The sequence below is a fragment of the Clostridium sp. DMHC 10 genome (assembly GCF_001270375.1).
Classification (GTDB): domain Bacteria; phylum Bacillota; class Clostridia; order Clostridiales; family Clostridiaceae; genus Clostridium_S; species Clostridium_S guangxiense.
This window is the reverse complement of the sequence record NZ_LGVB01000013.1, coordinates 1-57,671: the sequence shown is the minus strand read 5'-3', so window position 1 is coordinate 57,671 and position 57,671 is coordinate 1. Positions and strand designations below refer to the sequence as shown.

Sequence of the window (57,671 nt, the reverse complement as noted above, 5' to 3'; positions counted from 1 at the left end):
TGATGGAATAATAAAAATTGAAATGCAGTTTCTGTCTGATGTATATGTTCCTTGTGATGTCTGCGGCGGGAAAAGGTATAATAGAGAAACTCTTGAAATAAAATATAAAGGTAAGAATATTGATGATGTACTTAATATGACGGTTGAGGAGGCACTCGAATTCTTTAGTAATGTACCAAGAATAAAGAATAAACTTGAAACTCTTATGGAAGTTGGACTGGGATATGTAAGACTTGGACAGCCATCTACTCAGCTTTCAGGAGGAGAGGCACAGAGAATAAAACTTGCATATGAATTATCAAAACGAGGAACTGGAAAGACATTGTACATTTTGGATGAGCCAACTACAGGATTGCATACATATGATGTAAGTAAACTTATAGAGGTACTTCAAAGACTTGTTGATGCAGGAAACACAGTGGTTGTTATAGAGCATAATCTTGATGTAATAAAGTGCGCAGACTATATTATAGACCTTGGTCCTGAAGGCGGTGAAAGAGGAGGAACTATTTTGTGCGCTGGAACACCCGAGGATGTGGCTAAAAATACTTCATCATATACAGGACAATACTTAAAAAAAATGTTATAATTGTATAGGCTAGCGTAACTAAAATGCTAGCCTTTGGCTTTATTAAAGATATTATAGCGTAGGAGGGTGTTTTGTTTGTTTTTATATCTGGGATCGATTGGTGCTAGTCTAAGCAAATTAAGCTTGATTTTTAAGATAATAATTATTGCAATAGTGTATGTAATAATTTTGTATGCTCTGAGAATAATGTATAAGGATATAAAGAATGGAGGTTCCAAAAGGCCTTCAAGAAAAAAGACTTTTGGACTTGAAGTTATAGACCCTGGTGATAACAGGAATTTAAGAAGAGGATCTGTGATACCAATCAATAGAGAAACTACAATAGGAAGAAGAGATGATAATTCTGTAATTCTTAGAGAGGGATATGTCTCTGGGCATCATGCCAGAATATATCTTAGAAATACAGATTATATAATGGAAGATTTAAATAGTACTAATGGAACTATACTAAATGGTAGAAAGGTTGAAAAAAAAGTTTATATTAAAGCAGGAGACGAAATAAAAATAGGTAGTGCTGTATTTAAGGTAATAGGATAGGTGATATGATATGTATAACAGCGTGAAGGAAGAGAAAAAGCTATTAAGATATACTTACCTTTTTTGCTTAGTTTGTTTCTTTAACTTATTTATAATAAAGGATCCTTTTGATAAAGGAGCACTGGTATTATGTGGAATAATATGCTTTTTAATGGCATATTCGCACTTTATACTTAGAAAATTTTATCCTGATGGAGACAAGTATGTACTTATATTTTCATGTATACTGTCATCTATAGGAATGGTGATGTTATATAGAATTAAGGCAGATCTTGCCGTAAAACAAATTATTTGGTTTATAGGTGGGATTGCAATATTTATACTTATTGTTGTATTGCTTCCAGATCTTAAAAAATACGAAAAGTATAAATATGTATATATGGTTGTTTGCTTGATATTTATGGCAATGGCTACTATTCATGGTACATCAAAATATGGAGCTAAAAACTGGGTGTATATTGGCAGCATGGGATTTCAACCTTCTGAATTTGGAAAATATTTTTTGTTGCCTATCTGGCGTCTGCCTTAAAGGGATATAAAAATTTTAAACAGCTGATAGAACCAGCCATTGTTGTAATGGTAAGTTTAGGTTTCATGGTACTGCAAAATGATTTAGGTTCAGCTCTTTTATTTTTCGGAATTTCTATTACAATGCTTTATATAGCAACATCAAAATTAAAATACATAGTTGTGTGTTTAATTTTATTTATAGTTGGTGGATTTTTAAGCTATAAATTGTTTGGGCATGTTCGTTTAAGATTTATGATATGGCATAATCCATGGCCGTATAAAACCAATCAAAGTTATCAATTGGTTCAATCAATGTACTCTATAGCTTGGGGTGGATTGTTTGGTACAGGACTTGGACTTGGATATCCTAATTTTGTACCTGTAAGTGAATCTGATTTTATATTTTCAGCTATTTGTGAGGAAATGGGAGTGCTTATGGGATTTGCCATAATGATTCTTTACTTTTTACTTTTTTATAGATGTATGCGTGCAGCGGTATATGCAGAAGATAATTTTTCAAGACTTCTTGCAGTAGGATATAGTGCAATGATAGCGTCACAAGTTTTAGTAATAGTTGGAGGAGTTACTGGAATGATACCTTTAACTGGAATAACTCTTCCACTTATTAGTTCAGGTGGAAGCTCAATGATAATAATTTTTGTTGCCCTTGGTATAATTCAAAAAATATCAGAGGGAGGAAAATAAATGAACGATATTTCGAATAATACAAAAAAGGTTTTGATGGTTTTTATAATATTCTTTATTGCCACCATTTCTTACATAACATATTTTGAAATGGTGACAGGACCTAAAATTGTGAATAATACCGACAATAAAAGGTTATGGGCAAAGAGAAATGAAGTTTTAAGAGGTACAATATATGACAGAAATAAAAAGCCTTTAACGACCAGTGAAAGAGTAAATACTCTTACTCAGAAAAGAAGTTATACTGGAGGGGCATTATTTGCACATGTACTTGGATATGTAAATCAAAAGTATGGATTAACTGGACTTGAAGCTAAGTACGACCAATATTTAATGGGTGCAAAGGATGAGAGTTTAACACAGTTTTTAAATAGTGTCATAAAAAATAAAGGTAATGTTCAAGCAGAAGAAAAAAATGGAGATGATTTAATAACTACTTTAGATTACAATGTTCAAAAGGAGGCATTTGATGCGCTTGGTGATAACAGAGGAGCTGTTGTAGCCTTAGATCCTAAAACTGGTGAAATTTTAGCAATGGTGTCAAAACCATCTTTTGATCCAAATGATTCTGCACTTCAGTCGAATTGGTCTTCATTAAATAGTGATTCAAGTAGACCACTTTTAAATAGAGCAGTCTCAGGATTATATCCGCCGGGATCTACCTTTAAGACTATAACTGCAATTAGTGCACTTGAAAATATATCTGGAATTGAAAATAGAACTTTTAATGACAATGGTGTACTTGTATTTAATTCAAGACAATCCTTAAGGAATTTTGATGGAGAGTCTTTTGGAACTATAAGCTTTAAGGATGCTTATGTGCATTCAAGTAATGTTGTATTTGGAACATTAGGTATGGAACTTGGAAATGACAAGCTAAAGAAAACAGCAGAAGATTTTTATTTTAATAAGGATATACCTTGTGATGGAATAGTTATAGATAAAAGTCAATTTCCAACACTTAAAAGCTATGAAGTGGGAAATAAGGCTCAAAGTGCCATAGGTCAGGCAAGCGATCTTGCTACTCCTATGCAAATGGCTCTTGTAGCAAGTACTATTGCAAATGATGGAGTTATGATGAAACCTCATCTTGTAAAACAGATATTAGCTAGTGATGGAAGTGTTGTGCAAGATATTCAAGGAGAAAGCAATGGAAGCATAATATCAAGTGATGTTGCGGCTACAATGAGAAGTTTTATGAAAAATGTTGTTGCAGAAGGAACAGGTGGGAATGCGGCTATAGAAGGCGTTGATGTTTGTGGTAAAACAGGTACGGCAGATCATCAAGAAAATGGAAAAGATGCAAAACCTCATTCGTGGTTTATAGGCTTTGCTCCATATAACAATCCTAAAGTTGCAGTGGCAGTTATAGTTGAGGATGGAGGCCAAGGTGGTATTGCAGCAGCTAAAATTGCTTCACAGGTAATGGGAACTGCATTGGGCAAGTAGAAGGAGAGAGAAAAGTGTTTGATTTTAAGTATCAGTTAAAGATTCTTCCAGATAGACCAGGAGTATATCTTATGAAGAACTCTTTGGGTGAAATAATATATGTAGGAAAGGCAAAAATATTAAAGAATAGAGTTAGACAATACTTTCAAAGTTCAAAAAACCATTCTGAAAAAGTTAAGGCAATGGTTAAAAACATAGCTGAGTTTGAATATATAGTTACAGATTCCGAAATGGAAGCACTTATTTTAGAATGTAACTTAATAAAAAAGTATAGACCTAGGTATAACATACTCTTAAAAGATGACAAACACTATCCTTTTATTAAGGTCACTATAAATGAGGATTTTCCGAGAATAATAATGACTAGAATGAAAGTTAAGGATGGAACAAAATATTTTGGACCGTACCCTGAAGTTTCAGCGGTATATGAAACGCTGGACTTGATTAAAAAAATTTTTCCTATTAGAAATTGCAAAATGACAATTAAGGAAGGACAGAAGAAAGTTAGACCTTGCCTTAATTATTATATAAAAAGATGTAATGCACCATGCGCAGGATTTGTAACCAAAGAGGAATATTCCGTTATAATAAAAAATGTATTATCACTTCTTTCAGGCAGAAATGTTGAAATTATAAATGATATGAAAAGAAAAATGGATAAAGCAGCGGAAGAACTTGAATTTGAAAAAGCAGCAGCCTATAGAGATAAAATAAGTGCATGTGAAAAAATACTTGAAAAGCAAAAAATAATTGGAAGTAATTTTCAAGATGAGGATTTCATAAATGTTTTTAGCGATGGAAAAGATAGCTGTGTTCAGATATTCTTTGTTAGAACAGGAAAAATTATAGGAAGAGAGCATTTTACTTTTGATAATACAGAAGGGCAGAGCAGTGAGGAAATAATATCCGAATTTATAAAGGAATTTTATGGGGGAACAGCTTATATACCAAAGGATATATATGTTCCTTGTATTTACGATGCAGAACTTTTGCAGGATTGGCTTTCAATGAAAAGAGGTTCTAAAGTAAACATTAAGATTCCACAAAAGGGTGAGAAGAAAGATTTGCTTGATATGGTTTTTAGAAATTCTAAGATTATGCTTGAACAGTTTAAATTAAAACTATTGAGTGATAAGAAGAATAATACACAAGTTATTGAAAAATTCGCTGAATTTCTTAAACTAGATGATATACCACATAGAATAGAAGCATATGATATTTCTAATATTCAAGGTGTTGATTCTGTTGGATCAATGATTGTTTTTGAAGATGGGAAACCTAAAAATAGTGATTATAGAAGATTTAAAATAAATTCTGTAAAGGGCGCTAATGATTACGAGAGTATGAGAGAAATTTTAACTAGAAGATTCAAACATGGTTTAGAAGAGGTTAAAGCAATTGCGGAGAGTAAAATATCTTTAAGTGCAGGAAAATTTTGTGTGTTTCCGGATCTTATTTTAATGGATGGAGGTAAGGGGCAAATAAATATAGCCCTTGAGGTACTTAAAGAATTTAGTATAAATATTCCTGTATGTGGAATGGTTAAGGATGACAGGCATAATACTAGAGGAATAATATATAATAATGAGGAATTAAATTTAAAGGGAAATTCTGATATAATGCATTTTGTCACTAGAGTTCAAGATGAAGTACATAGGTTTGCTATAACCTATCATAGAAGCCTAAGAGATAAAAGGGTGCTTCATTCAGTGTTAGATGATATACCAGATATAGGAGCTACCAGAAGAAAAGAACTGCTTAAAAATTTTGGCAACATAGAAAATATAAAAAAAGCATCTTATGATGAACTTATAAAAATACCATCTATAAACAAAAAAGCAGCAGAAAGCATTGTTCAATACTTTAAAAGCAGTTCACAATGACGAAGAATGGGGATGTCGCACTAAAAATATTGGGAACTAATTTAAGAAGTGAAGGGTTTTAACTTACTTCGTTCGCTAAAAGACTAAGGTTTTCGCTATGCGAAAGGTGAAGGGGTTTACGGTGCTATGCACGTAAAAAGGTGAACTTTTTTATCTTCGATAAAAAGCTAAGGATGATTTTCTTACGTTTCACTACAGAAAATCTTTAACTTATTTAAATTATTTATTTTTCGTAGTGAAGCGGAGAAAAATATTCCTTAACTTTTTGCTGTGGCAAAACCCTTCACCTTTGACAAGCAAAGCTATGTCAAACCCTTCACTTTTCAAACAAGTGAAAAAATTAGTTTTTTAAAGAGCAGGGCGAGTTAAAACCCTTCACTCATTGTGAATTGTATTAGTTGGGAGGAAATTGATTTGAAGTACGTAGTAGATTTGCATACGCATAGTATAGTGAGTGGGCATGCTTATACAACATTACTTGAAAATATAAAACAGGCATCGTTAAATGGAATAAAAGTGTTGGGTACTAGTGAACATGGACCTAAAATGCCTGGTGGACCACATATATATTATTTTGGAAACATGAGAAATATTCCTAGAGAGCTTTATGGTGTAAAAATACTAAGGGGCTGTGAAGCTAATATAATTGATAGAGAAGGCAATATAGATTTACCAGAAGAGGTACAAGAAAATTTGGATTATATAATTGCAAGCCTCCATGATCCATGTATTGATCCAGGAACTATTGAAGAAAACACAAAAGCGGTTATAAATGTTATGAATAATAAAAGAATAGATATACTTGGACATTTGGGGAATCCCACTTTTCCAATCGATAAAGAAACTGTAGTAAAAAAGGCAAAAGCGACTAATACCATTATAGAATTGAATAATGGCTCATTAACTGGTTCTAGAGAAGGAAGCATGAAAAGCTGCATTGAGATAGCTGAGCTTTGTAAGAAAAATAAGGTAAAGGTCATATTAAGCACTGATGCGCACATATCTTTTAAAATAGGTAAATTTGAAAAAGCACAAGAAATTGTAAGAAGAGTAAATATGCCTGAAGAACTTATAGTAAATAATGATGAAAACAAAATTTTCGATTATTTAAAGGCAAAAGGCAAGCTGATTAATATTTAAACTTGATTATAAGCCTGTTTTAAATTATACTAACTTTATATTAATATTTTGAGGAGATGTACTATGAATTATATTCAGTATTTTGTGGCAGAACTTAATAAATTTATGGATGAGGATGATATTAAAATTGATGTGCCTATGAAGAAGTACACATCTTTTAAGGTTGGTGGTAATGCTGATGTGCTTATAACACCTAAAAAATATGAAGATGTAAGTAAGATAATAGATTTATGTAAAATTAATAATATAAATTACTATATAGTAGGTAATGGATCTAATATTCTCGTAAAAGATGGCGGGCTTAGGGGAGTCGTTATAAATTTATCTAAACTTAATAAAATAACTATTAATGGTGAAGAACTTACAGCACAAGGAGGAGCTTCACTTGGAGATGTAAGTATAAAATCTCGTGATGAAAGTTTAACAGGTCTTGAATTTGCATGTGGGATTCCAGGTACAGTTGGAGGCGCTGTGGCTATGAATGCTGGTGCATATAATGGTGAGATATCGGATGTGATAGACAGTGTTCTAGTTATGGATAATGATGGACAAATATTGAGATTAAGTAGTGAAAAGCTTGAGCTTGGATACAGGACTAGTATAATATTAAAACAAAACTATATTGTTCTGGAAGCAAGTTTTAAACTTCAAAAGGGAGAATATGATAAAATTGCTGGAAGAATCAGCGATCTTATGAGACGACGAAGAGAAAAACAGCCGCTTGAATATCCTTCAGCAGGAAGTACATTTAAAAGACCAGAGGGGCATTTTTGCAGCAAAACTTATTCAAGATAGTGGACTAAAGGGAACCCAAATAGGTGGAGCGCAAGTATCTGATAAACACTCTGGATTTATTATTAACAAAGAAGATGCAACGGCTAAGGATATTTTAGATTTAATACATTTTGTTCAAAAAACAGTTAAGAATAAATTTAATGTAGAACTTGAGCCGGAAGTTAGAATCTGGGGAGAAGATAAATAGGAAATAGCTATATTAATTATTTGCTGAAGTTGTACAGTCATTTTGTATAAGTAACTTCAGCATTTTGTGTTATAATTAAGTTGATTTCAGTATAAACAAGTACTAAATGAGGAGGCGGTAAAAATGAGATTTGTCATTGTTACTGGGTTATCTGGGGCAGGAAAGACTCAGGCAATAAGGAGTCTTGAAGATTTGGGATATTTTTGCGTTGATAATTTGCCGTCAACACTTATACCAAAGTTTGCAGAAGCATGTTTTCAAACGCAAGGAGTGATAGATAGAGTTGCACTTGTAATAGATATTAGAGGTGGTAAGTTTTTTGATAATATTTTTGAAGGATTAGATTACCTTAAAAATAATGGATACAGTTATGAAATATTATTTCTCGATGCTTCAGATGAAGTACTTATAAAGAGATATAAAGAATCCAGAAGAAAGCATCCTCTTGCACCAGAAGGAAGAATTATTAATGGAATAGAGCTTGAAAGAAAAAAGTTGGAAGAAATTCGAAATATGGCAAATAATATAATTGACACTTCAAAGCTTGTAGCAAGAGAACTTAAAGAAAAAATAACAGTAATTTATCAGAGGGAAGGTCAAATTGAAACTAAACTTATAGTTACAGTAGTATCCTTTGGATTTAAATATGGAATTCCAGTTGATTCAGATCTTGTTTTTGATGTTAGATTTTTACCTAATCCATTTTATATACCAGACCTTAAACATTATTCAGGAAATGAAAAGCCGGTAAGTGAATATGTAATGTCATTTCCTCAAACTCAAGCTTTTATTGATAAGCTTCATGATATGCTTAAATTTTTAATACCAAACTACATTAAAGAAGGCAAAAGGCAGCTTATAGTTTCAATAGGGTGCACTGGAGGAAGGCATCGTTCAGTAACAATAGCTAATGAAATTTATAAGAGACTAAAAAATGATGGGCAAATTGTCAATATTGATCATAGAGATATTGAAGAGGATATTAATAAAGGTGGTAAAAAGCTATGAAATTTATGGATTGGATAAAGCCTGGTATTAAACTCAAGCGATGGATTATGCTTGGACTTATTGGAGTGTTTTTTATGGCTTTTGCTCTTGCAGAACTTATAAGAAACGGAATATTCTATAGTAATTATTATAGGGCATTTTATATTTTTCTAATTATAACTGGTGGTTTTATAGTTTATATCTCAATTACTCAAGGAATGCGATCTGTAATATCACTTATAAATAAAGGATACTTGAATGTATCTTTAGATTCTAGAAGGTTGAGTAACTTAATATATGAAAAAAGACTTCTTGTTAAAGGCCCTAAGATTGTTGCAATAGGCGGCGGAACAGGGCTTTCCACCATGCTTAGAGGACTTAAAGATTATACATCTAATATAACCGCCGTTGTTACTGTTGCAGATGATGGAGGCGGTTCAGGTGCTTTGAGAGAAGACCTTGGAATACTTCCGCCAGGTGATATAAGAAACTGTATACTTGCTTTATCCGATACAGAACCACTTATGCAGGAATTACTTCAGTACAGATTTAAAGATGGAAGACTTAAAAATCAAAGTTTTGGAAATCTTTTTTTAGCAGCAATGGATGGGATTTCAGCTAATTTTGAAGAAGCTGTTCGTAAGATGAGCTCTGTACTTGCAGTAACAGGTAAAGTAATTCCAGTTACACTTGATAATGTTGTTTTAAAAGCAAAATTAAAAAATGGGGTTGTAGTAGAAGGAGAGTCAAATATACCAGAAGCTGCAAATTTATATGAAAGCCCAATAGAAAAAGTTTTTATAGATCCTAAGAACGCAAAAGCGCTTAAAGAAACTGTAGAAGCTATAAAAGATGCAGATGCTATAATTTTAGGACCTGGAAGCTTGTATACCAGTGTAATTGCAAACCTTTTAGTAAAAGATATAGCTGTTGAACTTCAAAAAACAAAGGCTCTCAAATTATATGTTTCCAACATAATGACACAGCCTGGAGAAACTGATGGCTTTAGTGTATCTGACCATATAAAGGCAATATTTAAACATGTTGGTGGAAAAGTCGTGGATTATACTGTTGTGAATATAGGCAGTATTGATGAAAAATTAAAGGGAAAATATTTTGAAAAGACATCTGAACTTGTTGAAATAGATGAAAAAGAACTTAATAAAATTGGAGTTGGAGTTATTAAAGGGGATTTCATAAAGATAAAAGATGGCCTTGTAAGACATGATTCTGATAAATTGGCATCAATTTTAATTGAAACTATTATGGATAAAAAATTATTCTATGATAAAAAGAAGATAATTGAATATTTCTACTTATCACAGAGATTAAAAGAAAATAAAGCTACTAAAAATAGGGAGTAAGTAAAATGTCGTTTTCATCGAAAGTAAAAGGAGAAGTATGTAGATATAATGAATATGATAAAAGCGGAACTATAGCTCTTTTGTCGGCTATTATGAAATCAAGTGGAACCTTGTCACTTGAGGGAAATCGAAAAATAAGTTTTAGGATAGTAACTGAAAATCCAGCTATAGCAAGGCTTATATTTAAACTTTTAAAGGAATTCTTTTCTATACACACAGATATAATGGTGAAGAAAAGCAATTCTTTAAAGAAAAACAATATATATGTAGTGTGTATAACAGAAGAAATGGGAGTAAGAAATTTACTAAAAACTGTGGGAATACTCAAAAATGAAGATGATGTGCTTGAAATTAATTACAATATACCACCTGAGCTTGTTTCTGATGAAGTAAATAAAAGGATGTATATAAGAGGTGCATTTTTGGGCGGCGGCAGTGTAAGTAATCCTGAGAAAATGTATCATCTTGAATTTGTAACCCATGATGAAGAATATGCAAAGGATTTAAGTGGTCTAATTAACACTTATAACTTAAATTCAAAAGTAATAAAAAGAAAAAGTAGTTATGTAGTATATATAAAAGAAGGAGAGCATATAGTTGATCTTTTAAATATTATTGGAGCACACACAAACCTTCTTGAACTCGAAAATATAAGAATTATGAAAGAAATGAGAAATAACGTAAATAGATTGGTAAATTGTGAAACTGCAAATCTAAGCAAGACAGTTAATGCTTCTGTAAGGCAAGTAGAAAGTATTAAACTTATACAAAGAGAAATAGGCCTTGCAAGACTTCCAGAAAATTTACGTGAGATTGCAGATTTAAGACTTAATTATCCTGATGAATCTTTAAAAGAACTTGGGAAAATGCTGGATCCACCTGTTGGAAAGTCAGGTGTCAATCATAGATTGAGGCGTATAGAAAAAATTGCAGAAGAAATTAGAAAGGAGGGAAAATAAATTTAATGTCGAAGCATGAGGAAATAATAAGATACATCATGACACTTAAAGCTGGCACTAAAATTTCCGTAAGAAGCATAGCCAATAAGTTAGAAGTAAGCGAAGGAACCGCTTATAGAGCAATTAAAGAATGTGATAACCTTGGACTGGTAACCACAATACCTAGAGTTGGAACTATAAAAATAGATAAGGTTCAAAAAAAGAATATAGAAGTGCTTACTTATGGAGAAATTGTTAGTATAATAGATGGAAGCATACTTGGAGGCAGAACAGGAATAGATAAAACGCTTAACAAGTTTGTTATAGGTGCCATGACGGCAGAAGCTATGGATAAGTATATAAGTCCAGGAAGCTTGACTATTGTTGGAAATAGAGAAGATGCACAAAAGGTATCACTTCTTAATAATTCTGCAGTACTCATAACTGGTGGCTTTGGATGCAGTGACGAGATTAAAAGCTTGGCAGATGAAAAACAACTTCCAGTTATATCTTCAAATTATGATACTTTTACCATTGCAAGTATAATAAATAAAGCGATATCTGAAAACTTAATTAAAAAGGATATAATTTTGGTTGAAGATATAATGAATGATGATCCACAGTATTTAAAATATGATGATTCAGCTAAAAAGCTTAAAAAGTATGAAAAGATGAGTGGGATACATAAATTACCTGTTGTAAATAAGAATAAAAAAGTAATTGGAGTTATTAATTTTAAACGGCTAAGTGAAAAAATAGAAAATGAAGATGTAAAAAGTGATTATATCGTTGGAAAGTATATAAATGAGGAACCTTTTTATTGTAGATTGTAAAACCACTGTTGCATATGCAGCACACATTATGGGCTGGGAGAATATAAGTATGTGTTTAGTGGTTGATAGCAATAAAAAACTCATTGGTACAATAGGAAGAAAAGAAATTGTTGAAGCAATTCAGTATGCTCTTAGGCAGCCTCAAGCAGGTGAAACAATAGAAGATATGATACTTAAAAACTTTCAATATTCTTATGCAGAGGATGGAATGCATTTTTATGGTAAAATAGTATCTGAAATGTTAGAACCACTTGGATCGGCATCATGGAATTCACTTGGAATGCTTCTTTCAACAGCAGCTGTGATGACATTAAGGAGTAAAAATAATATGAATGTATCTATTGACAGCATATCAACTTATTTTGTAAAACCAATTCAAATGGATACTAATATTAATATACATACTAAAATAATAGATCTTGGAAGATTTTTTGCTAAGGTTGAGGTTGGAATGGTTAATGAAAAGAACGAAGATATAGCAAAGTCCATACTTTCGGCTAAAATCTTGAAGATACAATAATAGATTCAACAATATAGAAAGGAGGAAATTACATGGAGGATATTTTTAAAGATTTCGTTCATTTGCATGTACATACAGAATACAGCCTATTAGATGGCTCTGGAAAGATAGAAAAATTAGTTCAAAGGGCAAAAGAACTTGGAATGAAAAGTATTGCAATAACAGATCATGGAGCTATGTATGGCTGTGTTGAATTTTATAAGGCAGCTAAAGAAGCGGGAATAAAACCAATAATAGGCTGCGAAATTTATGTGGCAACTAAATCAATGTACATAAAGCAAAACGATCCTGAAAATGAAACACATCATCTTGTACTGCTTGTTAAAAATGAAACTGGTTATAAAAATCTCATGAAAATTGTTTCAAAAGCATCTATAGATGGTTTTTATTATAAGCCAAGAGTTGACCATGAGTATTTAAAACAGCATAGTGAAGGAATTATAGCTTCAAGTGCTTGTCTGGCTGGAGAAATACAGTCCGATTTGCTTAAGGGAAGGCTTGAAAGAGCTAAAGAAACTGCACTTTTTTTATAAGGATATATTTAAAGATGGTTTTTATCTTGAACTTCAAGATCATGGGATAAGTGAACAGTTAAAAGTAAATGAGCTGGTTATACAGCTTTCAAAGGAACTTGATATTCCTCTTATTGCAACTAATGATGTTCATTACATAAATAAAGAAGATTCAAGAGCTCATGATATACTTTTGTGCATACAAACAGGAAAAAATGTAGATGATGAAAATAGAATGAAATATGTTCCAGAGCAGTTTTATTTAAAATCTCAGGAAGAAATGTATAATCAATTTTCATATGTAAAAGAAGCACTTTTGAATACTTCAAAGATAGCTGACGAATGTAATTTTGAGTATAAATTCCATGAATCAAAACTTCCTAATTTTCCACTTCCAGAAGGTACAGATCACTATTTATACCTAGAAAATTTGTGTAAGAATGGGCTTCATGAAAGGTATGCCAACATAACCGATGAGCTGAAAAAAAGACTTGACTATGAGCTTGGAATAATAAGGCAGATGGGTTATGTTGATTATTTTCTTATAGTTTGGGATTTTATAAGATTTGCAAGAGAAAATGAAATACCTACAGGACCTGGAAGGGGATCTGGTGCAGGGTCACTAGTTGCGTATACTCTTGGAATAACAAAAATTGATCCTATTAAATATAATTTAATTTTTGAAAGATTCTTAAATCCAGATAGAATATCGATGCCAGATATTGATAGTGATTTTTGCTATGAAAAAAGACAGAAGGTTATAGACTATGTAGTAGAGAAATACGGCAAAGACTGTGTTTCACAAATTGTAACCTTTGGAACTATGGCTGCAAGACTTTGTATAAGAGATGTTGGAAGGGCTATGAATTATTCTTATGCAGAGGTTGATAAAATAGCTAAAATGATTCCATCAGTACTTAATATAACTATAGATAAAGCGCTTGAACTTAACCCTGAACTTAAAGAAATATACGATTCAGATGATAGAATAAAAGATTTAATCGATGTTGCAAGAACACTAGAAGGACTCCCAAGACATACTTCGACTCATGCTGCAGGTGTTGTAATATCCTCTCAACCTCTTGTGAATTATGTACCGCTTCTTAAAAATGAAGATTCAATTGTAGCACAGTTTACCATGGGAGTACTTGAGGAACTTGGACTTTTAAAGATGGACTTTTTAGGTCTTAGAACTCTTACAGTTATAAAAGATACTATAGATATGATCAAAGAAAATCAAGGTATAGACATAGATATAGATAAAATAAATTTTGAAGATGAAAAAGTTTATAAAATGATAGGCGATGGAAAAACAGTTGGTGTATTTCAACTTGAATCTCCAGGAATGACAAGTTTTATGAAAGAGTTAAAACCTGACAGTCTTGAAGATATAATTGCGGGTATAAGTCTTTATAGACCTGGGCCTATGAGTGAAATACCTAGGTATATTAAGAATAAAAATAATTCTGAGGAAATACAGTATCTTACACCAGAACTTGAGCCAATTTTAAAGGTTACTTACGGATGTATGGTTTATCAAGAACAGGTAATGCAAATAGTAAGAGATCTTGCAGGATATTCTATGGGCAGAAGTGACCTTGTAAGACGTGCCATGTCCAAAAAGAAGCATCATGTTATGGAAGAAGAAAGGCATAATTTTATATATGGAATTACAAATGAAGAGGGAGAAGTTGAGGTCCCTGGCTGTGTAAGAAATGGTATATCAGCAGAAATTGGAAATAAGATATATGATTCAATGATGGATTTCGCAAGTTATGCATTTAATAAATCACATGCTGCTGCCTATGCTGTAGTTGCATATGATACTGCATATTTAATTTGCTACTACCCTACAGAGTACATTGCTGCAATGCTTAATAGCGTTATGGGAAATAATGAGAAGGTAGCATTTTACACTAGATTTGCAGATAAACTTGGAATACAAATTTTACATCCAGATATAAACGAAAGCTATTCAAAGTTTACAGTTAAAGGTGAAACTATAAGATTTGGAATGGCATCTATTAAAAATGTGGGTATGAATGTAGTAGAAAGCATAGTAAAAGCAAGAAATAAAAGCGGGAGGTTCTCATCATTCACTGATTTTTGCAATAAAATTGATATGTCATATGTAAATAAAAAAGCAGTAGAAAGCATAATTAAGGCTGGAGGTTTTGATAGCTTTGGCGTATATAGGTCTCAACTTATTTCGGTTTTTGAAAAAGTTATGGATGGAGTATCAAACCAGCAGAAAAAAAACATACAGGGACAGATGAATTTATTCACAGATTTTGGTAAAAATACCTATGATGATATTGAAATAAAGTATCCAGACATAAAGGAATTTGATAAAAAATATATTCTTGCAATGGAAAAAGAAATGACAGGAATATACCTCTCAGGTCATCCTCTTGAAGATTATAAGGAAACTTTGGAAAATGTTACAAATACAAAAATATTAGATATAATTGGAAATGAATCTCTAGAAGAGGACGGAAGTCTACCTCAGGATAATGGAATAGTGGACGGATCAAGGGTTATTATAGGAGGTATAGTTACTGAGGTTACTAAAAAAGTAACTAAAAATAACACTATGATGGCGTTTATAAAAGTAGAAGATATGTATGCTGGCATAGAAATTGTAATATTTCCTAAAGTATTTGAGAAAAATATTTCCTACATAAAAGAAGATGAGCTGGTAATAATAAAGGGTAGGATAAACAAAAGAGAGGATGAACAGCTAAAATATTATGTGAAGAAATTAAACCTCTCATAAAAATCAGTAATGAAAAACTTTATATTTTAGTTGAAGATGAAGAAGAAGTTAGGAATGCACTAAGTAAAATAAGGGAAATAGGTGTTGTTTATAAAGGAAATATTCCTATTTATCTATGTACTAAAAAAGAAAGAAAAAAAGTTTTTGATTGACAAATCTATGTGGCTTGAAAAAAAATATTGATTCAATGAATTTTTTAAAAGATAAGTTTGGCGAATCCAATATAAAAGTGTTATAATATAGCTGGATGTTAATTCATTTGTTACATTAAATAAAATAATAATAAAAGTTTTAGAAAAATGTATTAATATTTTTAAATGTAGGCTTTATTTTACACAAAGCATTGAATATTTATTTATTTTAGATTAAAATTAATATTGTAATTTACAATTGTCAATTTGTAAAATATGTGGGACAAGTTAAGTCCCTGCGGTCGTAGGAGGTATATGAATATGAAGACTATAGCAGTACTTACAAGTGGTGGAGATGCACCAGGAATGAACGCTGCAATTAGAGCAGTAGTTAGAACTGCACTAGATAAAGGTCTTAAAGTTATGGGAATTCAAAGAGGATACAGCGGCCTTATAAATGGTGAACTTTTTGAAATGCAGAGGCACAGTGTTTCTGACATAATTCAAAGAGGTGGAACAATACTTAGAACTGCAAGATGTGCTGAATTTTTAAAAGAAGAAGGAAGAAAGAAAGCGGCAGATGTCCTAAGGGTATTTGGCGTTGATGGTCTTGTTGTAATAGGAGGCAATGGTTCCTTTATGGGAGCGCAAAAGCTATCAAAATTGGGAATAGCAACAGTTGGACTTCCGGGTACTATCGATAATGATTTATCCTATACTGATTATACAATAGGTTTTGATACTACACTTAATACTGTGTTAGATGCTATTAATAAACTTAGAGATACTTCTACATCTCATGAAAGAGTAAGTATAGTTGAGGTTATGGGAAGAGATTGTGGTGATATAGCATTGTACTCTGGCATTGCAGGTGGAGCTGAAAGTGTTATTATACCAGAAAAAGGTTATGATTTTGATAACCTATGCAAAACAATACTTGAAGGAAAGTTAAATGGTAAGATGCATAATTTAATAATCCTAGCAGAAGGTGTTGGCGGTGCAGCAGAACTTGCCAAAAAGGTTGAAAGTGTTACAGGGATAGAAACAAGAGCTACAATTTTAGGACACATTCAAAGAGGTGGAAGTCCATCAGCTTTTGACAGAATACTTGCATCAAGAATGGGAGTAAAAGCTGTAGAAGTATTGATTGAAGGAAAAACATCTAGAGTAGTTGGAATAAGAGATAACAAAATAGTTGATGATGATATTGATGAAGCTTTGGATATGCCAAGAAAATTTAATGAGGAACTTTATAACATAGCTAATATGCTTTCAAAATAATTTATATATATATATTTAGTTTTTAAATCACACTTTATAAGAAATGAGGAGAGTAATATAATGCAAAGAACAAAGATGATTTTTACACTAGGACCTGCAAAGTGAAAATGAGGAAATTTTATCAAAATTTATTGAAGCTGGAATGAACGCTTCAAGACACAACTTTTCACATGGAGATCACGAAGAACACAGAGGAAGAATAAACCTTGTAAAAAAATTAAGAGAAAAGTATAACAAGCAAATAGCAATAGTGCTAGATACAAAGGGACCAGAAATAAGAACTGGAAATTTTGAACCTTCAAAGTTAGAATTAGCTAAAGGATCAACATTTACTGTTCACTGTGGTGAAGAAGTAGTTGGAGATGCAACAAAATGTTCTATCAGTTACAAGAACTTATACAAAGATGTAAAACCAGGCAACACTATATTAATAGATGATGGTCTTGTTGGACTTACAGTTAAAACAATAGAAGGAACAAATATTGTTTGTGAAGTTGCAAATACAGGATTGGTTGGAAGCCACAAAGGAGTTAATGTACCTAACGTATCAATAAAGCTTCCTGCAATGACTGAAAAAGATAAAGATGATTTAATCTTCGGATGTGAAGTTGGAATTGATGCTGTAGCTGCATCATTTGTAAGAAAAGCTGAAGATGTAAAAGCTATAAGAGATGTTCTTGTAGCACATGGTGGAAAAGATATAAAAATAATCTCAAAGGTTGAAAGCCAAGAGGGTGTTGACAATATAGATGATATCATAGAGTATTCTGATGCTATCATGGTTGCTAGAGGAGATATGGGAGTTGAAATTCCTATAGAAAAAGTTCCTTTAACTCAAAAAATGATAATAGAAAAATGTAATAAAGCAGGAAAATTTGTTATAACTGCAACTCAAATGCTTGATTCTATGATAAGAAACCCAAGACCAACAAGAGCAGAAGCATCAGATATAGCTAATGCAATATTTGATGGTACAGATGCTATAATGTTAAGTGGAGAAAGTGCTAATGGATCATACCCAGTAGAAGCTGTTCAAACAATGGCAAAAATAGCACAAGAAGCAGAATCTCAATTAGATTATGAAAAAATCTTAGCTAAGAGAAAAGAAGACGCAACTCCAAGTGTTGCAAATTCAATAGCTATGTCAGCTTGTGCTACAGCAAGAGAATTAGGAGCAACAGCAATAATAACTGCCACTCAAACAGGAAATACTGCAAGAATGGTTTCAAAATACAGACCTAATGTTCCAGTTATAGCTGTAACACCAAATGAAAGTGTTGCAAGAAAGCTTGCTTTAAACTGGGGAGTTGTTACAATAGTATCCGAATCAGTTAAATCAACAGATGAATTAATAGCTTCTTCTGTAGATAAGGCTTTACAAGCTGGATATATTAAAAAAGGTGATTTAGTAGTTGTTGCTGCAGGAATACCTGTAGACGTAACAGGAACTACTAACATGATGAAAGTTCACGTTGTTAAATAGTACTTGTACAAATAAATAAAAGAAAAGGAACTGCTTGACCAAGGTTGAGTAGTTCTTTTTTTGCAGCGTTAGCGGAGAAAAATCATCCATCGCTTTACTCTTAATCTTTAAAAATTACTTGTAAAACTTTAATATTTGAGTTCTAAAGATTTCCTGTATAAAAAAATTTTTTTATATAAGTATATTATTTTGCTATTGTGGTTAAAATGATAAGATGATAAAATATAATGATAAAAAGAATTAAATGGCAACTGATTCTTTTTCAGTATACCGCGTTTATATTAAAATTTTTTATAACAAATCTGCTTTTTCTAAATATTAAAAATTTAATTTAAATATGGCAGCTAAAGCGGTATTTATTCTACTTGCACCTTAGGGTGCTTTTTTTTATATGCCAATAAGTTACATTTTGTATTTCGTTGACATACGGGTGTATTTAATATAGAATAAATATGTTGAATAAATACTAAAAAAGGCGAAAAACAGGAGGCTATTTTAATGAGAAGAAAACTTTCATTCGTTTTGGCTTTAATTATGTTGACATCCTTAGTTTTAACTGGATGCAGTGCTAAAGCGAATAGAAAAAAGAAATTTAGCAGCGATGTAATAAAAATTGGTGTATTTGAACCAATGACCGGTGCTAACGCAGCAGGTGGAGAGCTTGAGGTTGAAGGGGTAAAATTAGCAAATAAACTTTATCCAACAGTTAACGGAAAAAAGGTTGAATTGGTTTTTGCTGATAATAAATCAGACAAGGTAGAGGCAGCAAGTGCGGCTTCAAATCTTGTAGAACAAGAAAATGTAAATGCCATTATAGGAAGTTGGGGAAGCGGAAATTCAATGGCCGCTGGTGATGTTATTAAACAAGCGCAGATACCGACTGTGGGAGCTTCGTGTACAAGCCCATTGGTTACTGCAGGTAATGATTATTACTTTAGAGTTTGTTTCATTGATCCTTTTCAAGGAACTGTTATGGCTAAATATGCAGCAAATGAATTAAAGGTTAAAAAAGTAGCTTTACTTCAGGAAGTATCAAGCGATTATTCAGTGGGAATCTGTAAATTCTTTTCTGATGCATTTAAAAAGCTCACTAAAAATGAAAATGCCATTATAGCTAAGGAAAATTATAATACAGGTGATCAAGACTTTACAGCACAGCTTACGACTATAAAAGGTAAGCATCCTGACGCTATATTTGCACCGGGTAACTTTACAGAAGGAGCTTTAATAATAAAGCAAGCTAGACAGCTTGGAATAAAAGTTCCTATTATAGGAGGAGATACTTGGGAAACACCTGAGTTTATAGATATAGGTAAGGATGCAGTAGAAGGAACAGTTTTTTCAACCTTCTTTGCAACTGAAAAGCCTATAACTGAAGAATCAAAGAAATTTCTTGCAGCCTATAGAGCACAATATAAGAAGGAACCAGCAGCAGTTACGGCTTTAGCATATGATGCTTATTTGGTAATACTTGATGCTATAAAAAGATCAAATTCAGTAGATCCAGTAAAAATAAGAGATGCAATTGCTAAAACTAAAAATTTTCCTGGAGCAGCAGGAGTAATTACAATCGATGAAAATAATAATGCTGTTAAAGACGCAGTATTAAAAGTGGTGAAAAACGGAAAATTTACTTATCTTGATACTATAAAAGCAAATGGAAAATAAAATGAGGTGATTGATAATATGACTTTTGAAATTTTTATGCAGCATTTGGCTAACGGAATCTCCCTTGGAAGCCTATATGCGCTTATAGCTATAGGTTATACGATGGTTTATGGTATATTAAAACTTATAAATTTTGCACACGGTGATATATTTATGATGCAGCTTATTTTGCTTTCTTTGGAGTAGCAACCTTTGGCTTGCCCTGGTATTTTGCATTCATAATAGCCATAGCTATGACAGGCGTACTCGGAATGACAATAGAATTCACAGCATATAGACCTCTTAGGTCAGCACCAAAAATATCTATTTTAATTTCAGCAATTGGTGTATCCTTTTTACTTGAAAACTTAGCTGTAGTTCTATTTGGTGGAAGACCAAAAGCATTTCCAACACCAACAATATTTACAAATGTAGTTAATATAGGTGGAGTATCAATTCAAAATCTTAGCTTCATAATTCCTGTGGTAACTATAGTGCTTTTATTTGTACTTTTATATTTAGTTAATAAAACAAATGTTGGTATGGCTATGAGAGCAGTTTCTAAGGATGTAGACACTGCAAAACTTATGGGTATTAATGTAAATAGAATAATTTCCTTTACATTTTGCATAGGATCTATGTTAGCAGCTATAGGAGCTGTTATGTGGTCACTTAAGTATCCTCAGATAGTTGCACTTATGGGAATGATACCAGGTCTAAAATGCTTTATAGCAGCAGTTATTGGCGGTATAGGAGATATAAAAGGAGCTGTTATTGGAGGCTTTATTCTTGGAATAGGCGAAATAATGTTAGTGGCATTTTTGCCGGGTTTAACTGGATATAGAGATGCGTTTGCTTTTGTACTTTTAATAGTAATATTAATATTTAAACCTACTGGGATAATGGGCAAAAATTTAACAGAGAAGGTGTAAACTTATGTTGAAGAAAAACAAAATTTTGAATATAGCACTTATTGCAGTTATATTTTTACTTTTAATTTTTGCAGATAATTACTTAGATAATTACAAAATAAGAATTTTAAATTTGTGTGCAATATATGCAATTTTAGGACTTAGCATGAATCTTATAAATGGATTTACCGGATTATTTTCATTGGGACATGCTGGCTTTATAGCAGTTGGAGCGTATACAACAGCTTTGCTTACAATGGCTCCTAAGGTTAAAAATCAGAACTTTTTTTTATGGAACCTTTAATATCACCATTAAATCATATATCAATTCCTTTTCTTTCAGCGTTAATAATAGCCGGAATTGTTTCTGCAGCACTGGCCTTTTTAATAGCGGCACCAGCGCTTAGGCTGAAAGGGGACTACCTTGCAATTGCAACCTTAGGCTTTGCTGAAATAATAAGAATTGTTTTGAATAACTTACAAAGTATAACTAATGGTGCGTTAGGGCTTAGAGGTATTCCTAATAATACAAATTTGTATTGGAGTTTTGGAATTGCCATTTTTACTGTTATAGTGATAGTTTCACTTATAAATAGTTCTTTTGGAAGAGCCCTAAAAGCTATAAGAGAAGATTCTATTGCAGCTGAAAGTATGGGGATTAATTTGTTTAAGCACAAAACCATAGCTTTTACTATAGGGGCTTTTTTCGCAGGAGTAGGAGGAGGGCTTTTAGGAAATTTGCTTGGAACAATAGATCCTAGCATGTTTAAATTTGTACTTACCTTCAACATACTGCTAATAGTAGTAATTGGCGGAATGGGAAGCGTAACTGGTTCTATAATTTCAGCTTTTGTTGTAACTATTTTGGGTGAATTACTGAGATTTTTGGATATGGAAAAGGAATTTGGAATTGGCTTTATTAAATTTCAAGGTATACCAGGACTAAGAATGGTTGTTTTCTCGGTACTTTTAATGGTTATTGTTTTATTCTTTAGAAATGGAATTATGGGCACAAAAGAGTTTAGCTGGAAATCTATACTTGGAATTTTTACTAAAAAACCTCTAGGACAGGGAGGAAAAAACTAATGGCATTACTTAAAGTAGAAAATGCGACAATGCAGTTTGGTGGTCTTACAGCGGTTAAAGATTTTAATCTTGAGATAAATGAAGGTGAAATAGTATCTTTGATAGGACCTAATGGAGCAGGTAAAACCACAGCGTTTAATATGATAACGAATGTTTATACACCTACAAAAGGTAAAATAATTTTTAAGGATAAGGACATCACAGGTAAAAGACAGGATCTTATAACAAAAGAGGGGATTGCAAGAACCTTCCAAAATATAAGACTTTTTAAGGATTTAAATGTACTTGATAATGTATTGATAGCTAATCATGTTCACATAAAATCAAACTTTATTGAGGCTATATTAAAGCTTCCAAAATATAAAAGAGAAGAAAAGGAAATGCTTGATAAATCTCTTGAACTTTTAAGAGATTTAGGTTTAGAAGATTTAAAATACGAAAAATCAAGTTCACTTCCTTATGGTAAACAGAGAAAGCTTGAAATAGCAAGAGCACTTGCAACTAATCCCAAGCTTCTTTTACTGGATGAACCAGCAGCAGGTATGAATCCTACAGAAACGGATGAGCTTTCTGAATTTGTAAATGAGATAAAGGAAAAGTATAAATTAACAATATTTATGATAGAGCATCATATGAGTATGGTTATGAGCTTGTCAGATAAAATACAGGTTTTTGAGTATGGAATTACCATAGCTAAAGGCACACCTTCTCAAATTCAAAATGATAAAAAGGTTATAGACGCATATTTGGGGGTATCCGAGGATGATTAAAATAGAGGATTTAGTAGTGGCATATGGTGGTATAGAGGCTTTAAAGGGCATAAGCTTGGATGTGCCAAGTGGTAAAATAGTTACCTTGGTTGGAGCTAATGGAGCTGGTAAGAGTACAACATTAAAGGCTATAGTTGGACTTGTAAAACCTAAAAGTGGAAGTATAGAGTATGAAGGTAAGGATTTAACGAAGATTAGTACTGAAAGTATGGTTAAAAACGGAATAGCTTTAGTGCCAGAAGGAAGAAAAGTTTTTGAAGACTTAACCGTACTTGAAAATTTAAAAATAGGTGCTTATTCCAGAAAAGATCGTAAAGGCATAGAAGAGGATTTACAAAAGGTCTATTCTTTATTTCCTAGATTAAAGGAAAGAACCTGGCAGCTATCTGGAACTTTATCTGGTGGAGAACAGCAGATGCTTGCCATAGGAAGAGCTCTTATGTCAAGACCAAAGTTAATAATGATGGACGAGCCTTCTCTTGGACTTGCACCTATAGTAGTAAAAGGATTATTTGAAATCATAAAGAAAATAAATAAAGATGGTATGACGGTTCTTCTAATAGAGCAGAATGCCAATGCAGCTTTGAAAATAGCGGATGTTGGCTACATTATGGAAACAGGAAGGATAACCTTGAGTGGTACAGGACAAGAATTGCTTAGTAATGATGAAATAAAGAAAGCATATCTAGGAGAAACAGCAGCGAAGTAGTACAAGGAGAAAATTCCTTCGTGCCTACGGAATTTTAGAAATGAATCTTTGTAATCAAATATATTGCTTTTAATTTCTATTGATTAATTATGTTTACCACGAATTTTTCGTAGAGAATCGGAGAAAAATTTTCCTTCATTTTGAGTTATGCGAAGTAACATCATTGAAGGAATAGTTTAAATAAAATTTTATAAATCTTAGTATTAAATTGCTAAAAGCTTTAGAGCTTTCAATCTGTTTGAGCCAACGGCGAGTTATTGAAAGCTCTTAAGATTTTAACAATTTGACACTTAGATTTATTAATTTTATTTAATATTCCAAGATGATGTTACTTCGCATTATTTTTAAATGAATAGCTGAATATCTGATGAAGCAGCATCCTTTAGATAGTCTTTTGCTTCAATAATTTCAAGCTGAGGTAAAAGTTCATCTTTTTTAAAGCCCATAACGTCTACCGAGAGCTTACATCCATAAAATTTAATTCCCTTTTTTATTGCACCATTTAAAAAGTTTTTTAGAGTTGGAGTTTCATCCTCAGCCATCATAGCTTCAAGCATTTTTTTGCCAAAACCCGAAAAGTTCATTTTAGAAAGCGGGAGCTCATCTGGACCCTTAGGAGTCATTGCATTGAACATTTTTTCCATTGTAGTCTTATTGTCTTCCGATACTTTATCCGGGTCTCTTAAAATAAAAAAGTCCCCAGAAGGCAAAAAATATACTTACATCCATATCTGCTTCTGCTGCGGTGTTTGCAAGGATGAGGGCAACTAAAGCTTTATCATAGTCACCGCTAAATAGTAATAAACTTAATTTTTTTTTCATTTAAAAAAGCCTCTTTTCATGAAGTTCTATTTTAAATAAGTATTAATTTCTATACTTATTTAAAATAGAGCCTTTTATATATATTTTTTATATTATTTCCTTTGAAGCGTTTATAAATGTATTGATTTTTGATATTCTTGACAAACATAGTCATATTATTAAAATTTATCACTATACATAAAAATTCCTTTAAAGTGAAAGAATAATAGAAATTAATAATTGCAGGAGGTAAATTTATGGGAAAGTTAATGTGTAGTGCTAATACATGTGTAAATAATATAAATGGATTATGTACAGCAAGTACTATAAATGTTCATGGAATAAGGGCACATTCTTCAGATGGTACAGAGTGTGAAACTTTTGCTGAAAGAGGAATAAGAAATGCACTTTCTAATCTAACTAATATGAATGTACCGGGAGAAATAAGACAGCTCTTTGCAGGAAGTTCTATAGAAATGAGTCCTAAAATAAAATGTCAGGCTGTAAATTGCACGCATAATGCAAACAAGGAATGTATAGCAAGGACAGTACAAATATATGGACCAGGGGCTGTCACAAGTGAAGGAACAGAGTGCGAAACCTTTATAGAAAGATAGAGTAAAGAATAGAGTGAAGGTTAATTTTCTGCTGAAGCAGAAAAATTTAAAACTTAATGAGGCAAAGCCCCAAACCATAAAAGATATTCAGCAGCTCTGAATATCTTTGTTTTTATATATTTTAAATATTTATCTGATGTAAGAAGGATAAATCATCCTTCACTGTACTCTGTTTTGCTATGCTTCCAGTTGTAAAACTTTATGCTTTATAACTTGTAATACTCCATTTTCATCATTGCTTTTAGCAATAAATCTACCGTGTTTTTTAACTCCCTCAGGAGCATTTTCCATAACATAGCTGTGGTATACATTTTGAAGCATTGAAACATCATTATAATAATCCCCAAATGCCATTGTTTCATTTTCAGTTATTCCAAAGTGACTTTGGAGAAATTTTATTGCAGTTCCTTTATTTACATCATTTCTTCCTATATCAAGCCATACTTGTCCTGAAATTGTGAGCTGAAGGAGTTTGCCCCATTTTGATGATAAAAATAAATATGAGTTATTTGATGGTCCCTTAGGATCATATAATGCAATCTTAAAAAGTTCGTCGTCAATTTCATCAAAATTATTAACAGAAGTACATCTATGATAATATTTTTTCACTTCATCAATAAATTCAGCGGACTTATCCAGTACATATGCACTTTTTTTACCACATAAAACTGCTTTGCAATCAGGAAGTTTGTTTAAATCCTCAATAACTTCCTTTACAATTGTTCGGTCTAAAGTTTTTGCAAATAATTCCTCACCATTTTTAACTATGAAAGCACCATTTTCGGCGATAAAAGTAATTTTATTCTTAAAGGCTGCCATGTTATCTCTTAGAGTGAAATACTGTCTTCCACTTGCAACACTAAATATAATCCTTTTATCAATTAAATTATTTAAAACTTTCGAAAATTCATGAGGGAGCTCTCCATTACTTTTAAGCAAAGTTCCATCCATATCTGTAGCAATTAATTTTACCATATGTTTTTACCTCCGAATTGGCATAAAATATAATTATATTATAACATGATTTTAATCATATATTGTGAAAAATAATGTGGAAGTATTAGAGGTATGATATAATAAGAAATCAGAGTAGAGAGTAAAGAGTAGAGTGAAGGTTAATTTTCTTCTGATGCAGAAAATTTTAAAAATTATATAGTCAATGTAATAAGTTTTCCTTTACTGCACTTTATAGTCTGTAATCAGTAATCTTCAAAATATACTTAGAAGGGTGAAATTTATGAACAAATTGGTTCCTGTAGAAAAAAATAAGGATTATGAAATTTATATAGATGGTTTTGGAAGTATGGGTGAAGGTATTGGCAGAATAGATAACTTTACTGTGTTTATAAAAGGTGCAATTAAAGGTGAAAAGGTGAAGGTAAAAATCACTAAGGTGAATAAAAATTTTGCTTTTGGGAAGATTATGCAGATAATTGAAAAATCAGAGGATAGAAGTGAACCGATATGTCCCAGTTATAAAAGATGTGGGGGATGTCAAATGCAGCATCTCTCATATGAAGCTCAGCTTGATTTTAAAAGGCAGAAAGTTATTGACTGCCTTGAGAGAATAGGAAAAATTAAAACTGATTCTGTAATTGTACATGATACTATTGGAATGAATCCACCTTATTATTATAGAAACAAAGTTCAACTTCCAGTGGGAGAAAAAAATGGTGAAATCCAAATTGGTTTTTATGCAGAGAGAAGTCATGAGATAATTGATATAGATAAATGCTACATACAATTTGAAGCTGGAAATGAAATAATTAAGCTTGTTAAAGAGTGGATGAGTAAGTTTAAAATACGAGGCTATAATGAGCAAACTGGTAAGGGCACTTTAAGGCACATTATGATAAGAAGAGGTTTTAAGACAGAACAGATAATGCTTGTTTTAGTTACAGTAAATGAAGTTCTACAACATAAGAAGGAGCTTATAGAAAGTATTACTCAAAATATTGATGGAATAACAGGAATAATTCAAAATATCAATAGCAAGAGGACCAATGTAATACTTGGAGAAAAGGAAATAACGTTATGGGGAGAAAGCCAAATACAAGACTATATAGGTGAGTTTAAATTTAATATTTCCTCAAAATCTTTTTTTCAGGTTAATCCGGTGCAAACGGAAAGACTTTATAATGCAGCACTTAAGTATGCGGGACTTACAGGAAATGAAGTTGTCTTTGATGCTTATTGTGGAACAGGAACTATCTCATTATTTTTATCACAAAATGCAAAGATGGTGTATGGAGTGGAAATAATACCAGAGGCAATTGAAAATGCGAAAATTAACGCTGCTCAAAATAAGGTAACCAATACTGAATTTATTGTTGGAAAATCAGAAGAGGAAATTCCAAAGTTAATTAAAAGAGGGATAAAGCCAGAGGTTGTGTTAGTAGATCCTCCAAGAAAAGGCTGCGAAAAGGTTCTTCTTGAGTCTATAGCAAGTGCAGCACCTAGGACTATAGTTTATGTTTCTTGTGATCCTGCAACTTTGGGAAGGGATTTGGGTATATTAGGTGAACTTAGATATGAAGTTTTGGAAGTTCAGCCGGTGGATATGTTTCCAGCAACGGGTCATGTGGAGACTTGCGTGTTGCTACAACGAAAAACTATATAGAAATCCTTAATTTTAGGCACTTCTTCAACCATTTTTGTTTTTACAAATGAGGGAGATAAAATTTGCAATAAGCAGTTGGAAAAATATATTAATGTTTCTGTAGTTATTGATATGGAGTGTGAAGATACACATATGTAAAATGTTAATGGACTATTAGAAATTGAAAAAGCCGAAATAGAAAAATTGTAACAAGAGCAATTAAAAAAGTATCTGAAGAAAAGTGTAAGCGTGGCTTGCAATAAGTTTTAAGATGAATATCTATAACAATATCTCCACGGAATAATCCATGGAGATATTGTTGTTTTATAATGATCATGTTACCTCAATAACCCGGTAACAGAAAGCTTAATATTGAGGCAACAAATTAATAATACAATAGCTGAAGCCAATGAGATATTGTAATTCCCTGTTATCTGAAAGAAAAGACCGGGAATATATGCGCCCAATGCGGAGCCTATTTGATGGCTTAAATAAAGGAGGCCCAAAGCATACCCTATAAGATCGCCTTTATAAAAATTTGTAGCAAGTATAGAAGTAGGGGCTATTGTAGCAAAATCAACGAACCCGAAAATGATTGAAAACAGTAACAGTATAAAATTATGTCCGGAAACAAACAAAATAGGAATTGAGATTGCCCTAATAATGTATAATCCCGCTAAAAATTTACGGTTATTCCATCGGTCAGCAAAAAAGCCAGACAGGAGTGTTCCCAAAATGTTAAAAGCGGCAAGCAAACTTACTGCCGTGCCAGCCATGGTTTCTGAATATCCATGCCCATGTGCGAGTGAGATCAGGTGAGTATCCATCAATCCGGTAGTCGTATAACCACAGATTAAATAAGGTATAGCAAGAAACCAAAACCTACGGCTTTTGATGATCATAAAAGTACTCTTTAGATTAAAAACAGAATGATGAGAAACGTTATTGTTTATTTCAACATTATGTGTTTTTTCTTTATAAAGCTTCAAACATTTCTCTGTTGAAGCGGACCGAAAAAATATTGCTAGAATCGGGAAGGTGAAAAACGTAAGAAATAACCCTAAAGCAAGAGTAGCTGGCTTCCAGCCAAATCTGTTTATAAGCAATAAAGAGGACGGAACAAGAATTAATTGGCCTGCGCTTGATCCCGCATTGATGATTCCTAATGCAAAGCCACGTTTTTCTTGAAACCACTCTGTTACTGCTACGGTTGCAGCTATTCCTGATGCTCCGCCAAAGCCTATGGAAGCGATCACAGCGTAGAGAAAAGCTATATGCCATACATTCTCAGCAAAATAAGTTAAGATAGTGCTGATTCCAACCAACAAAGTACTAATGGAAAATATCTTTTTAACACTATAACGGTCTATCAATTTGCCGATGATGGGCTGGGAAATTCCATAAATGACAAAACTCAACATAGCTATTAAAGACATGGTTTCTCGGTTAGTGGAAAAAGCAGTTTCCCATGGTTGAAGAAAAGCACCGAATGTGCTTCTTGTTCCTTGTACGGAAAGCAAACCTAAAAAAGATAATACTAGTATAACCCATTTATAATTAAATTTCTTCATATACAAATTCTCCTCATATACAAACTTTTATTGACATCATCTTAACATAGATATATCATTTTATAAAACGAAATAAAATGAATTGATAATTCAGTATTTTTGAATATGGAGGTAACAAATGGAAATTAAGCATCTTAGAACTTTCGTTACAGCTGCGAAATTAGGTAGTTTTGTAGAAACTTCTAAACAATTGGATTATGCACCGTCCACGATCACTTCTCAAATTCAGCTATTAGAGGAAGAGCTCAAGGTTAAACTATTCGAACGATTGGGAAAACAAATCAGTTTGACCTATGCGGGGCAAACACTTCTTGTCTATGCAGAGCGCTTAATAGATCTTTCTGAAGAAGCGTTTACCGCTGTTTCAGGAGAGGCTCCGAGAGGAACCATAACTTTAGGAATAGCGGAATCTCTGGCTATCATCAGGCTTTCAAAAGTATTTGGTGTTTATCATCAAATGCTTCCGGATATTGATTTCGATTTTAAATTCGGTCCTTGTTCTGAATTTAAAAATTACATAAGAAAGAATATTATTGACGCAGCCATTATGTATGACCAAGAAACAGCAGAACAGGATTTGATTATTGAAGCATCTTACCCTGAAAGCATGGTTCTTGTGTGTGCACCTCAACATCCCTTGGCGCAAAAGCAAGAAATATACCCGAGTGATCTGATTAATGAAACGTTGATTATCAGTGAAAGCGGTTGTAGTTACCGAGATCTTTTAGAGGGCATGATGACTGGAGAGAAGGCTAGGTTTCGATCCATAATATCCGTGAGTAGCCTTCAGGCTGAAAAGCAATTTGCGGCCAATGGATTTGGAGTATGCCTACTTGTCAAGGCTGCTGTTAAGAAGGATTTGGACGAAAGGAGCTTGGTTGAGCTTCCATGGAAGGGTCCTGAGTTTCATATATCGACGCAGATTATATATCATAAAGACAAATGGGTATCACCAGCGCTCAGGGTATTTCTTGACCTCATAGATCAAGAACTAAAAATAAAATAATGGGTAATTGTATATTTTTAAATATTAATATTAGATGGAGTCAAAACAGAATAAAATTAATAAGGGATACTGTGAAAAATAATCTCTCTTTTTTAGTTTAGATGTTCAGAAATGAATGTCTATTTTTGCAAAAAATTCAGAAAGGAAGTAATTGAAATCAAGCTTTGCTGTGAATGAGTGATTATGCCATCGAATGTGAAGAGCGAGAAGGCATGGTCATAAAACGGTCTGTGGTGGATCGCAAAGATCCTGGGAGAGGTGAGATTCTTATGGTGCTTGTTTACCATAAACCGTTTATGCTGTCGCCCTAATAGCTGCAAGGCTTTTAGGGCTTAGGAGAGTAGTGTCAAATAGAAGCACAGTAATTATTTTAAAGTTAAGAACAAACGGATCAAACCCTGTATATCAAGATTATGTAGATAGAAATACTCATTAAAATTAAACCTAAAATTCTGAATCATTATCCGTATATTCGCAACAGGTTGGGATTGGTGAGTCCGTATCATAGGCCTGGCAGGCATCATGGTAATAATTGAGCTTTCGGTCAATCAAGCGAAGATGTTTTTTTAAATCTTCGATTTGCTTTAAAACATCTTCTTTATGTTTTACTAAGATATCGTTACGAGCATGAAGGGTATGATTACCTTCATTCTGCCAGTCTGTGAATTGCTTTATTTTCTTAATGGGCATTCCAGTATTCTTAAGACAGCATATAAGTGAGAGCATTTCCATATCATCCCTTGTAAAAATACGGTTGCCTGATTTATCCCTTTTAACATTAGAGAGCAGTCCCTCACGGTCATAGTATCTTAATGTATATATTGTTAAATTCATTTTTTTAGCGGCTTGTGCTATGGTATAGTTCACGTTTATCACCTCAAATAGTTTTCTTATATATTATATAACTTACACTTAACTCTAAGTCAAGGATGATTGCATCGTAAGGAAAGGAGTATGAATATGAAAATTTTTTTTGCATATACTATTGACCTATAGTTAAGTGTAGGGTCTATACTTGCCGTATAGCAGAGAAAGGAGTGCGAATTTATTAAAGTGATAGCTATTAATGGTAGTCCCCGTAAAAACGGTAATACAAGTCAGGCATTCAAGGTTATGGCAGATGAGCTGGAACAGCAGGGTATAGAAGTTGAAATCATTCAAATTGGTCAGCTAAATATTTATGGGTGCATTGGCTGTGGATATTCTATTTCAGTTGTAAGACGTGCCGGTGGTGTAGATGTAGTACACCAGCTAAATAACTATCTTAACTTAGCCCAGACAGTCATGTCGCCGTCTCAATACTGGACATTAGCATATGGTTTGGAAAAAGGAGAAGTTCATCAGGATGAAGAAGGTATTCAGACCCTTCGTAAAAATGCCAGATCAATGGACTGGCTCCTTAAGACAATTGACGCTGGAAAAGAAAAAATACCTGTTCCTGTAGAAGAAGACCATGTTATGACAAATTTTATACGATAATAGATCAGAAAGGAAAATAATTATGAAAGAAAATTTTTACACATTAAGCAACAACTATAAGATTCCGAATATAGGATTCGGTACATTCCGTACGCCTAGCGGAGAGGAAACAGAGCAGTCTGTACTGAATGCAATCAAGGCAGGATATAGACATATTGACTGCGCTGCTGCTTATGGAAATGAAAAAAGTGTTGGTGAAGCCATACGTAAATCTGGTGTGGCACGCGAAGAATTATTTGTAACAAGTAAGCTATGGAATGATGACAAAGGATATGAAAAGACATTAGCTGCTTTTAATAGAACATTAGAGGATTTACAGCTTGATTATCTGGATTTATACCTTATCCATTGGCCTATTGCAAAAGCATCCAAGAATAACTGGCAGGAAGCAAACAGCGAGAGCTGGAGAGCATTCGAGGAACTTTATAAACAAGGGAAAATCAAAGCAATCGGAGTTAGTAATTTTCTTCCGCACCATTTTGAGCCATTGCTAGCAACAGCTAAGATTCAGCCGATGGTGAATCAAATTGAATTCCATCCTGGCATGTTGCAGGAGGAAACCGTAGCGTTTTGTAAGCAACACAATATTTTGGTGGAGGCATGGGCTCCATTTTCAAATGGACAGATTTTGAAGCATCCGGTATTAATGGAAATTGCAGATCAATACAAAAAATCTGTAGCTCAACTTAGTCTGCGCTGGATTATTCAAAAGGGAATAGTTCCATTGCCAAAGTCTGTTACACCAGAGAGAATTAAAAATAATCTTGAGGTATTTGATTTTGAAATCAGTGCACAAGATGTTGAGAAGATTGACAGACTAAACGATTGTGGAGGTTCAGGACTTCATCCGGATGAAGTAGATTTCTAAGGTTATCTGATATCTATCACTGTTAAGAAAATTATTCCTTATGCCATTGAATAAATGAATATGAAGAACATGAAATAAAATTTAATTAGTTTTCGAATAAACAAGCTATGAAAACTTTTTATTAACATTTCATTTGACATAATTAATTTTAGCTACTAGAGTATATATTAGACAAACATATAAAAAATTGAATTATACCGATATATCGGAGGAATAAAATTTGTTATCTCAGTCAGATGAAATTGCTGGCTGAAGATCACAGAGTAGTTGTATTGGAAGAAGAAGCCAGAATACAAACAACAGGATTAGATATATAATTTTGCTTTTTCAATAATGCAGAAGTATTCACTTTTTAGGGGTATGTAAAATTCATGCCCCTAATCGAGTTACTGATTCACAATGAGGTGACAATAGAAAATTGTAAAGAATAAAGTCTTCAAATAAACCTTTGAAGGCATACTTTATTATAGAAGGCTTTATATCGTATTTATCAAATACTTTTTAAAATCTGTATAGAAACGAATTGAATTAGTGGTTTTATTTTTTGTTTTTCCATCAATTACCGCTTGTGTCATAAGCATAAGATTTTTTGCCACGTCTTTTGAGAAACCTGCTTGTATCAATGTACTTTCCCAGTCTTCAGGCATCACTTGCTGTCCTGCAACATTTCTATTTAGTACATCTCCAAATATTTTTGCTATGTCCAAAGAACTATAAAGCTTTGGCCCAGCTATTTCATATATTCGTTCTTGATTGGTTTTATAAATCATTAGATTTGAGTTTTCTTTAAAAGATTATCGACAAGCATCGAACTTATCTGTCCTGCTGCATTCAGTACTATATTCATGTTATCTTTATCTCCTTTACAAGTTGTTTAAAATCAATATCAAGGTTTTCTTATTAATATAGTTGTATTCTATTATATAACCTTGACAAAAAACTAATTGTAAACTTTTCATTTAAGGAAAATAAATTTGGATATAATCTGTTGCTTAGTTTTGGTGACAAATGCGGATGTCTGGAGCCTGAACATGTAAGGGATGAGCTAATTCGTAGAATTAAAAATTTATTGAGAGTTTATAATTATTGATAACATAAAAACAAATAAGTTATAATTAAGCTTATGGACAATGACATCCTTTTGTGTTATTTTTGTTTTTAAAGATAAACCACTTGAAAGGTTAAAATGACTAATACCAAATTCATCCCGACAAATTGGAATTTAGCGAGGTGATATTGATTTGGGATATTAAATAAAGCTAATAAATCTAAGACGATAAATCCTAAAAATCTAAGAGAATTTAATAACTCGCATACGCTCAAACAGATTAAATTCTCTAAGACTTTTACGATTTATCATCTAAGATTTATAAAGCTTTATTTAAACCATCCCAAGTCAACATCACTTCACTTAGATAGAAAAAGCAAGGAATATTTTTCTCCGATTCTCTACGAAAAATACACTGCTGACAAGATTTGACAATGAAAATGATTATAAACTGCTTAAATAATGTATTACAAAGATTTATGCTAAAATTCCGTAGGTACGGAGGAATTTTTTCCTTGCACTACTGTGGGAGTGAAGTAACAATGCTGAAGGAACGGTTTAAAAAAATTCTAATAAATCTTGGCTCAAAAATTGTAAAATGCTTAGATATTTCAATCTGTTTGAGCGATAGCGAGTTATTGAAATATCTTAGTATTTTATGATTTTTGAACCTTAGATTTATAGGGCTTTTTTAACGCGACGAAGCATTGTTGCTTCACAACTTCCAAGTTGTCTATCTATAGTAGATTTGATATAACAAAAAAGGGGCATTGTTTTTTTCTTGAAGGAACATGAAAACCTTGCTATATAAAGAAATTTAAAAAAGCAGTGTAAAAAATTTTACACTAGCAACTAATTAGAGGAGGATATATTATGAAAATACCAAAGAAAGATGCGCTTAAGTGGTTTGAGTTTTTTGCAATGTTGCCAGAGGAACAGGAACTTATGACAAAACAACAAGAAATCATTTATGCTACCTTTGCGCAAATTGAGGCAGCCATTGATCATAGAAATGATATATTAATGTCTGAAATCAAAGGCTTAAAAACTTTAAAGGATAGAACTTTTTTTGTAGGAAGTGAAGATAAATTTCCAAAAGGATGTATTTCTTGTTTGATGGGTACTGGTTTGAGTGCAATTAGGAAAACAAACAAATGTAATGCAGCGTGTAAGTTCTGTTATGATTATGGAGAACTAGAGGATATTCCTCCAATTGGCGAAGATATGTGGGAAATTGGTGGCACAAGGTTTTATGATAAGGATATTGATTTACTTCTTTCTATACATAAGAAACCTACTGGAGTTGCTTACGTTTATTTAGAGCCATTTATGGAAATTGAAAAATACTATTCAGTAATAAAGAAATTTAGTGTCGCAGGGGTTCATCAACATCTATATACAAATGGAATTTTAGCTACAGAAGAAACATTAAAAGCATTAGGCGAAGCCGGTCTTGACGAATTGCGTTTCAACCTAGGTGCTTCCAATTGCTCAGACAAAGTTATTGAAAATATTAGAATAGCAAAAAATATATTAAAAATGTAGGTATTGAAACTCCAATGACTCCTGAGCTTTTCAAAGGTTTCTTTAAGAAAAAGCAGGCAATTTTAGATACAAAACTCGATTTTATGAATTGTGCAGAATTACATTTAAATGAAAACAACATAGAAAATTACGATGGAGAAAATATGTATATTTCTAGGCATGGATATATATCTCCAACTTGGAGTAGAGAGCTAACTTTGAAATTTATGAAAATAGCCGATGAAGAAAAGTGGAATTTTGTAGTTCATGATTGTTCAAACTATACAAAATTTACACGAGATTTAAACTTGAGCAGCAAAGAAGGTAAATGGTTTGGAGCTAGCAGTTATGGTTGTGAATTTTCCAGAATTCCATACGAAGCATTTTTGCCAATACTCCGTGATGACAATTTCAAATTTTTAAGTGAAGAGGAATTGCCTGCCGGCTATAAGCAGGAGAGTTGATTTTTTAGATTTTGCATGAAAAAGTAGACGATTGGTAGTTATATATCAGGTCTACTTTTATCTTATAACTTCACTTGGCTAGCTGATATTTTATTATACAAGCGTTCCTGCAATATAAACTATAGCTATTTGACCAGGTGCCATATTACCAATAAAAACTCTAACAATAAATGGAGTTAAAGCTATGACTATACCTGTGTTTGTTGTTGCATTAGTAAATGAAACATGGGAAACAGCATTATCTTCTACTATTACTCCTGTAGCTACAGTATTGCCAATATTTTGAACCACTATTCCATATATTATAGAGTCATTTATAATTTGTGGTAAGTGGAGTATTGCTTTATTCATAACTAGTGCAGCACTGTTAATTGCAATTGGAGCTTGTGCGAAAGCAAGAGGAGTGTTACTGCCTTGAGCCAAAGCAATATTATTGATTACACCTTGAGGAAAAGCAAAATCGGTAATTCTAACTGACATGTCTTAGTCACTTCCATTTCTCTTTTGTACGACTAAAGGTATGAGAATTGTTATTCTCAATAATAATCTATGATTTAGTTTAAGATAGTGATACAATACTTAACTTTCAGTTTTGAAATTATTGGCTATTGATTATTGCCTATTAATATGATAAAATGTAAAAATGTGCGCATAAAGTTTTAATTTACTACTCTTAATAATTTTAAAACTAGAAAATTATGCATTAGATAAAGAAAAATTTATTCGTCCAATAAAATATAAAAATGGAAACTATGAAAAATTCTCTTTATTTGGGTACCTTGAGGATTTGGAGTAAGTGGTGCAACCGACCAGTAATTAGCAACCTATAATTTGCTAATTACTGGTTTTATTTTTAATTTAAACAAGGCGGTGGAAGACTATTATGTTAAAAATTTTAATTGTAGATGATTCAATATTTTCACAAAAAACAACGGCTAATTTAATTAAGAAATTTTTGAAGGATGTTGAAATTTCCTTTGCAAGTGATGGAAAAGAAGGCTTTATAAAATATAAAAATATTAAACCAGATTATACATTTATAGATTTGTTAATGCCTGGAATAAACGGTCAAGATCTACTAAAGCTTATAAAAGAATTTAATAAAAATGCAAAAATATTTGTAGTATCTGCAGATATACAAAAAGGTATAAGAGAGGAAATCGAAGCATACGATGTTGTGGCATTTATCAATAAGCCATTCAATGCAGAAAAAGCTAAGCTAGTATGTGAATTGATAAAAAAGGAGGAAGTAAATGAGTAAACAAGAACTAAAGGATGATATATTAAAAGAATTGTTTAATATAAGTGTTGGTAAAGCAGCAGATATGCTTTCAGAAATAATAAATAAAAAGATTTTTTTAAATGTACCTAATGTTGAATTTATTAATGCAAAAGAAGCAGAAGTAAAATTAAAAAAAAGTGTCCCAAAGGTATTAAGTGGAACTTTAATGGTATCATCTATTTCTTTTGAAGAAAGTTTAACAGGAAAAGCAAATTTGATTTTTCCAGCCCCAAAGATGAGAACCTTTATAAATCTCTGTTTGCATGAAGAAGATAACATTTATCAAATGGATTTTACAGATGTGGATTTTGATATTATTAAAGAGGTTGGTAATATAATTTTAAATTGTATTATTGGGAGTATTGGGAATTTGCTAAATATAAATCTAACTTATGCTTTACCAGAAGTAAAGGTATTTAAAAAAATAGATTTTGATAAGGATATTGAAAACAATGAAAATAATCATATATTATTACTCTATATAACATTTATAATTGATGATACAGAAATTGAAGGTGCAATTATAATTAACTTGACATTCAATTCATTAAATGAATTAATAAAAAAATAGATAAGATAGAGGATGAACTTTATGAATAGGGATTTATATAATATGTTAAATAATCTCAATGAAGGCATAATAGTTTTGGATGAGAACTTGAAAATTTATCTATGGAATAAATATATGAAAGTCATAGCAAAAATTGATGATAAAAGAGTTATTGATAGTGATATTTACAAGATAATGCCAAATTTGAACAAAGGTTATTTTAAGAAATCCATGGATAATGTACTAAGCGATGGCGGTAAAATGTTTTTTTCTGCGGCTATGCATAAAGGACTAGTTAATAATAAAGAAAATTTAAATTTAATAATGAGCAGTTTTGAAATAGCTGGAGCTAAATTTTTACTTTTAGAATTTATTGATGTTACAAATCAATTCACGCAAATTAACATGTTAAAGGACTATATAAAAGAATTATACAGGGTAAATATGAAATTGAAAAAAAAAGAAAATACTATCAGGAAGTTAGCTTATTATGATAAATTGACAGGAGTTGCAAACAGGACGTTATTTTATGAACTTGCAGAAAAAAGTTTAGATAACTCCAAGAGACAGGATAGTTTATTAGGCTTAATGTTCATAGATGTTGATAAATTTAAAGACATAAACGATACTTATGGTCATAAAGTGGGTGATAAAGTTCTTGTTAATGTAGCTAAAATATTGAAAGAGGCTACAAGAAAAAATGATATAGTTGCCAGATATGGAGGTGATGAATTTTTAATATTATTACCTAATATGAAAAATACTGATGACTATAATATTGTAATTTCAAGGATTATTAATAGCAAAAGTAAAAGCATAAATTTTAATGGAAAAGAAATTAATATATCTTTGAGTATAGGTGTCAGTTTTTATCCTCATTCTGGAGATAGTATTGATAAATTAATAGTAGAAGCTGATAAAGCTATGTATGCCGCCAAAAAAATGGAAGGAAAGGATTGTAGTGTATATAAATTGTGACCAAATTTTTGTAATAGTATATACACATTTACATTTACATAATGTACTTTAAAGTTGAGCCATAGAGACTAACTGTTAAAAGGTATCAGCTGATTAAAGTTTTAGAAAATGGCTTTAACCAGCTTTTTTAGAATTTTGATATTTTAATAAAAATTTATATCAGACCTATTAATCGCACAGCACTTGCAACTATAAAACATACCACGATACCAGTGGCAGTTGGTATAAGGAAAGAAACAAGGGTCCACTTTAAGCTTTGAGTTTCTTTTCTTATAGTTAAACAGGTGGTGGCGCAGGGCCAATGCATTAAAGAAAATAACATAACGCATACAGCGGTTAAAGGAGTCCAGCCATTTGAAACAAGAAGGTGTCTTAACTGATCTAGGTTGTTAAGTTCTATTATGTTTCCAGTAGACATGTAACTCATGATGATTATTGGAACAACTATTTCATTTGCAGGAAAGCCTAAAATAAAAGCCATTAAAATATAACCGTCTAATCCAATGAGTTTTGCAAAGGGATTTAGAAAATTAGCACAGTGAGTTAAAATGCTTAAATTTCCTATGTGAATATTAGCCATTACCCATATAACAAGACCGGCAGGTGCTGCTACCATCACTGCACGAGCAAGGACAAATAGGGTTCTGTCAAATATGGATCTTACGATAACCCTGCCTATTTGTGGCTTTCTATAGGGTGGCAGCTCTAAAGTAAAATTTGATGGAATACCTTTGAGTATTGTTTTCGATAAAATCTTAGATATTGTAAGGGTCATAAAAACCCCTAGTAGGATAACTCCAGTGAGAATAAGTGCAGATAATACGGATCTAAAAGGTCCTACAATAATTCCTGCAAAGAACATGGATATAATAGCAATGAGAGTAGGAAATCTTCCATTGCAAGGAACAAAGTTGTTAGTCAAGATTGCTATAAGACGCTCTCTTGGAGAGTCTATTATTCTACAGCCTACTATACCGGCAGCGTTACATCCAAATCCCATGCACATTGTTAGTGCCTGCTTTCCACAGGTGCAGGCTTTTTTAAAGTAGTTATCAAGATTAAAAGCCACTCTAGGGAGATATCCTAAATCCTCTAACAAGGTAAAAAGAGGAAAGAATATAGCCATTGGAGGAAGCATAACAGATACTACCCAAGCAAGAGTCCGATACATACCCATAACTAATAATCCATGTACCCAAGAAGGAGCACCAAGCCAAGTGAAAAAATCTGTAAGTCTATCTTGAACCCAAAATAAACCAGCAGAAATTATATCAGAAGGAACATTAGCACCAACAATAGTAAGCCAGAAAATAAAACTTAAAAGAAGAATCATAATAGGGATTCCAAATTTTTTAGAAGTAAGGTATTTATCTATTTTTCTATCAGTGTTATTGTAATTTTTATTTTTAAAAGAGACGACCTTGTTACTGATTTTTTCAGAGGTCCTTACCAATTGAAGCACCAGTTTATCACGTAATGTATCAGAATCAATACCATGTTCATATAAAGAGGCACGTGCTTCATTAACCTCATCCATAAGCTCATGTTGGTCAGTTATGTTAAAGTTTAGATATTTATTAATGGAAGAAAGCAGACTTTCATTTCCATCTAAAAGTTTTAGTGATACCCATCTAGGATTAAGTTTATTTTGAAGTAGTGATTTAATTTTACTCTCAATTTTAGAAATAAGCATTTCTATGGGCTCTTCATATATAATATTTGCAGGATTAGTAGTGATTTTATTTGATGCTACATTAAAAACTATGTCCATCAAATTATCCAGACCTTCTCCATGTAAAGCATTTGTTCCTACTACAGGAACACCAAGCTGCTTTGATAATTCCTTTATGTTTACAGATATTCCTTTTCGTTTTGCTTCGTCCAATAGATTAACGCACACCACTACCTTTGGAGTGATCTCTAAGGTTTGTAGGACAAGATTTAGATTTCTTTCTAAGCAGGTAGCATCTACTACAATTACGATTGTATCTGGATTACCAAAGCAAATAAAATCTCTGGCTACTTCTTCTTCAACGGAATTACACATTAATGAGTAGGTACCTGGAATATCAACTAGAATAAAATTGGTATTTTTATAAGAATAAGTTCCCCGAGCATTTGTTACAGTTTTACCAGGCCAGTTCCCGGTATGTTGATTTAAACCAGTTAAATTATTAAAAACGGTGCTTTTGCCAACATTAGGATTGCCTGCTAAAGCAATAATTTTATCATTTGGTGTAATTTTTTCTATTTTAAGGTCTTTTTCCATTGCTCCTGTTCCGGTTGATTTGGCGGTTAACCCCATTAATATATCCTCCTAAAAACACTTGATAAATTTATTTAAAGCTTTTCTACTAATATCATTGATGCTACTTCGGTACGGAGAGCAATTACTGCGCCTCGAATAAGATAAGCAACTGGATCTCCAGAGGGACTTTTTTCTAAGGATTCAACTACTGTGTCATCAATTAAGCCCAAGTCCAGCAATCTTCTTCTTAATATACCACCTGAAGTAAGCCTTTTAACTTTGCATTTTTCACCTAGCTTTAATGAGCTGAGCGGAATATAATAATTATTCATTTTAAATAACCTCACTTTATAAGTTTCACTATATAACAAAAGTTTCTAAGTAAAATCTTTTGCTTAAGAGAAAAAATCTTTCCCTACACTAAAATATGATAACTACTTTTTAAGTGTTACTAATATATTATAAATAGGAATGTAATTTCTTTATAAAGTTGATGGTGGTGATTAAAATGGACGATAGATTTCATACCGTACGTGGATATGAATTGCAAAGACATGGCAAAAATAAGCTTACCTCTGCATTAGAGGATTATCTTGAGATGATATATAGGAATAGTTTAAATGAAAACTATATTCGAATAAATGTGCTTGCACAACTATTAAATGTTAAGGATTCTTCAGCCTCAAAGATGGTAAAAAAACTTGGAGAATTAGGAATTGTGAATTATGAGAAGTATGGAATTGTAACACTGACAGATAAGGGGAGAAGGATAGGAGAATATTTATTAAACAGGCATAATACAATAGAGAATTTTTTATCATTTATAGGACGTAACAAAGATGCTTTGGTTCAAACTGAATTAATAGAGCACATTATTGATGAAGATACTGTAAAAAGCATGAAAATATTATGCGGCTTTTTTAATAGTAATAAGGACATATTAGAAAAGTATAAGGAATATAGGAACAAATTCTGTGAATGATTTATCCAACGCAGGAAGGATAAATCATCCATTTGTATTTTTGGGTTTGGAGATAGTTTCCCTATATATATTAATAACCTCTATGAATACTAAGCAGATTTTTTAGTGCTTCTTTTCATAGTTTATTTCTGAACTAGTTCTTATTCCAAGTCGCCTAAAAATAGGTATTGGTGGGCACCAACCTTGAATAGCATGCTCTAATAGAAAACCTCCAGCTACTCCTGAAAGTGCAAACCATTTTTTATTTGCTGCAAATCCAAGTATTGTACCTAAAATTACGGCAGATGCTGCATTGGTTTCAAGTAATCTTTCAATATCCCATTCTTTATTAAGTTCATTTATTCTAGCTATAATTTCTTCATTTGGTTTATTAGTATAACTTGCAATATTATCTAGAGTTTCTTTTCTAATTCTTTGATTAACACGTTTACTAGTATGCAATTCTACCCTCCTGGTAGTAGCAGGAATACTAAATGTCATAAAATCCCTCCTATAATTTATATTTTAATTAGTTTATCCACATGAGTACAATATGATACAATAAAAACAAAGCGTTCAGGAATTAAATTTCACAAGATTTATACATTTAGTCAATTTTATATCTAAGTTTAAAGGAGAATATATATGTATAGTATAATGATAATTGAAGATGATAAAAAACTAAGTAGTCTTATAAAAAATCACCTTAAAAAGTATGGATATAAAACCTTCAACATAGATGATTTTTCTAATCTAAAAGGGGAATTTGTGAAAAATAATCCAAGTCTTGTTCTTATGGATATAAATTTGCCTGTATACGATGGTTTTTATTGGTGCAGGGATATAAGAACTATTTCAAAGGTACCCATAATATTTATATCAGCTAGAGATTCTGATATGGATCAAGTTATGGCAATTGAAAATGGTGGGGATGATTATATAACTAAGCCATTTTCTTATGATGTTCTTCTTGCAAAAATAAAGGGAGTTATAAGAAGAGTTTATGGAAGTTACGCCGAAAGTGGAAATAGTGACGTATTTGAGATAAACGGATTATTTTTGTGTATGAATCAAAATACAGTAGAATACAAAGAAAGAAATATTGAGCTTAGCAAAAAGGAATTTCAGCTTTTATATATGCTTCTTAAAAACGTAAATAAAATTGTTTCTAGAGAGACTCTTTTAGAAGTTTTATGGAATGATGTTGATTTTGTTGATGATAATACTTTATCTGTTAATATGACTAGAGTTAGAAAAAGATTAGAGGATATAGGAATTACCGATGTCATTGAAACTAAAAGAGGACAAGGCTATAAACTGTTGGTAAAGTGGTGAATAAATGAAGTTAAAGGATTTTTTTAAGGACAAAATAGCATATGGAGTAGTTTATTTTTTAGGTAGTGCAGTAGTTATTTTTATAATGTATTTGACTTTGATAATAAATAAAATTGAGCTTTCAAAGAATAATATATTGTATGCGCTTTTGATTTCTGCGGTTTTATTTATAATTTTCTTTAGTGTATGATTATTATAAAAATAAGAATTTTCAAGAACAGTTAAACAGAATATTAAATTCAGAAGATGATTTAGATTGCATATTAAACATAGGAACGCCCAATACCAAAGAACAAGAAATGTTTAAAAGAATTTTGCTCAAAGTATATAAAACCTGTGGCAATAAGATGATAAAATATGAGGAAGAACATAAGCAGTATATGTATTTTATAAATCAGTGGGTACATCAAATGAAAACCCCCGTATCTGTTATTAATCTTATACTTCAAGATGAGATAAATGAAGAGAATAAGGAAGTATTTGAAAGCATGGCTGAAGAAAATGAAAAAATTAAGCAGGGGCTTGATAGGATGCTTTACAATGCAAGGCTTAATGAATTTAATATTGATTTTAAGGTAGAGAGGCTTAATTTAATATCTGTTTTAAGAAAGGTTATTAATGACAATAAAAAGTCTCTCATAAGAAATCATATATTTCCAAGAATAATTAAAGGTGAAAATGTAATGATAGAAACAGATAGGAAGTGGATTTCTTTTGTTATAAATCAAATAGTAGTAAATGCTATAAAATATTCAAAAGTTAAAGAATCAGAAAACAAGCACATTACCTTTGGCATTAGTGAGGAAGCTTCAAAGATTATATTGTCTATAGAAGACGGAGGAATGGGTATACCTAAAGAAGATTTAACAAGAGTGTTTAACGCTTTTTTTACTGGCAAGAATGGAAGAAAGACAGATGAATCAACAGGCATGGGAATGTATCTGGCAAAGAAAATATGTGATAAATTGGGGCATGATATTATTGTTCAATCAGAAGAAGGGAGAGGCGCTGTTTTTTCTATTATATTTTATAAAAATAAAAGTATATTTAAGCTTTCAAAATTGTAAGATTAAAGTTATGTTTGAAAGAGAAATCGATACATTGATTTCTCTATTTTTTTTATAATATAGTTAAATCAGTGTGCAGAGTAGAGAGTAAAGTGAATGTATATATAATATAAGGTTTGGAGGAAGTGGTAATATGGCTGTATTAAAGGCAGAAAATATAACTAAGGTTTACGGGGATAAAAGAGGGGGGTTAAAGATTAAAGCCCTCGATAAATTTAGCATCAACGTTGAAAAAGGAGAATTTGTAGGAGTTATGGGCCCTTCAGGAAGTGGAAAGAGCACTCTTTTAAATATTCTTGCCACAATAGATACGCCCTCTTCAGGGGAAATTTTTATAAACGGAACTAACTTATCAAGACTTGATGATAAGAAGGCTGCTTTATTTAGAAGAAAGGAATTAGGTTTCATATTTCAAGACTTTAATTTGTTGGATTCATTATCAATAAAAGAAAATATAATACTTCCACTTGTGATGGAAAAAATTAAAGTTAGTGAAATAGAAGAAAGAGTTGAAAAAATTGCAGCAATACTAAATATAAAAGGAATTTTAGAAAAAAGACCATATGAAACCTCAGGAGGGCAGCAGCAGAGGGCCGCTTGTGCAAGAGCATTAATTCACAATCCTGCTATAATACTTGCAGATGAACCAACAGGAAACCTTGATTCAAAGGCTTCTCAAGATGTGATGGAGTCTTTAGAAAAGCTTAATGAGAAAAATGAAGCAACTATTATGATGGTTACACATGATCCATTCGCAGCAAGTTTTTGCAAGAGAATAGTAATGATTAAGGATGGAAAATATTTCTTAGAAATTGTAAGAGGAGGCAATCGTCAAGCTTTCTTTAAAGAAATTATGGATTCACTTACTCTTATAGGAGGTGTAAGAAATAATGACCTTGCGTAATGTTGCTCTAAAAAACATAAAAGGCAATTTAAGTAAATTCATAATGTATTATTTAAGCAATGCATTTGTGGTTATGGTATTTTTTATATTTGCAAATTTTATATGTAGTCCCAATATAAAAAATGTAAAAAACATGGGACAAATGGGAGCGATTATATCAAATATAATGATCTTATGTGAATTTGTAATAGTTGTGTTTACAATAGTTTTTACTAATTACTCTATTTCGAGCTTTTTAAAATCAAGGGAGAAAGAATTTGGACTTTTATCTATGTTTGGTCTTACAAAAAGCGAAATAAGAGGGTACGTAATGTTTGAGAACTTTATTGTTTCCTTACTTTCAATTTTAACGGGATTATTCTTAGGTATTCTATTTTCCAAATTGTTTTTTATGGGAGTTTCAGCAATTTTAGTTTTGGATACAGAACTTCCTCTCACAATATCTCTTAAAGCTGTAGTTTTAACTGTATTATGCTTTTTAGTATTGTTTCAGGGAATTGGGTTTATGGTAAGTTATAAAATTAAAAATAATAACATAATAGAACTTCTAAAAGGTGCAAGAATTGCAAAACCGGTACCTAAGTTTTCAACAAAGAAAGCAATTTCTTCTATAGTTCTTATTGTACTTGGATATACTATGGCAGTAGCTTCAGGGCAGTTTATAATAGCTACTATGTTTCCAGTTTTAGGGTTGACCGTATGGGGAACATACCTTCTATATTCTCAGTTTAGTGTATATTTTGCAAATAAGCTCCAAAATAACAAAGAGATTTTTTATAAAGGAATCAATATGATAACTTTATCTCAAATAATATATAAACTAAGAGATAATGCAAGAATATTATTTGCAGTTTCAATACTTTCAGCAGTAACTTTAACGGCATCTTCTAGTGTATATTCTTTTCAAAAAACTATGGAAAAGGAAACAGTTTTAGATTTTCCACATGATATAAGCTTTGTAGAGGATGGTTTGAATTCTCATAAGGTGATAATGCCTGAAAGAGTTGAAGAAGTTCTTAATAACTATGGAAATAAGGTAGAGAATAAAGACAAAATCATACTTATGAAGGGAACTAGTGAGTCTAAGTTTATAAATAGAGCTTTAAAATATCAAAGATACAACAGTAAAAATCAGTTTTATATTATATCTAATTATGAGTATAATTCTTTAGCACAGCAGCAAAAAAAGGAAAGTTTTTCTCTCAAGTCAGGGGAAGCAGTTGTATATTCTCACAGTTCTGAGGGAGCTAAGGCGGCAAAGATACCAGAAGGTAAGGAATATTTAAAACTAAATGTACAGGGTGAAACTGTAAAGTTTAATGTTATAGAAGAAATAGGTGGAGCTGTAATTAATGAGGATGAAATAAATTCTAATACCATTGTGATTAGTGATAAACAGTTTAATAAGCTTAAAAACAAACTTACAGACGAAAAACTTAATGTATACTATGGCTATAACATAGAAAATTGGATAAAATCAGAAAAGGCCGTAAGGAAGCTGAGAAGTGAAGTGCCTGAGGAAATGAAAAGTGCATTTAGTCAAAGGGTAATAGAGTTCTCTAAAGTTATGAAGAACATGTCTTTGTTTTTCTTTATAGGAACTTTTATAGCAGTATTGTTTTTCATAGCAACAGGCAGTATACTTTATTTTAAGCTATTTAATGAAATTCAAAGGGATAAACAAGAATTTATAGCACTTAAAAGGATGGGCATGTCTGCAGAAGAAGTGAAAAGGATAGTAAGTATTCAATGTTTTATAATGTTTTTCTTGCCTTTTGTAATAGCATTTAGTCATACAAGCTTTGCAATAAAAGCCCTTAGTAACCTTTTAATTTCAAATCTTAGCCTTTATTTGATGACTATTGTGGGGATTTATTTTGTGCTTCAAGTAATTTACTTTAGTTTTGCAAAATCAATGTATGTGAAACAGATAAATAGTTGGCAGTAGAATATGTATTGTAGGTAAAAATATTTTGAGGATTCAGGAGGAATGTTTTATGAATGCCATTTTAAAAAAATTAGGATTAACTAATCAAAATCCAGTACTTATTTTAAATGCACCAGATGAATATAAAGAAATAATGAAGGACATAGATGGTGAGATTCATAAAGAATTTAATGGAAAATATAAGTTTATACAGATGTTTTCTATAAGCTTTGAAGAGGCAAATAGTTATGCAAAAGCAGCGATTGAAGCATTGGACGGGGATGGACATTTGTGGCTTTGTTATCCAAAGGGAACTTCTAAAAAATACAAATCGAATATTAATAGAAAAAAGTCGTGGGATATATTTTCTCCGTATGATTTTGAACCAGTGTCTCAAGCTTCTATTGATGATAATTGGTCTGCAATTCGTTTTCGTCATGTTGATAATATAAAAAAATTGAAAAGAAAAACTGCTGCTACTAAAAAAGGCAAAGAAAGAATAAAGAATGATGATAAAGATTTATGTGATTAATGGATTTTAAGCGCTGTTCTAATATTTAAATAAGAAGTTTTTGTGAATTCCAGAAGGTTAAATGCCTTTTGGAATTTTGTTTTTTATATCGAGGAAATATTGACAATATTATAATACTTATATATAATGTGTATTGTGTACATACTGTGTATTTAATATATTAACAGTTTTAAAGATGGAGAGAAAATTAAATGAATATTATTATTTCAAATGTGTCAGATAAACCTTTGTATGAGCAAATAAAAGAACAAATTAAAAATGCAATAATTAGTGGTGGGTTAAAAGAGGGAGAAGCACTTCCATCAATTAGAGTACTAGCAAATGATTTACATGTTAGTGTTCTTACTACTAGAAGAGTATATGATGAACTTGAGTCGGAAGGATTTGTTATAACAAAAGCAGGAAAAGGGTCGTTTGTGGCACCAGAAAATCTTGAGCTTTTGAGGGAATCAAAAAGACGTATGGTAGAAACAAAACTTTTAGAGGCATGGGAAACTGCTCGCTCGCTTGGAATTTCTAAAAAAGAATTGTATTCTATGATGGATTTATTATTTGAAGAGGATGATGAGTAATGGATAATATTTTAGAAGTAAGTGGATTAAAAAAAGATTTTGGAAGTTTTGGTTTAAAAGATGTTAGTTTTTCGCTTAAAAAGGGGTGCATAACAGGATTTATTGGCATAAATGGGGCAGGAAAAACTACTACTATAAAATCAATTCTTGGTCTCGTAATAAAGGATGCTGGAAGTGTTAAATTATTTGGAAAGGAAATTGATAAAAATGAACGAGAACTTAAAAATCATATAGGTGTTGTATTGGATGATGGATATTTTTATGATGATATGACGCTTATAGAAATGAAAAACATCATTGCTCCTGCATATTCAAATTGGGATGAAACAGTATTTAAAAATTATATAACTCGTTTTAAGCTGCCACTTAAACAGAAAATTTCTACATTGTCAAAAGGTATGAGAATGAAATATAGTATTGCTTTGGCACTGGCACATCATGCAGATTTGCTTATTATGGATGAGCCAACAAGTGGACTTGATCCATTAGTAAGAAATGAACTGATGGATATACTTTTAGAATTTATGGAGGAAGACGGCAAAAGCGTATTTTTTTCTACTCATATTACATCCGATTTGGATAAAATAGCTGATGTATTAATTTTAATTGATAACGGGAAAATTGTGTTAAACGAAGAAAAGGACATAATATTGGATACTCATGGATTAGTTAAAGGTGATAAATCTATGATTAATGAGCACACAAGAAAGTTATTTTTAAAGCTTCACGAGACTAATTATAATTTTGAAGGCATCACAAATAGAAAAGCTGTTGTTCGTGAGCAAATGAAAAATGTAATAATAGAGAGACCAACTATTGAAGATATTATGTTAGCTTACATAGGAGGGGATAATAATGCTTTTGAGTCTTGTTAACAAGGATTTTTTATTAGTAAAAAATATTTGTTGCTTTTTATTATTTTTGCAATTTGGAGCACCAATTTTTTATTAATGCTAACTCAACGGTTAATGTTGGTATTTTAGGCTTTTTTATGACTGAAATTGTGCTTGAATATGTATTGAATACTATGATATGGCAATTGGAAGATAAATATAAAGGTTCAGTATTGCTTTGTGCAACTCCATATACACGAAAAGCATTAGTAGAAGCAAAATATTTATTTGTTTTTGTAATTTTTATTTGTAACTGTATTATTTATGCAGTTACAGCACTTATAGTCCCTGTTAATGTGACTAAGATAAATATTTCTGAGATTGGAATATCTCTTTTAATTGTAGCTATTTTTTTGATATTACTATACCTGCACTGTATAAATTTGGTTTTATAAAATTGAGAAATATACTGGTCATAATTGTTTTTATGATACCAATTACTGGAGGGTATATAGCAAAGTGGCTTCAATCTAATAATATTGACTTTCAGTATATTACTTCATTACCTAAGTTGATGCAAGAATTGGGACCGTATGTTCTTGCCTTAATAATTACTGGTATTTCTATGGCTTTATCAATTCACATTTATTCAAGAAAAGATTTGTAATGTAGGAGGAATACAAATGAAGGTTATTATTTTTTTAGTAGTTTTTGTAGCATTATCATTTGTAGCTAATGTAATATGGAATATATTTAAAAAACATTAATAATTATATAAGCCATACAGTTGTCGAATTTACTGGTTTATAATTTATTTCCATTATAAAAAGTGGAGGAACGAATAAATGCAAATAGATTTTTATTATTGGGGCACTCAATGTCCTATAAATTATGAAACAATAAAATTACTAAATAGTTTAGATTCAAATTTGTTTAGGATTAGTTTTTATGATATTACTGATGATAAAGCTGTGTTCCCAAATGGCAATCTTAAATGGTTTCAAAATAACGGTTATAAAGATGAAGGACTTGTTAGTATAGAAGAGGATTATGCAAAATTACATGTTGTAAGTAAAAATTTATGACATTAATTTAGCAGAATAATTCTAACAATAAAGCAGATAATAAACTTTGTATTAAAATTTAATTTACAAGGAGGAATTATTATGCCAGCAACAATGAATATACCAGCAGGATCACTTAGAACAGGAGGAAATCCACATCAAAGATGTATAGATGCATGCGCAAAGTGTACTCAGATATGTCAGGAATGTTTGGATATGTGTTTACAAGAGCCAGATGTAAGTGCAAGAAAAAATTGCATTAAAACTCTTCAAGATTGTTCAGAAATATGTTCTACAGCAGCTTGTTTTATGTCAAGAGGCAGCGGAAGCATAAAAGAAATATGCAATGTATGTGCTACAATTTGTGATAGATGTGCAAATGAGTGCAGTATGTTTCAAGATCAGCATTGCAAAACTTGTGCGGATGTTTGTAAGCAATGTGCAACTGAATGCAGGAATATGTCTACTAGCATGCAATAAAAAATTGCGAAGTAACAACATCTTGAAATATTAAATAAAATTAATAAATCTAAGCGTCAAATTGTTAAAATTTTATTTAAACTATTTCTTCAATGTTGTTACTTAGCTAAACCGGAAATGCAAATGATATACACATATTGTGGGTTTGGCGGAGCTAATGTGATTTGAGAACCTTAAACTAGCCATACCAAGCTGTGGATTAATGCAAAAAATACATTGTAAATATGGTCATTCAATGAAAATTGATAGTTATATATAATGTGAAAATTTAAGCAATTACAAAAATTTACATCTAAAATTCCGTAGATACGGAGGAATTTTTCCTTGCACTACCGTTGGAGCGAAGAAATAATGCTGAAGGAACGATTTAAAAAAATTCTAATAAATCTTGGTTCAAAAATTGTAAAATACTTAGATATTTCAATCTGTTTTGTACTATAAGTGTAGACACTTAATCTCATTTGATTAAGTAATCTGCACTTATTTTTATTATAATAAGAAATGGCTGATGATTCAATTTGTTGGAATTTAACTTCCGTAGCTCAAACTATCACCCATTGCTTATTATGGATATTCGATTAAGCAGGTTGGAACTATAATTATGAGGGAGAATCCCTCAAAGATGTCTCCTACCTCTATACTATAAAAAAGATAAGTTTATAACCAGTTTTATTTGGCTATAAACATATTATACGAGGAGATTTGCAATGAAGGTATACAACAAATTGGTTCGTGATAAAATACCAGCTGTAATAGAGGCTTCGGGAAAGAAGTTTGATATAAGAAAGGCAGATAAAGAAGAACTTTATAAATTGCTAGAGACAAAATTAAAAGAAGAAGTAAATGAATTTTTAGAAGATAAAAATTTAGAAGAATTAGCAGATGTCATGGAGGTATTATTTGGACTAGCAGAGAATATGGGCTATAGTGAAGAAGATTTGATGAAAAAAAGAGCTTTGAAAAGAGAAGAGCGTGGAGGCTTTAAGAAAGGAATTGTGCTAGAGAAAGTGTACGAATAAGAAATGCCTACAGTTGTTACAAAGTATAAATTGATATGACAGCTGTAGGTATTTTTTATTAAAAAAAACAGAACAAATGTTTGCATAAATCTTTCTTAGTTGGAAATAATATTTAATGAAAAACAACTGGAAAGAGATGAGTGTAATGGATTATAATAAGATTGAGGATGCAGTTTTAAAAAAGGCAATGGAATTTTTTAAGGCATCTGAAAGAAAATAATAAGTCCATGTTGCGAGAGAATTTTGTGTAATACGAGGAAACTGGTTCCGTTAATACTAGTAGGAAGTCTTAGCGGGTTCAGTTGACGAAATATTACGCAAAATTAGCCGCTAGATGGACATAGTATTTTTTTGAAGATGCCTACAGATAATGCCGTAAAGTTTTTCGGAATAGATGCAAAAATAACTGCACCAGCTGAAACGGAAATCAAAAACATAGATATAAAAACAAATTACACGGACTATTTATTTTATACAGAGGACGGAAATTATCTTCATTTTGAGTTTCAAACCACAGATAAGAGGGATGACATAAAAAGATTTTTATATTATGATGCTTCGTTATTTTACAAAGAAAAGCGGAAGGTTAGAACAATAGTTATTTATTCAGCAGACATAGAGAACGTAGAAACTAATATTGATGCAGGAAGTATAAAGTATGGTATTGAAGCATTTTTTATGAAAAACTTAGATGGAGATGCTAAATTAAAATATTTGGGAGAAAAAATAAATAAGGGTGAGCATTTAACTAGCGAGGACATTTTAGCACTAACACTAGTACCATTAATGAGTGGTAAAGAGTCCAGGAGTGAAAGAACAATTAAAAGCATAGAATTAGCAGAAAATATACCTGAGGATACAGAAAAGCTACAGTGTTTATCACTATTGTATGCACTATTTGAAAAGTTCGGAGATAGTTATTCTAAGAAAAAATTTATGGGAGTGATAAGTATGACTGAAATAGGCAGAATGTTAAGAGAAGAAGGAAAGGCTGAAGGAAAAGAGGAAGGTAAGGCAGAAGGAAAAGCTGAAATTCTTATAAAATTACTTGTTAAAAAGTTTACAACAGTTCCAAAGGAATACAGAGAAAATATAAAGAAATTGCCTGAAGAAACTATCGATGTTATTGCAATAGACATCTTTGATTTAAAGGATATAAAAGAATTAGAAAAATATTTTAAGTAAATTTATAATCTAGTATATAAAAGGTAATTAAAAACAAAACATTTTCAAACTTCAAATTCATTCGTACCAAAATACCAAGTTACAAGGGATCATGGTGCAGATGAATTTTTGGAAGATAAGAATTTAGAGGAATAAGCATATACCACAACTGTTATGAATTGTAAGTTGACATGATAGTTGTGGGTATTTTAATATTAACTTTAGTACAAATATAAATCTGGCGTATTACAAAGAAGATTGCTGAAAGGAATGATAATATGAAAAAAAATGAATACTCATTAAGTGTAACTGAAGTAAAGAATATACTTAAACAGCAAAGCAAGGAAGAATTAATAGAACTCATTATAGACAGCTATAAAACTATTCCACAGTTAAAGGAATATATAACCGTCAAATACTCAAATAAGGAAACAATTGAGCAAATATTTAAAGTTTATAAAGATAAAGTTCATGATGTGTTTTTTCCCAAGAACATAAAACACAATTTAAAATAGGAGAGGCAAAAAAAGCGGTTAATGATTTTAAAAGGTTATGTTCGGATGAAAAACTTGTAATTGATCTAATGCTTTATTATGTTGAGATGGGTGTTGAGTTTACAAATACATATGAAGATATTAATGAGAGCTTTTATAATAATGTTGAAAGCATGTATGAATCTATAGTAAAGTCTATTAACAAGCATGAAAATTCAGAGATTTTTGTTTCTCTAAGGGATAGGCTAAAAAATGTGGTTGACAATACTAGCGAGATGGGATGGGGTTTTCATGATGTTCTTGAACAATATTATGCTGAAATAAAATGGCTTGAATTAGAGGATTTTTCAGTTGAGGATAAAGAACTAATTCAGATAAAAGAATATATAGCAGATAGGATTGGGAAAAGAAATGATCTGCCTGATTTTGATAAAAAAATAAGCATTAATACGATAATAAGCGAAATTATTGATGCAGATGAAGTATTTATTTTAAGGATGGATGAACAGAGCGGAAACTATAGTAATTATGATGAATATGATTTTATATCAGAAAAAACAGGATATTCTATAGAAATTATAGAACTGATTTTATGGCAAAAATATTGTTATGAAATGGAGAATGATTATTGGCAATACGATGAAGGAAAATGTAGTAAATGTGGAAGCAGTGAGCTATATATTAGGGAAGTTCCAAATGAGGATTTTGAAGACCAAGTTATCTGTAAAATATGCGACACCGAATTTATAAGAGAATAGAGGAGCAGGTATTATGTTTGAAGTTATAAAAACTGAATATGGGAAATATATTACTGAATTTGAATTTGATTATTCTGGAACTTATCCTGATTTTGACATATTTATTATAAATGCAAAAGTAAAATTTTATGAAAAAGGTTTTGTAGTTTCTACAAGCATTAGTGAGAAAAGTCTTTTTATAGAATGGGATGGGATAACAGGAATTACATTTACAAAAAATAAAAAGACGATTGTAAATATAACAACAGACAAGGGTGTTATAACGCTGAAAAGAGAAAAACAGGAAACAGATATTGGTGAATTTAAGAAACTATTAAATAGTATGGTTAAAAATATTAAGCTTGAATATGTAAAATCGGATATTGATAATATAAGCTCATTAGAAATGAAGCGAAATGAAAAGCTCTATGATATGCAGGAAAAACGAGTCGAAAATTTTATAAGAAACAGCGGATATGAAGATGATGCAGCTATTCAGGAATACTGGTGTGATTACCTTAAAGAAAAACTTCAGTTCCCTTTTGAAGCTAAAATTATTGATGATTCTGGTTCTTTAGAAATAGGGGAGATTCTTGAAGTTTTAGCAATAGAGGGAGTATTTGATTTATATGGTATAGTTGTGAAAGCAATAAAAGGTAGAAGACAGTATTCATTTCCTTTATGTTTGCTAGAAGTAGTAGAAAAAAATAGTGATAACTATCAATTAGTTGATGATTACAATTTTTGGTTTTGCAATAGATAGATTTTATAAATCATTTGTGGTATTTAGATTAGAAAGTGAGGAGTTAAAGGAAAGCAATATGAAGTATTATTTAAGAGGCGAAATTGCCAAAATATCTGGCATTAATGTGGAAACACTAAGATATTATGAAAAGAATAAACTGATTCCTATTCCCAAAAGAACTTCAAAAGGATATAGAATTTATACAGAAGATACATTAATTATTCTTAGATTTATTAGGGGGGCTAAGAGTGCAGGTTTTACTTTAGAGCAGATAAGAAATTTATTTTCAGCTGTAAATGGTGTAAATATAGATTTAAATTATGTAAAAGAATTAATTGATGAAAAACTTGTGGAAATTAGTGATAAGATTATAGAGCTTAAAAGTGTAAAGGAAAATCTTAAGGATATTAAGGAAAATTTATATCAGCCACATGAATGTCCATTATGCAATGCATTTAATAATAATTCAGGAAAATAATAAAAAAGCTTGACTCTGTACCTAAGTACAAGGATTATAATTAGTTGAAATTATAATAAGAGGTGTTAGTATGAGTTCAAAAATTTTTTATTTTTCTGGAACAGGAAATTCTTTAGCAGTTGCAAGAGAACTTAATAATAATTTGAGTGATAAAGGAAGTATAATTCCATTATCAATATTTAGAGATAAAGAATCCGTACAGATAGATACAGATGTATTAGGATTTGTATTTCCAGTCTATTTTATGAATATTCCAGATATAGTTAAATCCTTTATAAAAAAATTAACATTTAAAACCAATCCATATATTTTTGCTATTGAAACATGCAACGGAGCTCCTGGTGCAAGCTTGATTGAGCTAAATAAATGTTTAGAAAGAAAAGGAAAAGCTCTGTCTTCAGGTTTCGTTATTTATATGCCCGGCAATGCACTTGTAACTCCACATAACATTGAAATTGAAAGACTGAACAATTATAAGATTAAATTAGCTGAAATTTCAACTAAATATTAATAATAGAAGTATAAATAAAATTGAAGGAAAAGGTAGCCTTAAGACCCGTATAGTAAGTGCTGTTTGTAAATCCCTTGGAAAGCAAATGTATTTAACTCCCAAAAATGTTTCATATACGTCCCAATGTGTTGGTTGTGGAATATGTGAAAAAGTATGCCCCGGGAAAGAAATTTAATATAAGAAAGGCGTATTTGTAGAGGGAGATATGAGCATGAATACAAGAACTATTATGATTTTTCCTCAATTTGAAAATATTGACGTTATAAATGAAATCCGTAAGAAATATGATCCCTTGGTAGATTTAGTGTTGCCACATATTACTTTAGTATTTCCTTTTAATAGCGAGCTGACTAATAAAGAACTTAATTTATATTTAAAAGCGTGTTTAAGAAATATAAAGGCATTTAAAGTTGAATTGAAGGGGTTCAGTAAACAGCACGATAGATATGGAAATTACTTGTTTTTAAATGTAGTACAAAGCATGGGTGTAATTAAAAACATTCATGATATGCTATATAAAGATAAACTAAAGCAATTTGATGCAAGTCAGGATTATGTTCCTCATATGACAGTTGGAAACCTATCTTCTATAGAGCTGCTTGATAAAGCATTTGATGATGTAAATAACAAGTATAATGATAAATTTAGTACTGTAGTCAAAAAGATATCGGTTGAAATGATTGGTGAGCATGAAGAATCAATTATTGTAATAGAGCACGAACTGGATTGATAAATTATAATTTGTTTAGCTTCGCTAGCCGATTATTATTATAGTCTTTATCTACTAATTGCGGCATAAAAAGTCGGGAGGTAATTTAATATTTATTTTATAATTGTATATGACAGGAGGAAAAGTATGGATATGATTCGCAGGATGCATTTTCACGTGTTTTTAGAAATTTCCATGGGGTTTTGCCGTCAACAGTAAGAAGTGAAACAGTAACGCTTAAATCTTGTCCTAAACTCTCTTTTCAAATTGTGATTAAGGGGGAAGAAAAAATGAAGTATCAAATTGAACATTGGCCTGCATTTAAAGTGGCTGGGATTGCTAGCAGGATTAAAACAGATATGGCTTCCAAGTTCGGGATTTAAACTTGCAGACTTGCCTGTATTTGAATGTTATATGCAAGAAAATCGACAAGAGATTTGGATAGCAATTGAGGAAGCATGATGAATGCTGAAATATTTACTTCTAGTAAGGGAGATATCTTCTAATATAAGGTTCAATCAATGTAACTATCATATCTTTATAAATCCTTCATAATCCGGTTATGTGTAAATTTGACATACGAACATATGTTTGATATATTTAATCATATGAATACTTGTTGATTTGTTTTAAAATTCGTATGACATGGAGGAAAATAAAAATGAGTATGCTTGAGGAAATAAAAGAAGATATAAAGAAAAGATGTGAAAGTCCAAATAACTTTTTTGGACCGGGAAGTTATGAACATATTAAAAGTGTAGCAAAGAATGCTGTTGAACTTGCTGAATTGTACAAGGCAGATGTTGAAGTGTGTGAAATTGCAGGCTGGTTACATGATATAGCTTCGGTTACAGATTACAAGCTATATGAAAAGCATCATATTCACGGAGCAGCTATGGCAGAAGCAATCTTGAAAAAATATAACTATCCAGAAAATAAAATTGAACTTGTTAAATTATGCATATTGAATCATCGTGGAAGTGTGTTAAAGGAAAAAAGAACTATAGAAGAAATATGTGTTGCCGATGCTGATGCAATTTCTCATTATGATGCTTTGCCTGCATTATTTTACTTAGCCTTTGTTCAGAGAAAGCTTAATATTGATGCTGGCACCGAATTTGTCAGAAATAAGCTTGAAAGAAGCTATAATAAGATGTCTAAACAAAGCAAGGAATACTATAAAGCTAAAAGGGATTTAATTAAGACTATATTTGAATAATTTTATTTGGAAGAATTAGAAAAATATTTTAAGTAGACTACAGGCATATCTGTAGTTTTTTTTATGCATACTAATGAATGAAATAGCTATAATTAAAAAATTCTAGCTTCAATATTTTTTTATTACTCAATTTTTAAATAAG

Annotated in this window: 50 protein-coding genes, 11 pseudogenes and 1 riboswitch (1 of these 62 running past the window's edge); of the genes and pseudogenes, 52 read left to right on the top strand and 9 right to left on the bottom strand. The window is 31.5% G+C overall.

Translation table 11 applies throughout. The annotated features are described in order from the left end of the window. From uvrA to AGR56_RS01715, 20 genes and pseudogenes are all read left to right on the top strand, one after another. A pseudogene (uvrA, locus tag AGR56_RS01805) lies at positions 1–589 on the top strand (excinuclease ABC subunit UvrA); it begins 2,236 nt to the left of the window's first position. A gap of 75 nt (positions 590–664) precedes the next feature. Further along, on the top strand, positions 665–1,126 hold the full coding sequence (locus AGR56_RS01800; protein ID WP_231015991.1) for an FHA domain-containing protein: 462 nt from the start codon (positions 665–667) through the stop codon (positions 1,124–1,126). Positions 1,127–1,136: 10 nt separating this feature from the next. Further along, positions 1,137–2,341 (top strand): annotated as a pseudogene (locus tag AGR56_RS01795) (FtsW/RodA/SpoVE family cell cycle protein). Beyond that, positions 2,342–3,790 carry a penicillin-binding transpeptidase domain-containing protein gene (locus tag AGR56_RS01790; RefSeq protein WP_053240903.1) on the top strand — a complete coding sequence of 483 codons (1,449 nt, stop codon included), beginning with the start codon at positions 2,342–2,344 and terminating at the stop codon, positions 3,788–3,790. It begins immediately after the preceding pseudogene. 14 nt (positions 3,791–3,804) lie between these two features. Continuing rightward, positions 3,805–5,673, top strand: a complete 1,869-nt coding sequence (gene uvrC, locus AGR56_RS01785) for an excinuclease ABC subunit UvrC (RefSeq protein WP_053240902.1) — start codon at positions 3,805–3,807, stop codon at positions 5,671–5,673. A gap of 414 nt (positions 5,674–6,087) precedes the next feature. Further along, positions 6,088–6,813 carry a phosphatase gene (locus tag AGR56_RS01780; RefSeq protein ID WP_053240901.1) on the top strand — a complete coding sequence of 242 codons (726 nt, stop codon included), beginning with the start codon at positions 6,088–6,090 and terminating at the stop codon, positions 6,811–6,813. 63 nt (positions 6,814–6,876) lie between these two features. After that, positions 6,877–7,795: pseudogene (gene murB / locus AGR56_RS01775) on the top strand (UDP-N-acetylmuramate dehydrogenase). A 123-nt stretch (positions 7,796–7,918) separates the two neighbouring features. Then, positions 7,919–8,803 (top strand): RNase adapter RapZ, encoded by an 885-nt coding sequence (gene rapZ, locus AGR56_RS01770; RefSeq protein WP_053240900.1) that lies wholly within the window; start codon positions 7,919–7,921, stop codon positions 8,801–8,803. Beyond that, entirely contained in the window at positions 8,800–10,146 is a 1,347-nt protein-coding gene (locus tag AGR56_RS01765) for a YvcK family protein (RefSeq protein ID WP_053240899.1), read from the top strand. The genes rapZ and AGR56_RS01765 overlap by 4 nt, the downstream gene beginning before the upstream one ends. 5 nt (positions 10,147–10,151) lie before the next feature. Next, positions 10,152–11,105 (top strand): DNA-binding protein WhiA, encoded by a 954-nt coding sequence (gene whiA, locus AGR56_RS01760; RefSeq protein WP_053240898.1) that lies wholly within the window; start codon positions 10,152–10,154, stop codon positions 11,103–11,105. A gap of 5 nt (positions 11,106–11,110) precedes the next feature. Then, the gene (locus tag AGR56_RS23185) at positions 11,111–11,917 is read left to right on the top strand and encodes a DRTGG domain-containing protein (RefSeq protein ID WP_347460369.1); all 807 of its coding nucleotides are present in this window, start codon (positions 11,111–11,113) and stop codon (positions 11,915–11,917) included. After that, complete coding sequence (locus AGR56_RS23180) at positions 11,889–12,437, top strand: CBS domain-containing protein (RefSeq protein WP_347460367.1); 549 nt, start codon at positions 11,889–11,891, stop codon at positions 12,435–12,437. Before AGR56_RS23185 ends, AGR56_RS23180 begins: the two co-directional genes overlap by 29 nt. Before the next feature lie 32 nt (positions 12,438–12,469). Further along, positions 12,470–15,963: pseudogene (locus AGR56_RS01750) on the top strand (DNA polymerase III subunit alpha). A 214-nt stretch (positions 15,964–16,177) separates the two neighbouring features. Continuing rightward, the gene (gene pfkA / locus AGR56_RS01745) at positions 16,178–17,137 is read left to right on the top strand and encodes a 6-phosphofructokinase (protein ID WP_053240897.1); all 960 of its coding nucleotides are present in this window, start codon (positions 16,178–16,180) and stop codon (positions 17,135–17,137) included. Positions 17,138–17,197: 60 nt separating this feature from the next. Then, positions 17,198–18,620 (top strand): annotated as a pseudogene (pyk, locus tag AGR56_RS01740) (pyruvate kinase). Positions 18,621–19,118: 498 nt separating this feature from the next. Then, positions 19,119–20,288 (top strand): ABC transporter substrate-binding protein, encoded by a 1,170-nt coding sequence (locus tag AGR56_RS01735; protein WP_053240896.1) that lies wholly within the window; start codon positions 19,119–19,121, stop codon positions 20,286–20,288. A gap of 18 nt (positions 20,289–20,306) precedes the next feature. Then, a pseudogene (locus AGR56_RS01730) lies at positions 20,307–21,199 on the top strand (branched-chain amino acid ABC transporter permease). Between the two features lie 4 nt (positions 21,200–21,203). Further along, a pseudogene (locus tag AGR56_RS01725) lies at positions 21,204–22,264 on the top strand (branched-chain amino acid ABC transporter permease). Next, positions 22,264–23,034, top strand: coding sequence for an ABC transporter ATP-binding protein (locus AGR56_RS01720; protein ID WP_053240895.1), 771 nt, complete (start codon positions 22,264–22,266; stop codon positions 23,032–23,034). The pseudogene AGR56_RS01725 and the gene AGR56_RS01720 overlap by 1 nt, the downstream one beginning before the upstream one ends. Further along, a complete protein-coding gene (locus AGR56_RS01715) occupies positions 23,027–23,743 on the top strand; it encodes an ABC transporter ATP-binding protein (protein ID WP_053240894.1) in 717 nt (238 codons plus the stop codon). Before AGR56_RS01720 ends, AGR56_RS01715 begins: the two co-directional genes overlap by 8 nt. A 344-nt stretch (positions 23,744–24,087) precedes the next feature. Here AGR56_RS01715 and AGR56_RS01710 read toward each other — a convergent pair. Beyond that, positions 24,088–24,565, bottom strand: a pseudogene (locus AGR56_RS01710) (DsrE/DsrF/DrsH-like family protein). Between the two features lie 236 nt (positions 24,566–24,801). On the opposite strand from AGR56_RS01710, the gene AGR56_RS01705 reads away from it, so the two are divergent. Then, complete coding sequence (locus tag AGR56_RS01705) at positions 24,802–25,161, top strand: DUF1540 domain-containing protein (RefSeq protein ID WP_053240893.1); 360 nt, start codon at positions 24,802–24,804, stop codon at positions 25,159–25,161. 177 nt (positions 25,162–25,338) lie between these two features. On the opposite strand, the gene AGR56_RS01700 is transcribed toward AGR56_RS01705, so the two are convergent. Continuing rightward, positions 25,339–26,136 carry a Cof-type HAD-IIB family hydrolase gene (locus AGR56_RS01700; protein WP_053240892.1) on the bottom strand — a complete coding sequence of 266 codons (798 nt, stop codon included), beginning with the start codon at positions 26,134–26,136 and terminating at the stop codon, positions 25,339–25,341. Between the two features lie 262 nt (positions 26,137–26,398). Here AGR56_RS01700 and rlmD point away from each other — a divergent pair, with 262 nt between their 5' ends. Beyond that, positions 26,399–27,781, top strand: a complete 1,383-nt coding sequence (rlmD, locus tag AGR56_RS01695; protein WP_053240891.1) for a 23S rRNA (uracil(1939)-C(5))-methyltransferase RlmD — start codon at positions 26,399–26,401, stop codon at positions 27,779–27,781. A gap of 317 nt (positions 27,782–28,098) precedes the next feature. Here rlmD and AGR56_RS01690 read toward each other — a convergent pair whose 3' ends face one another. Further along, on the bottom strand, positions 28,099–29,331 hold the full coding sequence (locus AGR56_RS01690) for an MFS transporter (RefSeq protein WP_084756832.1): 1,233 nt from the start codon (positions 29,329–29,331) through the stop codon (positions 28,099–28,101). 118 nt (positions 29,332–29,449) lie between these two features. On the opposite strand from AGR56_RS01690, the gene AGR56_RS01685 reads away from it, so the two are divergent. Beyond that, a complete protein-coding gene (locus tag AGR56_RS01685) occupies positions 29,450–30,337 on the top strand; it encodes a LysR family transcriptional regulator (RefSeq protein WP_053240890.1) in 888 nt (295 codons plus the stop codon). 444 nt (positions 30,338–30,781) lie between these two features. Here AGR56_RS01685 and AGR56_RS01680 read toward each other — a convergent pair whose 3' ends face one another. After that, positions 30,782–31,204, bottom strand: coding sequence for a MerR family transcriptional regulator (locus AGR56_RS01680; RefSeq protein ID WP_053240889.1), 423 nt, complete (start codon positions 31,202–31,204; stop codon positions 30,782–30,784). Between the two features lie 180 nt (positions 31,205–31,384). Here AGR56_RS01680 and AGR56_RS01675 point away from each other — a divergent pair, with 180 nt between their 5' ends. Continuing rightward, the gene (locus tag AGR56_RS01675; RefSeq protein WP_053240888.1) at positions 31,385–31,816 is read left to right on the top strand and encodes a flavodoxin family protein; all 432 of its coding nucleotides are present in this window, start codon (positions 31,385–31,387) and stop codon (positions 31,814–31,816) included. Between the two features lie 22 nt (positions 31,817–31,838). Next, positions 31,839–32,684 (top strand): aldo/keto reductase, encoded by an 846-nt coding sequence (locus AGR56_RS01670; RefSeq protein ID WP_053240887.1) that lies wholly within the window; start codon positions 31,839–31,841, stop codon positions 32,682–32,684. Between the two features lie 476 nt (positions 32,685–33,160). On the opposite strand, the gene AGR56_RS01665 is transcribed toward AGR56_RS01670, so the two are convergent. Continuing rightward, positions 33,161–33,454: a hypothetical protein gene (locus AGR56_RS01665; protein ID WP_198149899.1), complete on the bottom strand. Its 294-nt coding sequence runs from the start codon at positions 33,452–33,454 to the stop codon at positions 33,161–33,163. A 161-nt stretch (positions 33,455–33,615) separates the two neighbouring features. Here AGR56_RS01665 and AGR56_RS23175 point away from each other — a divergent pair. Together AGR56_RS23175 and AGR56_RS01660 are read left to right on the top strand one after the other, a co-directional pair. Then, positions 33,616–33,774 (top strand): annotated as a pseudogene (locus AGR56_RS23175) (WYL domain-containing protein); the annotation flags it as partial. 831 nt (positions 33,775–34,605) lie between these two features. Then, positions 34,606–35,720: pseudogene (locus AGR56_RS01660) on the top strand (radical SAM protein). Positions 35,721–35,813: 93 nt separating this feature from the next. Here the strand turns inward: AGR56_RS01660 and AGR56_RS01655 are convergent. Next, on the bottom strand, positions 35,814–36,200 hold the full coding sequence (locus AGR56_RS01655) for a DUF11 domain-containing protein (protein ID WP_053240886.1): 387 nt from the start codon (positions 36,198–36,200) through the stop codon (positions 35,814–35,816). Between the two features lie 257 nt (positions 36,201–36,457). Then, positions 36,458–36,540, top strand: a riboswitch (cyclic di-GMP riboswitch). 63 nt (positions 36,541–36,603) lie between these two features. On the opposite strand from AGR56_RS01655, the gene AGR56_RS01650 reads away from it, so the two are divergent. From AGR56_RS01650 to AGR56_RS01640, 3 genes are read left to right on the top strand one after another with little or no spacing between them, the layout of a single operon-like run. Continuing rightward, positions 36,604–36,981 (top strand): response regulator, encoded by a 378-nt coding sequence (locus AGR56_RS01650; RefSeq protein ID WP_053240885.1) that lies wholly within the window; start codon positions 36,604–36,606, stop codon positions 36,979–36,981. Continuing rightward, on the top strand, positions 36,974–37,573 hold the full coding sequence (locus tag AGR56_RS01645; protein ID WP_157055639.1) for a chemotaxis protein CheC: 600 nt from the start codon (positions 36,974–36,976) through the stop codon (positions 37,571–37,573). The genes AGR56_RS01650 and AGR56_RS01645 overlap by 8 nt, the downstream gene beginning before the upstream one ends. 21 nt (positions 37,574–37,594) lie before the next feature. Continuing rightward, complete coding sequence (locus AGR56_RS01640; RefSeq protein WP_053240884.1) at positions 37,595–38,530, top strand: diguanylate cyclase; 936 nt, start codon at positions 37,595–37,597, stop codon at positions 38,528–38,530. A 154-nt stretch (positions 38,531–38,684) separates the two neighbouring features. Here AGR56_RS01640 and feoB read toward each other — a convergent pair whose 3' ends face one another. Both feoB and AGR56_RS01630 read right to left on the bottom strand, forming a co-directional pair. Continuing rightward, on the bottom strand, positions 38,685–40,835 hold the full coding sequence (gene feoB / locus AGR56_RS01635; protein ID WP_053240883.1) for a ferrous iron transport protein B: 2,151 nt from the start codon (positions 40,833–40,835) through the stop codon (positions 38,685–38,687). Between the two features lie 35 nt (positions 40,836–40,870). After that, on the bottom strand, positions 40,871–41,110 hold the full coding sequence (locus AGR56_RS01630; protein WP_053240882.1) for a FeoA family protein: 240 nt from the start codon (positions 41,108–41,110) through the stop codon (positions 40,871–40,873). Positions 41,111–41,286: 176 nt separating this feature from the next. Here AGR56_RS01630 and AGR56_RS01625 point away from each other — a divergent pair, with 176 nt between their 5' ends. Then, a complete protein-coding gene (locus AGR56_RS01625; protein ID WP_053240881.1) occupies positions 41,287–41,760 on the top strand; it encodes a metal-dependent transcriptional regulator in 474 nt (157 codons plus the stop codon). A gap of 102 nt (positions 41,761–41,862) precedes the next feature. On the opposite strand, the gene AGR56_RS01620 is transcribed toward AGR56_RS01625, so the two are convergent. Continuing rightward, entirely contained in the window at positions 41,863–42,240 is a 378-nt protein-coding gene (locus AGR56_RS01620; RefSeq protein ID WP_053240880.1) for a YgaP-like transmembrane domain, read from the bottom strand. A gap of 144 nt (positions 42,241–42,384) precedes the next feature. On the opposite strand from AGR56_RS01620, the gene AGR56_RS01615 reads away from it, so the two are divergent. The 21 genes and pseudogenes from AGR56_RS01615 to AGR56_RS01520 all read left to right on the top strand — a co-directional run bounded on the left by AGR56_RS01615 (position 42,385) and on the right by AGR56_RS01520 (position 57,529). Beyond that, positions 42,385–43,074, top strand: a complete 690-nt coding sequence (locus AGR56_RS01615) for a response regulator transcription factor (protein ID WP_053240879.1) — start codon at positions 42,385–42,387, stop codon at positions 43,072–43,074. Between the two features lie 4 nt (positions 43,075–43,078). Further along, positions 43,079–44,141 (top strand): annotated as a pseudogene (locus tag AGR56_RS01610) (sensor histidine kinase). Between the two features lie 133 nt (positions 44,142–44,274). After that, positions 44,275–45,045: an ABC transporter ATP-binding protein gene (locus AGR56_RS01605; RefSeq protein ID WP_053240878.1), complete on the top strand. Its 771-nt coding sequence runs from the start codon at positions 44,275–44,277 to the stop codon at positions 45,043–45,045. Further along, positions 45,032–46,993 carry an ABC transporter permease gene (locus AGR56_RS01600; protein WP_053240877.1) on the top strand — a complete coding sequence of 654 codons (1,962 nt, stop codon included), beginning with the start codon at positions 45,032–45,034 and terminating at the stop codon, positions 46,991–46,993. Before AGR56_RS01605 ends, AGR56_RS01600 begins: the two co-directional genes overlap by 14 nt. A gap of 49 nt (positions 46,994–47,042) precedes the next feature. Then, entirely contained in the window at positions 47,043–47,504 is a 462-nt protein-coding gene (locus AGR56_RS01595) for a hypothetical protein (protein WP_053240876.1), read from the top strand. Between the two features lie 191 nt (positions 47,505–47,695). Continuing rightward, positions 47,696–48,076, top strand: a complete 381-nt coding sequence (locus tag AGR56_RS01590; RefSeq protein ID WP_053240875.1) for a GntR family transcriptional regulator — start codon at positions 47,696–47,698, stop codon at positions 48,074–48,076. Continuing rightward, positions 48,076–48,951 carry an ABC transporter ATP-binding protein gene (locus AGR56_RS01585; RefSeq protein ID WP_053240874.1) on the top strand — a complete coding sequence of 292 codons (876 nt, stop codon included), beginning with the start codon at positions 48,076–48,078 and terminating at the stop codon, positions 48,949–48,951. Before AGR56_RS01590 ends, AGR56_RS01585 begins: the two co-directional genes overlap by 1 nt. 53 nt (positions 48,952–49,004) lie before the next feature. Then, positions 49,005–49,364 carry an ABC-2 transporter permease gene (locus AGR56_RS01580; RefSeq protein ID WP_198149897.1) on the top strand — a complete coding sequence of 120 codons (360 nt, stop codon included), beginning with the start codon at positions 49,005–49,007 and terminating at the stop codon, positions 49,362–49,364. After that, positions 49,298–49,576, top strand: coding sequence for an ABC-2 transporter permease (locus tag AGR56_RS01575; RefSeq protein ID WP_084756831.1), 279 nt, complete (start codon positions 49,298–49,300; stop codon positions 49,574–49,576). Before AGR56_RS01580 ends, AGR56_RS01575 begins: the two co-directional genes overlap by 67 nt. Positions 49,577–49,754: 178 nt before the next feature. Next, entirely contained in the window at positions 49,755–49,994 is a 240-nt protein-coding gene (locus AGR56_RS01570; RefSeq protein ID WP_053240871.1) for a hypothetical protein, read from the top strand. A gap of 81 nt (positions 49,995–50,075) precedes the next feature. Next, positions 50,076–50,453 (top strand): four-helix bundle copper-binding protein, encoded by a 378-nt coding sequence (locus tag AGR56_RS01565; protein WP_053240870.1) that lies wholly within the window; start codon positions 50,076–50,078, stop codon positions 50,451–50,453. Between the two features lie 707 nt (positions 50,454–51,160). Next, a complete protein-coding gene (locus tag AGR56_RS01560; RefSeq protein WP_053240869.1) occupies positions 51,161–51,472 on the top strand; it encodes a nucleoside triphosphate pyrophosphohydrolase in 312 nt (103 codons plus the stop codon). A 357-nt stretch (positions 51,473–51,829) separates the two neighbouring features. Then, positions 51,830–52,657: a DUF4351 domain-containing protein gene (locus AGR56_RS01555; protein ID WP_053240868.1), complete on the top strand. Its 828-nt coding sequence runs from the start codon at positions 51,830–51,832 to the stop codon at positions 52,655–52,657. A gap of 257 nt (positions 52,658–52,914) precedes the next feature. Next, a complete protein-coding gene (locus AGR56_RS01550) occupies positions 52,915–53,151 on the top strand; it encodes a hypothetical protein (RefSeq protein WP_053240867.1) in 237 nt (78 codons plus the stop codon). Then, positions 53,148–53,888: a DUF6155 family protein gene (locus AGR56_RS01545; protein ID WP_242851241.1), complete on the top strand. Its 741-nt coding sequence runs from the start codon at positions 53,148–53,150 to the stop codon at positions 53,886–53,888. The genes AGR56_RS01550 and AGR56_RS01545 overlap by 4 nt, the downstream gene beginning before the upstream one ends. 13 nt (positions 53,889–53,901) lie before the next feature. Next, positions 53,902–54,630, top strand: coding sequence for a calcium-binding protein (locus AGR56_RS01540; RefSeq protein ID WP_053240865.1), 729 nt, complete (start codon positions 53,902–53,904; stop codon positions 54,628–54,630). Beyond that, a complete protein-coding gene (locus tag AGR56_RS01535) occupies positions 54,599–55,090 on the top strand; it encodes a MerR family transcriptional regulator (protein ID WP_157055638.1) in 492 nt (163 codons plus the stop codon). The genes AGR56_RS01540 and AGR56_RS01535 overlap by 32 nt, the downstream gene beginning before the upstream one ends. A gap of 70 nt (positions 55,091–55,160) precedes the next feature. Next, positions 55,161–55,601 (top strand): EFR1 family ferrodoxin, encoded by a 441-nt coding sequence (locus AGR56_RS01530; RefSeq protein ID WP_053240863.1) that lies wholly within the window; start codon positions 55,161–55,163, stop codon positions 55,599–55,601. A gap of 211 nt (positions 55,602–55,812) precedes the next feature. Continuing rightward, the gene (locus tag AGR56_RS01525; protein WP_053240862.1) at positions 55,813–56,331 is read left to right on the top strand and encodes a 2'-5' RNA ligase family protein; all 519 of its coding nucleotides are present in this window, start codon (positions 55,813–55,815) and stop codon (positions 56,329–56,331) included. Positions 56,332–56,613: 282 nt separating this feature from the next. Then, positions 56,614–56,772, top strand: a complete 159-nt coding sequence (locus tag AGR56_RS23170; protein ID WP_347460365.1) for a hypothetical protein — start codon at positions 56,614–56,616, stop codon at positions 56,770–56,772. A 199-nt stretch (positions 56,773–56,971) separates the two neighbouring features. Beyond that, positions 56,972–57,529 (top strand): HD domain-containing protein, encoded by a 558-nt coding sequence (locus tag AGR56_RS01520; RefSeq protein ID WP_084756829.1) that lies wholly within the window; start codon positions 56,972–56,974, stop codon positions 57,527–57,529. The last annotated feature ends 142 nt before the right edge of the window (positions 57,530–57,671 follow it).

Excerpts from the sequence above, each read along its gene's own strand:
- AGR56_RS01700 (WP_053240892.1), bottom strand. The coding sequence starts at position 26,136 with ATGGTAAAATTAATTGCTACAGATATGGATGGAACTTTGCTTAAAAGT.
- whiA (WP_053240898.1), top strand. The coding sequence starts at position 10,152 with ATGTCGTTTTCATCGAAAGTAAAAGGAGAAGTATGTAGATATAATGAA.
- AGR56_RS01600 (WP_053240877.1), top strand. The coding sequence starts at position 45,032 with ATGACCTTGCGTAATGTTGCTCTAAAAAACATAAAAGGCAATTTAAGT.
- AGR56_RS01790 (WP_053240903.1), top strand. The coding sequence starts at position 2,342 with ATGAACGATATTTCGAATAATACAAAAAAGGTTTTGATGGTTTTTATA.
- AGR56_RS01525 (WP_053240862.1), top strand. The coding sequence starts at position 55,813 with ATGAATACAAGAACTATTATGATTTTTCCTCAATTTGAAAATATTGAC.
- AGR56_RS23185 (WP_347460369.1), top strand. The coding sequence starts at position 11,111 with ATGTCGAAGCATGAGGAAATAATAAGATACATCATGACACTTAAAGCT.
- AGR56_RS01540 (WP_053240865.1), top strand. The coding sequence starts at position 53,902 with ATGTTTGAAGTTATAAAAACTGAATATGGGAAATATATTACTGAATTT.
- AGR56_RS01585 (WP_053240874.1), top strand. The coding sequence starts at position 48,076 with ATGGATAATATTTTAGAAGTAAGTGGATTAAAAAAAGATTTTGGAAGT.
- AGR56_RS23180 (WP_347460367.1), top strand. The coding sequence starts at position 11,889 with ATGAGGAACCTTTTTATTGTAGATTGTAAAACCACTGTTGCATATGCA.
- AGR56_RS01530 (WP_053240863.1), top strand. The coding sequence starts at position 55,161 with ATGAGTTCAAAAATTTTTTATTTTTCTGGAACAGGAAATTCTTTAGCA.
- AGR56_RS01630 (WP_053240882.1), bottom strand. The coding sequence starts at position 41,110 with ATGAATAATTATTATATTCCGCTCAGCTCATTAAAGCTAGGTGAAAAA.
- AGR56_RS01625 (WP_053240881.1), top strand. The coding sequence starts at position 41,287 with ATGGACGATAGATTTCATACCGTACGTGGATATGAATTGCAAAGACAT.
- rapZ (WP_053240900.1), top strand. The coding sequence starts at position 7,919 with ATGAGATTTGTCATTGTTACTGGGTTATCTGGGGCAGGAAAGACTCAG.
- AGR56_RS01705 (WP_053240893.1), top strand. The coding sequence starts at position 24,802 with ATGGGAAAGTTAATGTGTAGTGCTAATACATGTGTAAATAATATAAAT.
- rlmD (WP_053240891.1), top strand. The coding sequence starts at position 26,399 with ATGAACAAATTGGTTCCTGTAGAAAAAAATAAGGATTATGAAATTTAT.
- AGR56_RS01640 (WP_053240884.1), top strand. The coding sequence starts at position 37,595 with ATGAATAGGGATTTATATAATATGTTAAATAATCTCAATGAAGGCATA.
- AGR56_RS01620 (WP_053240880.1), bottom strand. The coding sequence starts at position 42,240 with ATGACATTTAGTATTCCTGCTACTACCAGGAGGGTAGAATTGCATACT.
- AGR56_RS01645 (WP_157055639.1), top strand. The coding sequence starts at position 36,974 with ATGAGTAAACAAGAACTAAAGGATGATATATTAAAAGAATTGTTTAAT.
- AGR56_RS01535 (WP_157055638.1), top strand. The coding sequence starts at position 54,599 with ATGATTACAATTTTTGGTTTTGCAATAGATAGATTTTATAAATCATTT.
- AGR56_RS01555 (WP_053240868.1), top strand. The coding sequence starts at position 51,830 with ATGCCTACAGATAATGCCGTAAAGTTTTTCGGAATAGATGCAAAAATA.
- AGR56_RS01560 (WP_053240869.1), top strand. The coding sequence starts at position 51,161 with ATGAAGGTATACAACAAATTGGTTCGTGATAAAATACCAGCTGTAATA.
- AGR56_RS01605 (WP_053240878.1), top strand. The coding sequence starts at position 44,275 with ATGGCTGTATTAAAGGCAGAAAATATAACTAAGGTTTACGGGGATAAA.
- AGR56_RS01735 (WP_053240896.1), top strand. The coding sequence starts at position 19,119 with ATGAGAAGAAAACTTTCATTCGTTTTGGCTTTAATTATGTTGACATCC.
- AGR56_RS01720 (WP_053240895.1), top strand. The coding sequence starts at position 22,264 with ATGGCATTACTTAAAGTAGAAAATGCGACAATGCAGTTTGGTGGTCTT.
- AGR56_RS01685 (WP_053240890.1), top strand. The coding sequence starts at position 29,450 with ATGGAAATTAAGCATCTTAGAACTTTCGTTACAGCTGCGAAATTAGGT.
- AGR56_RS01550 (WP_053240867.1), top strand. The coding sequence starts at position 52,915 with ATGAAAAAAAATGAATACTCATTAAGTGTAACTGAAGTAAAGAATATA.
- AGR56_RS01690 (WP_084756832.1), bottom strand. The coding sequence starts at position 29,331 with ATGAAGAAATTTAATTATAAATGGGTTATACTAGTATTATCTTTTTTA.
- AGR56_RS01520 (WP_084756829.1), top strand. The coding sequence starts at position 56,972 with ATGAGTATGCTTGAGGAAATAAAAGAAGATATAAAGAAAAGATGTGAA.
- AGR56_RS01665 (WP_198149899.1), bottom strand. The coding sequence starts at position 33,454 with ATGATTTATAAAACCAATCAAGAACGAATATATGAAATAGCTGGGCCA.
- pfkA (WP_053240897.1), top strand. The coding sequence starts at position 16,178 with ATGAAGACTATAGCAGTACTTACAAGTGGTGGAGATGCACCAGGAATG.
- AGR56_RS01655 (WP_053240886.1), bottom strand. The coding sequence starts at position 36,200 with ATGTCAGTTAGAATTACCGATTTTGCTTTTCCTCAAGGTGTAATCAAT.
- AGR56_RS01615 (WP_053240879.1), top strand. The coding sequence starts at position 42,385 with ATGTATAGTATAATGATAATTGAAGATGATAAAAAACTAAGTAGTCTT.
- AGR56_RS01570 (WP_053240871.1), top strand. The coding sequence starts at position 49,755 with ATGCAAATAGATTTTTATTATTGGGGCACTCAATGTCCTATAAATTAT.
- AGR56_RS01670 (WP_053240887.1), top strand. The coding sequence starts at position 31,839 with ATGAAAGAAAATTTTTACACATTAAGCAACAACTATAAGATTCCGAAT.
- AGR56_RS01565 (WP_053240870.1), top strand. The coding sequence starts at position 50,076 with ATGCCAGCAACAATGAATATACCAGCAGGATCACTTAGAACAGGAGGA.
- AGR56_RS01715 (WP_053240894.1), top strand. The coding sequence starts at position 23,027 with ATGATTAAAATAGAGGATTTAGTAGTGGCATATGGTGGTATAGAGGCT.
- AGR56_RS01765 (WP_053240899.1), top strand. The coding sequence starts at position 8,800 with ATGAAATTTATGGATTGGATAAAGCCTGGTATTAAACTCAAGCGATGG.
- feoB (WP_053240883.1), bottom strand. The coding sequence starts at position 40,835 with ATGGGGTTAACCGCCAAATCAACCGGAACAGGAGCAATGGAAAAAGAC.
- AGR56_RS01590 (WP_053240875.1), top strand. The coding sequence starts at position 47,696 with ATGAATATTATTATTTCAAATGTGTCAGATAAACCTTTGTATGAGCAA.
- AGR56_RS01650 (WP_053240885.1), top strand. The coding sequence starts at position 36,604 with ATGTTAAAAATTTTAATTGTAGATGATTCAATATTTTCACAAAAAACA.
- AGR56_RS01595 (WP_053240876.1), top strand. The coding sequence starts at position 47,043 with ATGAATGCCATTTTAAAAAAATTAGGATTAACTAATCAAAATCCAGTA.